A 57671-nucleotide genomic window follows, 5' to 3' on the forward strand; every position below is an offset into this window, starting at 1 on the left:
ATCAGTCTAACGTCTGGTGTTTTTTTATGCCAAAAATGAAAATTTTAAAATTATTAATTCATTGATTTTTAAGTGTTTGTTGGTTTGTTTGTTTTTTTTAACATTTTTATGAAGCAACCATAGTAATCTATTTGCATCTATGTTATAATTAACAACAATAATTATTTATATGAAAAATTTTAAATTAAAAACAGTTTTAGTCGTATTATTCTTGTCAACAGCATTTATTGCATGCAGCAATGATGATGATAAAGAGGAAGAAAAACCACCAACTCCTGAGTTTGTAATAAAAGGTGCTTTGGCAACAGAAGTAAAAGGTCCTGCAACTGGAAAATTAAATGAGGAACTTAGTTATGATGTAACTTATATAGTAGATAATACTTGTGGAGAATTCAGTAAAATTTCTGATGTAACAATTGGTAAAGACAAAGGATTACAAGTTGAGGTTAAATATCCAACAGGAGTTTGTACTACTCAAGTTCCGGATCCTAAAAAAACGATTTATAAATTTAAATCAGCTACTGCTGGAACTTTTGAAATAAAATTCAAAAAATCAGAGACAGAATTCGTGATACAGAAAGTTGTTATTGAATAGTTTATTGAATAAAAGTAAATAGTTGTTAAAAGCGTAATGCTTTATATCGCTAATTTAAAAACCGTTTTATTTTTATTTCTTTTATCAAACACCATTGAAAAGAAATATTTATAAAACGGTTTTCTGTTTTTATGTATTATATGTTCTTTGTTATTGAAAAAATATCAATAATAAATTTTCTTTTACATGGTCAAATTTATTAAAGGAATAAATTACGTTTAAAAACTTAATCTGTTTGTTGTAATTAAAATTATGAGTTATTGAGGTTCATACTGTTAATTTATCTTGAAGTCTAATTCATAAGAGTTAGTTGTATTGTTAATGCTCTTTTGTATTAAAAACATGTAAATTCTAGGGGCGTTTTAGTATTTTTGAAGTCTACTTATGACTTTTTTAATTATGATAAAAACTTTACACTTCTGCTTAATTGTCTTTTTTTCATTTTTTTGTTTGACTCCAAATTTAATGTCACAAAATAAATGGGAATTATTAAACCCCAAACCTTCTTTTAAGACAGGTAAAAATATTAAATTTATTTCTGAAAATGTTGGGTATATTTTAAATAATACTGAAATATTAGAAACTCATGATTCAGGAATAACATGGACGAAAAAACAAGATATTAATAGCGGTAATGATTTAAAGTTTTATAAGAATGTTGGTTATGTTATTGGGAATGATGGCTATATGCTAAAATCAGTTGATTTTGGAGCTTCATGGACAGAAGTAAAAAAAAAATTTTCTGTAAATTTTAATACCATTAGTATTATTAATGAAACAACAGTTGTTATTTCAAGCTCTAATAGTATAATTAAATCAGTAGATGGAGGGAATACTTGGAATAATCTAAAAGTTCCTAATGCTACTATCAATAAAACTTTTTTTACTACATCTTTGATTGGACATGCTGCATGTACTGATGGAAGAATGTTTAAGACTATTGATGGTGGAGCTAGTTGGTATGCAACTACAAACTCAAATGTAGTTGCTTATGATTTTTCTGAAGTTTATTTCTTAGATGAGAATATTGGTTTTTCGTCTACTAATCTGCATTCGAATCTTTATAAGACTACTGATGGAGGAGAAACTTGGTGGCAAATCCCAAATATGAATGATGCCTTTTATACTTTTTCATTTGTAAATGAAAGTGTAGGTTATGCAGCAGGATTATATGGAGTGATTTTTAAGACTATCGATGGTGGTCTTAATTGGAAATGGGCTAGCTTTCAAGATAGTCGTATATTTAATACTGGGATTTATGGAATACATTTTTTAGATAGCGAAACAGGATTCGCAACTGGAGCGAGAGGCAGAATAATCAAGACCACGGATGGTGGTAAAACATGGGTTGAAAATTCTCCCAATTATTATGATATTAACAATTTACAGTTTTCAACGAATGAAATAGGTATTGCTAAATCTGGAAATTTATTTTTTAAAACAATTAATTCTGGAGTAACTTGGGAGAAATTGAGTTCGATAGATGCTGATCGAATATCAGCTTTTGAATTTGTAAGTGAAAACTTAGCTTATGCGGCGATAGGAGATGGGGCATATGAAGGGATTGTTTTTAAAACATTAGATGGGGGAAGGACGTGGAATAAATCAAACGGAGGTCTGGCGGTTATGCATGGTGGAATTGACAGTATGTCGTTTCTTTCTGAAAACGTAGGTGTTGTTTCGGGTAGATTTGGTGTGAAAAAAACTACAGATGGAGGAAACACTTGGGTAGGACTTTCGGATAATAGTTTTCAAAAAATGCAATTTTTGAATAAAAATATCGGATATGGATATAATAGTTATAGCAAAAAAGTATATAAAACAATTAATGGAGGGGGTAATTGGGAAGTTGTTTTTACTGCTGAGGAAGATATAAAATCAATAGATTTTGTAGATGAAGATACTGGATATGTTGTTGGGGCTTATGGTTTACTTTTTAAGACAAATAACGGAGGGCTTAATTGGACGAAGCTTGAAATTCCATATAAAAATTATCTCTATGTTAAGTTTTATTCTAAAAATGTAGGTTATGTTTTTGATATAAAAGGAAAATTGTACAAGACTGAAAATGGAGGAAAAAGTTGGGATAATATATTTAAATTGGAGCAAAGTTATGAAACTTGTATTATTTCGATAATTGGAAAGGATATTTACGTAGGAGGAGCAAGTGGTATAATATTAAAAAGTAAAATCGATTTTAAACCAACTGTTTTTCAATTAAATCCCGCAGAGAATATTCTTGCACGAAGTGCAGTTTTATCTGGGAATGTAAGTGTAAATGAGGGGTCTGTTGATAATGTACGTGTTGAATATTTTGATTCTTCATTAATAAATAAAGTTAGTATTTCAGCAATTGCATTATATGCTACTTCTTCATTAGATTTTTCATTGCCAATATCTAATTTAGAGCCCAATAAAACTTATTATTACAGGATTGTTGGATCTCGTGGTAATGTTTCTTATTATAGTGAGATGATGACTTTTGTTACAAAAGAAGAATATTCATTAGCAATCGATGCTATTTCCAATGTATTAGCAAACAAAGCGGAAATCAAAGGAAATGTTACTTCTTATGGAAGTGATATTTCGGATGTTGAGTTCCAATATACTACTAAACAAGATTTTTTAAAATATGATGTTTTAAAGAGTAGTACCTTAGTTAAAGATAATACTACTGAAAAAATTAATGGGAATTTATTAGATTTAAAACCGAAAACTAATTATTATGTAAGGCTTAAAGCAAAACAAGATGGAAAAGAGATTTTTAGCTCAATTAGTACCTTTACAACATTATCAGAATATGAGGTAATCTTATTTAATCCTAGTGTAGTGGATAATAGTGTGACATTATCAGCTTATATTGATGCGTATAGTAATGATATAACTAACGTAGTTTTTGAATATGGGGTTTTAAACTATGAGAATAGTATTTCTACAAATGTAAGCCAAGTTTTAATAGGTACTTCAGCTTATGTAACAGCATTGTTAACCAATTTAGATTCTGATAAAATATATTTTTATAGATTAAAAGCGCTAAACGGAGCGAATGTAATTTATAGTAAAGATGGTATTTTTAATCTTTCTAAGAGGGTGTTTTTAAAAGCTGGAAACGTAATTGATAATAATAATCAAACGACACTAACTGGGTATATAAATCCTTTTGGAGCATTTTTAACTAATATAGAATTTGAATATGGAACTACAGAAAGTCTAGGGTCTAGTATTGTGAGTACTCCTAATAATGTTTATGGATATGCTGTATTTCCTTTTAATGCGGTTTTAGATAATCTTATAAAAGGAGAAAAATATTATTACCGACTCAAAGCTTTTGATGGAGATAATAATAAGTTCTTATATTCAGATTTGTTATCTTTTACTACTCAGACGTTAGGTATAGAAGTACCTATTTTAAAAAACAATATTTTTTTATATCCAAACCCAACCAATGGAGTTGTAAATGTTAACTTGATAGATAATAAAAAGGTTATTTCGGTTTATGTAATCGATGAACTAGGTAAAATTACTAATTATGAAAATAGTATAAAGGCAGGAGTTCTACAAAAAATTGACCTTTCAGGGAAATCTAGTGGGATATATATCATAAAAATAATAACGGATGATAACTCAATAATTAATAAAAAAGTAATTCTTAAATAAAAAAATATTTTAAACGAATAATCTAAATTAGATTTTCTGTTACTATCTAGAAAATTAACTATTTTTGCAGTCTAAAAATTTTAAGTCATGCCGAATAAGAAATATAAAATTGCTGTTATTCAATTGAACCTTAATGATGTTGCCGAAAACAACTTGAAAAAGTGTATCAGTTGGGTAAAAGACGCTGCAAATAAAGGTGCCGAAGTTATATTATTGCCAGAATTATATAGCAGTCATTATTTTTGTCAAAGTGAAGATGTTGATAATTTTGCTTTAGCAGAACCATTATATAGTACTTCATTTATTGCATTTAGTGCTTTAGCCAAAGAATTAGGTGTAGTTATAATTGTTCCTTTCTTCGAGAAAAGAATGGCAGGAATATACCACAACAGTGCTTATATTATCGATACAGACGGATCTGAAGCTGGATTATACCGTAAAATGCATATTCCAGATGATCCACATTTTTACGAAAAATTCTATTTTACACCTGGGGATTTAGGTTTTCAAGCTATTGAGACAAAAAAAGGAAAAATAGGAACATTAATTTGTTGGGATCAATGGTATCCGGAAGCTGCTCGTATTACAGCTCTAAAAGGTGCTGAAGTATTGTTTTACCCAACAGCAATTGGATGGCATCCGAAGGAGAAAGAGCAATATGGTGAAAACCAATATGGAGCTTGGATGAACGTGATGAAAGGACATGCTGTTGCAAATGGTGTATTTGTTGCTGCTGCTAATAGAATTGGTTTAGAGCAATATATAGATGGTACAGACGGAATTCAGTTTTGGGGAGCTTCATTCATTGCAGGTCCACAAGGTGAAATTTTAGCGCAAGCCTCACATGATAAAGAAGAAATTCTTATTGCTGAAGTTGATTTAGATTTACAAGAAAACGTACGTCAGAACTGGCCGTTTTTCAGAGACAGAAGAATAGATGCTTTTGGAGATATTACTAAAAGAGCAATCGATTAATTGAGTTGATTTATATAAAAGCAAAAAGGACAAAATTTACATTTTGTCCTTTTTTTTGTTTCTAAAAGTAAAATTAAATTTATTTTACCTGAAAAGTAACTCTTCTTACGATTTGACGAGCTTCTTTAGAATTTTTATTCACAGAAGTATCTTCACCGTTAGCAATAACATTTAATCTAGACCCGTCGATTCCAGCATTTAAAGCTACTTTTTTCACAGCTTCAGCTCTTTTTCTAGATAGCTCAGTGTTATAGCTAGAGCTTCCAATTTCGTCAGCATAACCTACGATATCTGCACTTTTTGATGGATTGTTTTTTAAGTATTTAACTAAAAAGTCAACACCAGATAAAGACGCATTTGTTGGTTTTGATGAGTTAAAGTCAAAATAAACGTTTACATATCCTCCGTTAATTAACTCCTCAACAGTATTGTTTGTAGCGGTAGTATTTTTTTGCCCGTAGGTTTTATCTAAGTAACTTTCTAATTCATCTGGAACACCATTTTGATTGTTGTCAATAGATTGTCCTTTGGTATTTACGGCAACTCCGGCAATAGAATTTGGTTCTAAGTCATATAAATCGGCTACACCATCTTTATCGCTATCGATAAGACCTGTTTCGATAAGACCAACTCTTTCTTCTAATTTGTTATACTTGTCGTTGTCTTCAGAATACCAATCGGCATGTTTTTCGTTTTTACCTAAGTAGAAAGTTAAACCTACAGAAGCATTTAATAATACGCCGTCAAAGCTACCACTTGTTGTTGGGCCCATCCCGTCGAAATTGTAATTTTGTCTTCCATTAACGATTCCGGTAAGATCTCCAGTTAAAGCAATTCTATTACTAAGTCTAACTTGTCCTGTAAGACCAAGAATTCCGTGACCTGTGTAATCTTTTCCATCAAAACCTGTGTCAGAACTTAATTGAGAAACTCCGAATCCACCATGTGCTAACAGACCAAAAGTATTAGTCCAGGTTTCAAAGTTTAAAGCTCTACCAAGGTTAATAACCCCTTGCAAGCTTGTTCTTAATTGTCTGCCTTCAAAGTCGGGAGTATCATCACGTTCTTTAAATTGATCATATCCAAAATCGAATTTCAAACCAAACTTTGGATTAAACATGTATCTTACCCCTAAATCTGCATGAAATGGGCTAAGTGTAGCAGTCGAATACCCTTCGGTCATTGTTCTGGTTGGTTTGTTTATACCACCATTTAATTCGATAGACCATTTATTATACGGATTTTTTTCAACTGAAGGTTGGGCAGAAGTTGTTGCCATGTTTTGGGCACCTGCTGCCACGGATAGTAATAAAAGCGATACGGAAGCTAATTTCTTTTTCATGATATCATTTGTTTAATTTGATTTTTGTGAGCTCTATTTTTTAAACTCAACATAAAATTAGAGTAATGATTTTAAAAGAGTGTTCTATCGGTATTATATAATTCCCATGTTTTAGGGCTTTGGCTAGAGTAAGATTGCTTTATTAGTATTGTATTTTTAATTATTTTAGAGAATATATATATTATAAGGAGAGGAAAAAATGAATATTGCACAATGATAAAAGTTACGAATGATTATCTTTGCTTTTTTTAATTTAGAACCTTTTTATGACAACGAATAATAGAAGATTTCCTGCTGAATGGGAAAAACAACAAGGTATTGTATTGTGTTTTCCTCATAATGGTAAAGATTGGCCAGGGAAATACGAGGCAGTTCAATGGGCTTTTGTAGAGTTTATAAAAAAAGTAGCTACTTATGAAACTGTTTTCTTGGTAGTTGCCGATGAAGTTTTAAAAGCTAAAGTGAATGATATGCTCGAAAGAGCACGTGTAGATTTAAACAATGTTACTTATATTGTTCATAAGACTAACAGAAGTTGGATGCGTGATTCTGGACCAATTGTGGTTAAAAATGGAGATAAAAGAGAAGCATTAAACTTTAATTTTAATGGTTGGGCTAAATATAAAAATTATCAATTAGATAAATTTGTTCCAGCTAAAGTTGCTGATGTTTTAGATATTCCGCTTACACAAGTAATGTATAAAGGGAAACCAGTTATTGTAGAAGGTGGTGCGATTGATAGTAACGGAAGAGGTACCTTATTAACATCAGAAGAATGTTTGATGCACCCAAGTATCCAAGTTCGAAACCCAAATTTTACCAAAGAAGATTACGAAGCTGTTTTTAAAGAGTATCTTGGAATAACCAATGTTATTTGGTTAGGAGATGGAATAGAAGGGGATGATACACATGGGCATATTGATGATTTGTGTCGTTTTGTAAACGAAGATACAATTGTTACGATTGTAGAAACAGATAAAAATGATGCAAACTACAAACCTTTGCAGGATAACTTAAAAAGATTGCAAAATGCAAAGCTAGAGAACGGAAAATCTCCAATAATTGTTGCTTTGCCAATGCCTAAACGAATAGACTTTGAAGATTTAAGATTGCCAGCAAGTTATGCTAATTTCTTAATTCTGAATAATTGCGTTTTGGTTCCTACTTTTAACGATAGTAATGATCGCGTAGCACTTAATATCCTTTCGGAATGTTTTCCTGATAGAGAAGTAATCGGAATTAGTTGTGTTGATTTTATTTGGGGATTCGGAACATTACATTGTTTGAGCCAGCAAATACCTGTATAATTGGTTTTGATGAGTTAATATGAAGTTTGAGAATGTAAAAGGTTAAATTACAGAAAGATGAAAGGAATGAAATTTAAAATGTTTTCAGTTTTAATTGTGTTTTTTGTTTTAGTAAGCTGTGTCTCAAAAAAGAATAACTTAACAAATGAAAATTTTGAATTTGTTAGTGGCAATGAAAAAGTAATTTTTGAAATTTCGACTGGAAATAAATATTTAGAATCGAATGTTTTAACGAAAACTAAATTTAAGTTTGAAAATATTAATCCAAAAAATGTAAATCTTTCAGGGAAGACAATTCGGATTCTAAAAGGAAATGATGAAAATGAATTACTGGTAGAAATGTCGCCCAAAAAAGAAGATTTAGAAAACGGAAAATTAAAGATATTTGTTTCTTATAGAAGTAATAATGAATTTAAGACATTTGAGTTTGAAATTCCAGTAAAATTATAAAATAGAGTAAAACTAAAAAGAGGCGATTTTAAATTTAAAATCGCCTCTTTTTTATTATTCTGAATCAAGATCTCTTCATTGTCTCACGAAAGGAGCAAGTAATTGGCTTGAAACTTCTCCAAAACCAATACGAACTTCATTGCTCTCGCAATATCCTCTCATAATTACAGTATCGTTATCCTCGATAAATTTACGTTCGCTACCATCATTTAACTTTAAAGGATTTTTCCCTCCCCAAGTTAGTTCCAGCATAGATCCACAACTGTCTGGAGTAGGTCCGGATATTGTTCCAGAACCCATCATGTCGCCAGAATTAACACGACAACCATTAGAGGTATGATGTGCTAATTGTTGACTCATCGACCAGTACATATATTTAAAATTCGATCTGGAAACTACCGTTTCTTCTTTATCTAATGGTTTAATAGAAACTTCTAAATTGATATCAAACGCTTTCTTTCCTTTAGTTTGTAAGTAAGGAAGCGGAGATGGGTCTTGTTTAGGTCCTTTGGTTCTAAAAGGCTCTAAAGCATCCATGGTAACAATCCAAGGAGAAATAGAAGAAGCAAAGTTCTTAGCCAAGAAAGGTCCTAGAGGCACATACTCCCATTTTTGGATATCGCGTGCACTCCAGTCATTCAATAAAACCATTCCGAAAATATATTCTTCAGCTTCATAAGCAGGAATAGGTTCTCCCATTATGTTGGCATCAGTTGTAATAAATGCTGTTTCTAGTTCAAAATCAATAGATCTTGATGGACCAAAAACAGGAGAGTTCTCTCCATTAGGAAGCGTTTGTCCCATTGGTCTGTGTACAGGAATTCCAGAAGGAATAATAGTAGAACTTCTTCCGTGGTATCCTACAGGAATGTGTAACCAGTTTGGGAACAAAGCATTTTCTGGATCACGGAACAATTTACCTACATTGGTAGCATGCTCTCTGCTTGAGTAAAAATCGGTATAATCACCAATTAAAACAGGTAATTGCATTTCGACATCATCAATTTTAAAAATGACTATATCTCTATCTTTTGTAGAATCTCTTAATTGTGAATTGTTGATGTCAAATATATCGGCAATACGGTTTCTAACCAATCTCCAAGTTTTTTTGCCATCAGAAATGAAATCATTTAGAGTGTCTTGCATAAACATATCATCAGTTAAATCAATTCCTGAGAAATAGCTTAATTGTTGCAAAGCACCTAAATCTATGGCGTAGTCGCCAATTCTTGTTCCAACCGTTACTATATTTTCTTTGGTAAGAAAAACACCGAAGGGAATGTTTTGAATAGGAAAGTCACTATTCTCTGGTACATCTAACCATGATTTTCGTTTAGTATCGTTGGCAGTTATCGGCATGTGCATGTTAATTATTTGTTGAAAAATTCTATGTCAAATATATCATAATCTAACAGTTTGACAAACGTTTTTTTGTATTTTTGCATCAAATTAACGAAAAACTAAAAAATGCAACGCGACGAACAAATTTTTGATCTTATTCTTGAAGAACAAGAGAGACAAATTCACGGATTAGAACTAATCGCTTCAGAAAATTTTGTAAGTGATGAGGTAATGGAAGCAGCTGGTTCTGTTTTAACAAATAAATATGCAGAAGGTTATCCAGGCAAAAGATACTACGGAGGTTGTGAAGTAGTTGACGTTATTGAGCAAATTGCTATCGATAGAGCCAAAGAGTTATTTGGAGCTACTTATGCAAACGTACAACCACATTCAGGATCACAAGCAAATACTGCTGTTTATCATGCATGTTTAAAGCCAGGAGATAAAATTTTAGGATTTGACTTATCTCACGGGGGTCACTTAACTCACGGGTCTCCAGTAAACTTTTCGGGACGTTTATATACTCCGGTTTTTTATGGTGTAGATAAAGAGACAGGACGTTTAGATTATGATAAAATTCAAGAAATTGCTACTAAAGAGCAACCAAAATTAATCATCGCAGGAGCTTCGGCTTATTCTCGTGATATGGATTTTGAGCGTTTTAGAGTAATTGCAGATAGCGTAGGAGCAATCTTATTTGCAGATATCTCACATCCAGCAGGACTTATCGCTAAAGGATTAATGAATGACCCAATTCCTCATTGTCATATCGTTTCTACTACAACACATAAAACATTACGTGGACCACGTGGAGGTTTAATCTTGATGGGTAAAGATTTTGAAAACCCACTAGGATTAACAAATCCAAAAGGAGAAATCAGAATGATGTCTGCATTATTAGACTTAGCTGTATTCCCTGGTAACCAAGGAGGTCCTTTAATGCATATCATTGCTGCAAAAGCGGTTGCTTTTGGAGAGGCATTACAAGATGAGTTCTTTACTTATGCAATGCAATTAAAAAAGAATGCAAATGCTATGGCAGAAGCGTTCGTAAAAAGAGGATACGATATTATTTCTGGAGGAACTGACAATCACATGATGTTAATTGACCTTAGAAATAAAGGAATTTCAGGTAAAGAAGCTGAAAATGCATTGGTAAAAGCTGAAATTACTGTAAATAAAAATATGGTTCCATTTGATGATAAATCACCATTTGTAACTTCAGGAATTCGTGTAGGAACAGCAGCTATCACAACTCGTGGTTTAGTTGAAGACGACATGGAAACTATCGTTGCATTAATCGATAGAGTATTAACAAATCACACAAGTGAAGAAGTTATCGAAGAGGTTGCTAACGAAGTAAATGAAATGATGAGCGAAAGAGCAATCTTCGTTTATTAAGAATATTTTATTTAAAAAGATTAAGGTTTAAAGTTTAAGGTTTTGTTGATATCGAAAGCTATCACAAAAGTTTTAAACTTTAAACTTTTTTACTTCCAGCCCTAACTCTAAATACTTTTTTAAACATTAAACAAAAAGAAAAATGGGTGTATTAAGATTACAGTTGCCAACTGACCCAAGATGGGTAAATATCGTAGAGAAAAATATTGAAGAGATATTAACGGATCATGCTTGGTGCGAACAAAAAGCTGCAACAAACGCTATCACGATAATTACGAATAACTCAGAACATCAAGATTTAGTTAAGGATTTATTGGCTCTAGCCAAAGAAGAAATTGACCATTTTGAGCAAGTACATAATATCATCATCAAAAGAGGATTAAAACTTGGTCGTGAGCGCAAAGACGATTATGTAAATGAATTGTATTTATATATGAAGAAAAGCGGTGACGGAAGTCGTGTTTCTAGCTTGGTAGAAAGATTACTATTCTCGGCGATGATTGAGGCAAGAAGCTGCGAACGTTTTAAAGTACTTTCGGAAAATATCAATGACGAAGAATTATCTATTTTTTATAGAGATTTGATGGAAAGTGAAGCAGGGCATTATACCACTTTTATTACTTATGCCAGAAAATACGGAGTAGGGATTGATGTAGAGAAACGTTGGAGAGAATGGCTTGCCTACGAAGAATCAATAATTACCAATTACGGAAAAGGAGAGACGATTCACGGGTAAGATTAGTATTAAGTCACAGTGTTCAGTTTCAGTTTCAGTAACAGTGTTTAGTGTCATCCTGTGCGGAGTCGAAGGACATTCCAATTATCCATATAGTCTAAAAATCTAAGAAATCTAACAATCTAAGAAGTCTAACAATCTAAGTCAGTCTAACAATCTAAGAAGTCTAACAATCTAAGTCAGTCTAACAATCTAAGAAGTCTAAAAAAAATGATTACACTTAAAACAGCATCAGCAACAGATATATCTACAATAAGAGAAATTGCATTTAAAACCTGGCCTAATACTTATGGCGAAATCCTATCTCAAGAACAACTTGATTATATGCTGGACAAATTTTATGAGCCAGCCCTTTTAGAAGAAAGCATTCGTAACGGACATATTTTTACTATGGCTTACGAGGATGATTTTTGTCTTGGTTATGCAGGATATCAACATAATTACCAAGACAAGAATGCTACACGCTTAAATAAACTGTATTTGCTTCCAGAAGCACAAGGAAAAGGTATGGGGAAAATATTAATTGATGTTGTTGTGGCTGCAGCCAAAGAAAAAGAAGCAGATATCGTTACTCTGAATGTAAATAGATTTAATAAAGCAGCTTCTTTTTATAAAAAAATGGGATTCGAAATTGTAGCCGAAGCTGATATTGAGCTAGATCACGGGTATTTAATGGAAGACTTTATTATGGAAATGAAAGTAAAGTAATAACCTACTTTATTCAATTCTTAAATAAATTAGAATTTTACTTTAGTAATGCCAAAATTGGGAATGTAGCCATGTTTTAAAAAACTTTTTTGTAATATTACTATATAAATCATTTATTGAATGAGAAAAATAAAATACAAAAAAGGCCGAAAACTACAACCCTATTCTTTAGAATATACAGGTCGGCATAAAGACACTCAGTCGGAAATGCAACTTTTTGTTTACGATGATTTAGAAATCACCGAATATGAGAATTTCAACATATTAGCTTTAAATGCGTGTATCGATTACACTAAAAATAATTGGCTAAATATTCATGGTTTAAATAATATAGATCTTATTAAGACTATTGGAGAATATTTTAAAGTAGACGGCTTTATGCTTGCTGATATTCTCAATACTACAAAAAGGACTAAACTACAAGAACAACAAGAAATACTCTTTTTTAATATAAAATCTCTTTTACCTTCTGAAGATTCGGATAATATTAGTGTAGAGCAGATTAGTTTTATAATCAAAGACGGTATTTTAATCTCTTTTCAGGAAAAACGAAGTGATTTCTTTACACACATTCGCGAACGTATTAGGCAACATGCGGGAATTGTGCGAACCAAAAAAGTAGATTACTTGCTTTATTTATTATTAGATGCTGTGATGGAAAATTTTTATATCACACTCGAAGATGAAGAAAACAAAGTAGAAGAATTGATTAATATTACTAAAGGAGATACTAATCCTGCTATTCTTGAGGAAATAGAAAAACACCGCGATAATTTCAATTTCTTAAAACGCTCTATTATACCACTTAGAGATTCTTTATATGATATAAAAAGTATAAAAGACGACAATACATTTAATGGAATCGAAAAGGAAAATTTTAGTTTTTTTGCACGTTTACATCAAAAAAGCTTAGAACTTTTAGAACAAATAGAGTCAGATATGAGTTCGTTAGAAAGCGCTTCTAATTTCTATTTTTCGGCGCAAAGCCGTAAAATGAATGAAATTATGAAGACATTGACCATAATTTCGGCAATATTTATACCACTTACTTTTATAGTTGGAGTGTATGGAATGAACTTTGAAAATATACCAGAACTTAAATATCAATATGGATATTATTCTGTTATGATTGGGATGTTTTTATTGGTAATTGCGTTAATAATTTATTTTAAAAAAAGAAGGTGGTTTTAGAGTTAATAGCTGATAGTGAATTAACTGTCGTTCCTTAATTGGCCTGTAATTACGGATAAAATTAATAGTGGACAATATTGTCCTTGATATGACAAATGTCAGTTGTAGTAAGGGGCAATTTCTCTAATTTTGCTTCTTTTTAATTGAAAGGATTTATAAGATGAATACCGATTTAATTAAAACTATTTTTAATAAATAAAATATAGGATCTAGACTATTTTTAGATGTTTTTTAAACAATAAAATTATGAGTAAAGCAGTATATATAGCAACAAGCGAGCAGAATAGTGGTAAGTCGATTATTACTTTAGGGTTAATGAGTATGTTGATGGGGAAAACTGCCAAAGTGGGCTATTTTAGACCCATTGTTGAGGATTTTATCGACGGAGAATTGGATAATCATATCGAAACTGTGATTACACATTTTAATCTAGACATTAAATTTGAAGATGCATTTGCTATCACAAAAAGTAAATTAATCAAGAAGAAGAATAAAGGCAAAATAGGAGAAGTATTAGACTTAATAATCGAAAAATACAAACGTCTCGAAGAGCGTTTTGATTTTGTATTAGTCGAAGGAACTAGCTTTACAGGAGAAGGAACAGTAATAGAACTGGATACAAATGTATTAATTGCTAAAAATTTAGGAATTCCAACTATTATCCTTGGTTCAGGAATTGGTAAAACATTAGATGAATTGGTAGATAACCTTTCTCTCGTATATAATTCTTTTAAAATAAAAGAGGTAGAAGTTCTAGCGGTTATTGCAAATAAAGTTCAAATTGAGAATGTTGAATTGGTAACTTCGGGATTGAAAAAAAGCCTTCCAGAAAGTGTTTTGGTTAATGCTATCCCGGTTATTTCGAGTTTGAATAATCCAACAGTTCAGGAAATTGTAAATGAACTAGATGCTAAGGTTTTATTTGGAGCAGCACATTTAAATAATCAAACGGGACATTTTAGTGTAGGAGCGATGCAATTGCATAATTATTTAATGCATTTAAAAGAAAATAGTTTAGTTATTACTCCTGGTGATCGTGCCGATATTATTTTAGGTGCTTTACAGGCTAATGAATCGGCTAATTATCCTACGATATCGGGGATTGTACTTACAGGAAATATTATTCCCGAAGAGAGTATTTTGAAGTTAATAGAAGGACTTTCGCCTATTGTTCCTATTATTTCAGTAGAAGGTGGAACGTATAATATTACGAACCAAATTGGCGCTGTTAAATCGAAAATTTATGCAAATAATGAGCATAAAATAGAAACTTCAATTAATACATTTGAAAAGTATGTTGATTTAGATAGTTTATCTGAGAAACTAATCACTTTTGTGGCAGAAGGAATGACACCAAAAATGTTCCAGTATAACTTGGTAACCAGAGCCAAAAAGCATCGTAAGCATATTATTTTGCCAGAGGGAAGCGATGAGCGTATTATTATTGCTGCATCGAGATTATTAGCGATGGACGTTGTTGATATTTCAATAATTGGAGATAAAAAACAAATAGAAAGTAAGGTGGCTGAATTAGGAATTACTTTTGACTTTTCGAAAATTAAAATTATAAATCCAATAGAATCTCCATTTTATGAAGACTATGCGAATACTTATTATGAGCTTAGAAAAAATAAGAATGTGACCATTACTATGGCAAGAGATTTAATGGAGGATGTTTCTTATTTTGGAACCATGATGGTTTATAAAGGGCATGCTGACGGAATGGTTTCTGGTGCTGCACATACAACTCAACATACAATATTACCCGCTTTACAGTTTATTAAAACTAAACCAAACTCATCTGTAGTTTCATCGGTATTTTTTATGTGTTTAGAAGACCGTGTTTCGGTGTTTGGAGATTGTGCTATAAATCCTAACCCAACGGCAGAACAATTGGCTGAAATCGCTATTTCATCAGCAGATTCTAGCGCGGCTTTTGGGATAGAACCAAAAATAGCCATGTTATCTTATTCTTCTGGAACATCTGGAAAAGGGGATGAGGTGGAGAAAGTAAGAGCTGCAACCGAAATTGTTAAACAAAAACGTCCTGATTTAAAAATTGAAGGACCAATTCAATATGATGCTGCCGTAGATAGAAGTGTTGGTAAAAGTAAAATGCCAGACTCAGAAGTTGCAGGACAAGCAAGTGTACTTATTTTCCCTGATTTAAATACAGGAAATAATACCTATAAAGCAGTACAGAGAGAAACAGGAGCACTGGCAATTGGGCCAATGTTACAAGGTTTAAATAAGCCTGTAAATGATTTAAGTCGTGGTTGTACTGTAGATGATATTATAAATACAGTTGTTATTACAGCAATTCAGGCGCAAGGATTATAATAAATTAAAAATCTGGAATTAAAAATTAAAAGACTAAGCCTAGAAAAGGAACTTAGTAACTTAGAAACTTAGTGCCTTAGCACCTAAAAAAATAACAATGAAAATATTAATTTTAAATTCAGGAAGCTCTTCTATAAAATATCAATTAATGAAAATGCCAGCAAATGAAGTGATTTGTTCTGGTATGATTGACAGAATTGGTTTAGAAAGTTCGAATGTAACATATAAAACAAAAGATGTTTCTTTTGAAGAAATTTTGCCAATTGCAACACATAAAATAGGATTACAAAAGGTAGCCAGCTTACTTTTAAATGGAGAAACAGGTGTTATAAAAAGTACTTCAGAGATTAATGCTGTTGGACATCGTGTGGTTCATGGCGGAAGTGAATTTACCAAAACAGTTAAGATTGATGAAAAAATAAAAGCCAAAATCAAGCAACTTTTCGAATTAGCACCATTACACAATCCTGCAAATCTTGAAGGAATAAATGTTGCCGAAGAAATTTTTGATACAGCGGAACAAATTGCAGTTTTTGATACTGCTTTTCATCAAACAATACCAGTTGTAGCCCACAAATATGCTATTCCTGACAAGCTTTTAACAGAGAATAAAATACGTATGTATGGTTTTCATGGAACAAGTCATAAATATGTTTCGGAGAATGCTATTAAATACTTGAAGAAACATACTGATACAAAGGGTAAAAATATCATTACAATACATTTGGGTAACGGTTGTAGTATGACAGCGGTTAAAGATGGTAAAAGTATTGACCACACAATGGGATTTGCACCTGCTAATGGTTTAATAATGGGAACACGTGCTGGTGATATTGATCATTCGATAATTTTCTATATGAAAAATACCTTAAATTATTCATTAGAAGAGATTAATACAATACTCCAAAAACAAAGCGGAATGCTTGGTCTTACAGGTTTTAGCGACTTAAGAGATATTGAGGCTCAAGCAGAAAAAGGTAATAAAGAATGTCAATTGGCATTGGCAATGAATGCTTATCGAATAAAAAAATATATAGGTTCTTATACAGCTGTTTTAAATGGTTTAGATGCTATTGTTTTTACTGCAGGAATAGGGGAGAATTCATCTTATATGCGAAAATTAGTTTGTACCGATATGGAGTTTTTTGGAATTGAATTAGATAATGAGAAAAATGAAATTCGTTCTAAATCTAATCGCGAAATCAATACAGAAGCGTCTAGAACCAAAATTTTGGTAATCCCTACAGATGAAGAATTTGAAATTGCAAATCAAGTTCATCATTTGCTTAAAAACTAGATATAACACATTATTTTATAAAAAAAGCTTCTCATCGAGAGGCTTTTTTTATATGAAAATTTGAATAAATGTGATTATATTTGATGATAAATACCAATATTTTGAAATCAAATCTTCTTAAATCACTTTTCCTTATTTTTATAGCGTTACAGGTTCATGCTCAAGAGTTACTCCCTTTTGTAGAAAACTATAATAAATCTAATTACGAAGGTGATAATCAGATATGGAGTGTTGCGCAAGGAAATGATAATGCGATGTATTTTGCAAACAATCATTATTTGGTGCGTTATAATGGAGTAGTTTGGGAAAAATATACTTTGCCAAACAAGACTATCATTCGCTCGATAATGGTTGAAGGAGATAAGATTTATTCAGGTTCCTATAAAGAGTTTGGTTATTGGTATAGAGAAGATGGAAAAATGAAGTATGTTTCTATCTCTAAAAATAGGGGAGTATTTGATGAAAATGAAAATGAAGAAGTATGGAAGATATTTAAATACAATGACATTATATACTTTCAATCATTTAATCAAGTTTTTGCTTATGATGGAAAAAAAATCAAGAAAACAAAACTACCTTTTTTAATCTCCTACTGTTTTATTATCAATAATCAGTTGCTTGTAGCTTCTGTAGAGCATGGTGTTTATGTTCTAAAAGGAGATAAATTAAGCCCAGTAAAAGGATGGAATACTTTAAGAAATAATGTTATTCATGCAATAGAAAAGTATAAGAATAAGACATACATTTTTACACATAAAAACGGAATTTTTGTAGAAGATAAGGGAACTTTAATTGCTTGGAATAATCCATTAAATGGAATCCTAAAAAGTGCCAATATAAATGTTGCCCGATTTTTAAAAAATAATAAGCTTATAATTGGTACCGCCGGAGACGGGATTTATATGTTTGACTTTAATGATAATTCTTTTAAAAACATCAATAGAAAAAATGTATTGATGAACAATTCTATCTTAAGTATAGGACTGGATAAAGAAAATGATTTATGGTTAGGTCTCGATAACGGAATAGCACATATTGAAGTTACTTCGCCAGTATCTATTTTTTATGATAATTCGGGAGTTTTAGGATCAGTATATTCAGTTGTAAACATCGAGAAGGGATATTTAATGGCATCTAACCATGGTGTTTTTAAATATGTAGATAAAAAGCTCTCATTGATTCCTAATAGTCAAGGTCAGGCTTGGAATATAAGTAAAATAGGTTCTAAATACTTTATTGGTCATAACGAAGGAACATTCTTGTATGAAAATGGACAGTTTTCTAAATTAAATACAACAAATGGAGGTTGGAATTTGACTAAGAGTAGTATTGGTAATTCTTATTTTCAAGCAACATACAGCGGAGTTGTTGTGTATAAAGACATTAATAACTTAGATGAAAAAGTGATCTTAAACGGATTAAAGAAACCTATAAAATATGTAGCTCAAAACAAAAAAAATGAAGTTTGGGCAGCTGATAATTATAGAGGTTTATATAGAATTTTATATAACGACGATTACGAGACAAAAAAGGTAGAAAACGTTACGCAACACAGTAAAATTAAAAATGATTTTGGTGTGAAAATATTTGAGTTTAGAAAGGAAATACTCTTTTTAATAAATAAAACGTGGTACACTTATAATTCGATAGCGAATCAATTAGAGAAAAACGAACTTTTTAATTCGAATTTTAGTAATATTTCTGATGTAGCTGCTATTGACGAAAGTCATTTTATATTGCTACAAGACGGGTTTTTGTATCACATTTATGCAAATGGCAATAAATTTATCTGGAACAGTATTCAAGAGAAATATTATAAGGGTAAAATAATTAATGACAATCTGAATATTTTTAAAAATAACAATAACTATTTATTAAATCTGGATGATGGTTTTATTTCTTTTCAGTTAAAAGACATCAATAAAGAAAAACTAAATTTAGAGGTTGAGGCGTTTAATAACGAAAACTTGATAGAGAATAATTCGAGTATAAATTATAATACCGAATTAAAAATAAATGTAATCTCAGGAATATTTGGGGCATCAAAACCAAATTTGTCTTATAAAATTAATGGAGAAAATAAATTTATTCCCATAAAAGACGGTTTAATTGTTTTGAACAATTTAAATAGTGGTTCCCACGATGTCGAAATATTTAATCATGATGGTTTAAGTTATAGTAAGATTGCAAATTTTGAATTTGTAGTTGCAAAACCATGGTATCTTTCTGCTTGGATGCTTTTGTTGTATTTGTCTATTATAGGTGTTGTTTTGTATATCTATTATAAATGGAATAACATACGCTACTTACAAAAACTTGAATTAAGAGAAGAAGAGCTAAGACATCAAAAGAAAATTCTGGAAATGGAATTGAAAGCCGAGAATGATTTAAATAGTCAAGAGTACCAAAAACATATTCTTGAACTAGAGTTACAAACTAAATCATCAGAGGTAGCAGGTAAATCACTTTCTATTGCCAAGCAAAGCGAAATGATTGAAAAGATACAAGGTATTCTAGATTCTGAAGCAGATTTTAATAAACTCAAAAGCGAAATAAAAAAAGCGATTAAAATAAATGCTGTTAATAAACACGAGTGGGAAACTTTTGAAAATAATCTGAATCAGATACACAATGAGTTTATCACAACACTTTCTCAAAAATATCCTAACCTGACTTCAAAGGATATTAAGCTTTGCATTTACCTAAAAATGAATCTTTCCTCAAAAGAGATTGCACCTCTAATGAACATCTCATTTAGAGGAGTAGAACTACATCGTTATCGATTAAGGAAGAAATTGAACCTTGTACAGGACGAAAACCTTTCTAATTTTCTATTAAATATATAAAAACACCCTGTTTTTTTAGGGATAATATATTATTTAACTTTAAATTTTATCATATAACAATACATCATTACTACATCAACATGATGTGTAATGGTGTTTTTGTGTTTTTTTAATTTATTAAAAATCATTAACTTAATGTGTTTTTTTGGTGTTTTGATGTAGTCATGTAGTATTTCTATTTAACGCACTATAACGTTGTAATTATCTAAGTTTGACAAACTAACTTTAACAATTTATTAATATATGAGAAATCTTATTTTTAGCTTATTAGCGCTCATTCTACTTCCAGCATATATGTCTGGTCAAGTAATTAAAGGTAAGGTTTTGGATTCACAGGGTATGGCAATTCCAGGAACAATGGTCGTTGCCACAGAATCTAGAACTTCAACAGACACAGATTTTGATGGTAATTTTGAAATTAAAGCCAAAGTAGGCGAGACATTAAAAATTAGCATGGTTGGTTTTGAAGCTTCGACTATTAAAGCAACTTCAACTCCTATGAGTATTGTTTTAAAAGAATCAGAAGATACAGCTTTAAAAGAAGTTGTTGTTATAGGATACGGAACAAGAAAGAAAATAGATAATACTTCGGCAGTAAACTCAATTAAGCCAGAAGAAATCACTAGAATGAAAGTAATGAACGCTTCTCAGGCAATACAAGGTAAAGCTGCAGGGGTTCAGGTATCATCTTCTGATGCTCCAGGAAGCACACCTTCTATAGTAATTAGAGGAGCTGGTACTGCATTAGGAGGAAGAAACCCATTATATGTGGTAGATGGTATGCCTACAGAGAATATCAATAACATTAATGCTAATGATATTACTTCGTATGAAATCTTAAAAGATGCTTCTGCACTTGCAATTTACGGAACAAGAGGTGCTAATGGTGTAATTATGATTACAACCAAATCAGGAAAAGGAAAACTTACTGTTGAATTGGAGAGTTTTACAGGTTTTAGAACTCCTTTGAAAAAAGTAAAAATGGCTAATAGTGATCAATACATTAGTTATAATAACTTAGCAGCTTTTGATGATTTCCCAAAAGGTAGATTTGCAGCTAATCAGCCATATAGTACAAATTGGATGGATGAAATAACAAGAACGGGAACTTATTCTCAAAACAATCTTGCTATTTCTGGGTCTACAGAAACTGTTAAATACTTTTTTAGTGTAGGTAATTATGAAGAAAAAGGAATTTTAAATGGATCGGATTACGGACGTACAACTATTAGAAATAATAATGAGTTTAAAATTTCGGATAGGCTTAAATTGTCTCAAAATTTAAGTGTAACTAGTATAAAAAACAGACCAATGCCTTTAGGTGCATTTTCTGCAGCTTATAGACAGTCTCCATTAGTTCCTGTACGTTTTGCTAATGGAAAATATGGAGTTCCATTTGTAGATGAAGCAACAGGAATCGTTTCTGAAAACGGAACAAAATCGTTTAACAATGTAGGAAATCCAGTAGCTCAGTTAGATTATACAGATGAACAACAACAAAGTGTGATTTTACAAGGAGGGTTAAAATTAGATTATGAGATTAGTAAATCATTAAAGTTTACCTCTCAATTTAATGCAGAGTATTATACTTACAAACAGTATAATTATGTTGATAACGTTGCTCTTTGGTTAGCAGCAGATCCTACTCGTATACAGGGAGATTATCCTAAGGATTTAAATATAAATACATTAACAAGAGGTAGAGACGAATATTTTAACTGGAATTTATCTAACTACTTAACTTATAATAAAGTATTTGGAGATATTCATGATATTGAAGTTACTGTAGGTATGGAGTCTAACGTAAATGGTACCAGACAAAAATTAACTATTGATAGAAAGAACGTATATCCAGATTCTAATTACTGGTCTTTAGAAAATGTTAATGTTGCTGGTTCAGTAACAGGTTATAAAGATGAAGCTCTTAATCAAAGAAGATTAGCATCTTATTTTGGTCGTTTCCAATATAAATTAATGGATAGATACTTACTTACAGGTACTGTAAGACGCGATGGTTCGTCACAATTTGCTAAAGATCAGCGTTGGGGAACATTTCCATCTGTTGGTTTAGGATGGATTGTAACAAAAGAAAGCTTCTTAGCAGATATTAAAGGGTTAGACTTATTAAAATTAAGAGGTTCTTGGGGTAGATTAGGAAATCAAAATGTACCACTTAATACTCAGATATTAACTTCAGGAGTAGATTACCCTGGTTTTGGTTCAGGAACGACAATCAATTCTCAAATAGATCCTAGTTTAGGTTGGGAGATTGTTGAGGAACTTTCAGGAGGTTTTGATTTTGAATTATTGAACAATAGATTAAAAGGATCTTTTGATGCGTATAGCAAAAACACAACAAATACAATTTTGAATGTTAAGCCATATTCAGCTTCAGGAATTACAGTACCTACACCTGCGCACGTTGGTGAAGTATCTAATAAAGGATATGAAGTTGCATTACGTTGGGATGATAGAATAAACGACAATTTTAGCTACTGGGTAGGAGGGAATTATTCTTACAATAAAAATGAACTTACTAGCCTTAAAAATGTTCAATTATCTCCAGTAATTGGTGGTAGTTTATCAAATGGACAAAATGTTAAATTACTTGATAATAGAGCGATTGGACAACCTTTAGGTAGTTTTTATATGTACAAATATGCTGGTGTAGATCAAGATAGTGGAGAAATGTTGTACTACAAAGCAAATGGTACTAAAGTTGTTCAGGAAGGTTTAGATGAACTTAATGATAAAAAGTATGTAGGTTCACTTTTGCCAACTTCTACTTATGGAATTACTTTAGGAGCAAACTACAAAAACTTCGATTTTTCTGTTGACGGTTACGGAACAGGAGGAGCAAAAGTGTACAATGGTAAAAAGGCACAACGTTTTGGAGGAGAAAATGTAGAAGCATCTTTAGTTGGTAATTACGGAACAGCTTCAACTCCTTTGCCTTTTAATAAAACTCCTGTTGCTTCCACTTTTTATTTAGAATCTGCAGATTTTTTCAGAATCAATAATATTACTGTAGGATACAAACTTCCTCTTAAAGAAGATCAGTTTATTAGCTTTTGTAGAATATATGTAAATGCAATTAATCCATTCATCACACAAAAATTCTCAGGATTTTCACCTGATATCACAGGTGATGGTAAGTTAGTTGAAGGTACTCAGGGAGTTGAGCTAGATGCTTACCCATCATTGAGATCATTTGTTATAGGTGCTAATTTAAAATTTTAATATTATGAAAAGATTATATATATCAATGTTTGTACTTTCTGGATTATTCTTTTCTGGATGTTCAAATGAGTTTTTAGATGTAGACCCAACTCAAGCTCTTCCAGCAGATCCAGCGTTGGTAAATAGTGATGCGGGAGCTTCAGGATTTGTAACTGCAATTTACAATCAGTTCTTAAACTGGGACATGTCTTCTTTTGGATGGAACGCAGTAACAAGTATTATTTCAGATGATGCCGATAAAGGTTCAGATCCTAGTGATGCTGGTACAGATAAAGACGTTATTGATGCTTTAACTTATAATGCATCAACTCCATCATTTCAATCTACTTGGGATGCTAATTATGCAGGAATAAACAGATGTAATCAGGCATTGGCAATGTTCCCTAGATTAGACAAGGTAACACCTAGTTTAAAAGTGAGATTAGAGGGAGAAGCTAAATTTATGAGAGCTTTTATGTACTTTACTTTAGTAAAAGGATACGGAGGAGTTCCTATTGTGGATCGTTTAGCTAATGTTCCAATTACAGAAGAGGACAGAAAAATGCAATTAACACGTAAATCTACTGCAGAAGTTTATGCTTTTATAGAGCAAGATTTAAATGATGCAATAGCTAATTTACCTGAAAAATCTGCTTACTCAGGCGCAGATAGAATGAGAGTTTCTAAAGGATCTGCATATGCGTTGTTAGCGAAAGTTAATTTATATCAAAAAAATTGGCAGAAAGTAATTGACAATTGTGATAAAGTAACCGGATACGTTCTAGTTTCAGATTATGCCTCAATGTATAAATTAGATGGAGAATTTGGTTCTGAATCTATTTTTGAAATTAATGGAGTAGGTTCTACTTCTAGCCCTGGATTTGGAATTCCAAATTACACAGCTTCTCAAGCACCTCGTGGAGCTGGAGGTTGGGGTTGGGGATTCAACACACCTACAGAAGGTTTAGCAAATGCTTATGAAGCAGGAGATGTTAGAAGAGCTGCTACCATTATTTTTAGAGGATCTACTTTATATGATGGAAGAGAAGTGCCTTCAACAGTTGCTAACGCAATGTATAATTATAAAGCATACTCATCTGCTTATTATAACCAAGAATTTACAGATACAAATCTTAGATACTTAAGATATGCTGAAGTATTGTTAATGAAAGCAGAAGCTTTAAATGAATTAGGACAAACATCAGCAGCTGTTCCTTTCTTAAATGAAGTTCGTAAAAGAGCAAAATTAGGAGATACGCCTTTTTCTTCTCAAGATGATGTAAGAAAAGCAATCTGGAAAGAAAGAAGAGTAGAATTAGCTTTTGAACACGACAGATGGTTTGACATCATTAGAACTGGTCAAGCTGAAGCTGCGATGAAAGCAGATGTAAGTCCTGATTTCCCTAACGGAAAAACTTTTATTGTTGGTAGACACGAATTGTTTCCACTTCCAACAACTTTCGTAAGAGAATCTGTAGGATACTCAAATCAAAATCCTGGTTACTAAAATACCAAATAATCACTTCCTTCATAGTATGGAGGAAGTGATATTTATTAATTGCATAAATTTTTATAATGATTAGAATTTCAGTTTTATTGATGTCTTTTGTTTTTTTTGGATGTGGTTCTACTGCGAACAATTCAAAAGAAAATGCAACAGTAGCTCCCTCAGTTGTAAAACTATCGGATGAAGAGCTTATGGATGTAGTGCAAAAACAAACTTTTAAGTATTTCTGGGACTATGCTGAACCAAACTCAGGATTGGCGAGAGAGCGTTATCATCCTGATGGGGTTTATCCCGAAAATGATGCTAATGTTGTTACGACCGGAGGTTCTGGTTTTGGGTTAATGGCGATTGTATCTGGAATGTCTAGAGGTTACATTACAAAAAAAGAAGGTGTTGAGAGACTTAATAAAATAGCTGATTTCCTAGACAAAGCCGATCGTTTTCACGGAGCTTGGTCACACTGGATTGACGGAAATACAGGAAAAGTAAAACCATTTGGAACTAAAGATAATGGAGGAGATTTAGTAGAAACTTCATTTTTAGTTAGCGGAATGATTACTGTTCGAGAATACTTAAAAAATGGTTCGGATGCGGAAAAAGCAGTTGCCCAAAAATATGACGCACTTTGGAAAGGTGTAGATTGGAAATGGTACACCAATAACAAGAATTTCTTGTATTGGCATTGGTCGCCTACTTACGACTGGCAAATGAACTTTCCTTTAGAAGGATATAACGAATGTTTAATTACTTACATACTGGCGGCAGCTTCGCCAACACACCCAATTACGTCGAAAGAATACCACGAAGGTTGGGCAAGAAATGGGGGAATAGTTACGGATAAAACCAAATATAATATTCCCCTAATTCTAAAACACAATGGAGCTGAAGAGTTCGGAGGTCCTTTATTCTGGGCACATTATTCGTATGTTGGACTTGATCCAAATCAATTAACTGATAAATACGCTAACTATTGGGATCTAAACGTAAATCACGTTAAAATCGATTATGAGTATTGTGTAGAGAATCCTAAGAAATTTAAAGGATACGGTTCTGATTATTGGGGATTAACTGCATCTTATTCTAGAAATCCTGACGGAACTACAGGTTACAATGCGCATATGCCAAGTAATGATGTAGGAGTTATTGCACCAACAGCGGCAATTAGCTCAATTGTTTATACACCAAAAGAATCTATTGCAGTGATGCGTAATTTATACGAAAATCATAAAAAAGATACTTGGGGAGTAGCAGGATTTTATGACGCTAGTAGTTTACAATACGGCTGGACAGCTCAACGCTATTTGGCGATAGATCAAGGTCCAGAAGTGGTTATGCTAGAGAACTATCGTTCAGGTTTATTATGGAAATTATTTATGAATGCTCCAGAGGTTAAACAAGGATTGATAGGATTAGGTTTTCACTCAGGTAAATACGGATTCTAAAAAAAACAGTTTTAATATGAAGTATAAATTAGCAGTAGTAGCTCTATTATTTTCGTTCATTTCTTTTGCTCAAACAACTGTAAATGGGAAAATAAAAACCGAAATCATTCAAAAGCATGAACTAGGCTACGCATTGCATATTCCAGCGGATATAAAAGAGAAGAAACCATTGCTAATTTTTCTTCATGGTTCTGGCGAAAAAGGAACCGATATAGAGAAAGTAAAAATTCATGGTCCATTTAAGTATTTAAAAGAACACAAACTCGATGCTTATGTTCTTGCACCACAATGCCCAGAGAATGAAGAATGGGATACAGAAGTTTTATACCGATTGATATTAAAAATCCAGAAAGAAAACAATATCGATTCAGATAGAATTTATGTTACAGGATTAAGCCTGGGAGGCTGGGGAACATGGAATCTAGCTTTTGCACATCCGGATATGTTTGCAGCAATTGTTCCTATTTCGGGATTTGTAGATTTAATACAATTAGAACAAACCTGTAAAATAGCAAAGATACCAACACGAATTTTCCATGGATTAATGGATGATGTCGTGAATATAGATTATGCGATTACAATTTATAAAGAATTAAAAAAATGTAATAGCAATGTAGAGTTGACCATTTTTGATGACGCTGGTCATGATAGTTGGTCAAGAGTATATGACAACCAGGAAATTTATGACTGGATGTTTAAACAAGTAAGAAATAAATAAAACCCATAGAATGAAAAACAAATTAGTAATACTCTTTTTAGGATGTGCTTTTTTGAGTTATGCTCAAAAAAAAGAAGCCAAAAAAACTGTAAAAATTAAGCCAAGATCAGAGTTCGTTTCCGAGTTGATGTCTAAAATGACAGTAGATGAAAAAATCGGACAGTTAAATTTACCAACTTCAGGAGATATAACAACTGGTCAGGCTAATAGTTCTAATGTTGCTAAAAATATTGAAGAAGGTAAAGTAGGAGGTCTATTCAATATTAAATCAGTTCAAAAAATAAAAGAAGTACAAAAGATTGCAGTTGAAAAAAGCCGATTAAAAATTCCATTGCTTTTTGGTATGGATGTTATACATGGTTATGAAACTACATTCCCTATTCCGCTAGGATTATCTTGTATTTGGGATATGAAAGCGATAGAGAGAAGTGCTCAAATTGCTGCACAAGAAGCTAGTGCCGATGGTATTAACTGGACATTCTCACCAATGGTAGATATTTCTCGTGACCCACGTTGGGGTAGAGTTTCTGAAGGTTCAGGAGAAGATCCATATTTAGGAAGTGAAATTGCAAAAGCAATGGTTAACGGATACCAACAACATGATCTTTCTAAAAACAATACTATTTTATCATGTGTAAAACATTTTGCTTTATATGGTGCGCCAGAAGCAGGACGTGATTACAACACGGTAGATATGAGTAAAATAAGAATGTATAATGAATATTTTCCACCATATAAAGCTGCTATTGATGCAGGTGTAGGTTCGGTTATGGCATCTTTCAATGAAATTGACGGAATTCCAGCAACTGGAAATAAATGGTTAATGACCGATGTTTTAAGAAAAGAATGGGGTTTTAAAGGATTTGTAGTTACAGATTACACAGGAATTCCAGAAATGATTGATCACGGAATGGGAGATTTACAAACCGTATCAGCATTGGCGTTAAATGCAGGTGTAGAGATGGATATGGTAGGAGAAGGATTCCTTACTACATTAAAAAAATCATTGGCAGAGAATAAAGTAAGCATAGAACAATTAGATAATGCAGTACGTCTTATTCTTGAGGCTAAATACGATTTAGGATTGTTTGAAGATCCTTATAAATACTGTGATCCAAAAAGAGCTAAAACAGAGATTTTTACAGCAAGCCATAGAGCCGAAGCTAGAAAAATATCTTCACAATCATTGGTTTTATTAAAAAATGAAAATCAATTATTGCCATTAAAAAAATCAGGAACAATTGCAGTAATTGGACCATTGGCTGATGCCAAAGAAAATATGCCAGGTACTTGGAGTGTTGCTACAAATATGAAAACAGCTATTTCATTATTAGCAGGAATTAAAGATGTTGCAGGAAAATCAACAAACGTACTTTATGCAAAAGGAAGTAACCTAGATTATGATGCTACATTTGAAGAGAAAGCAACAATGTTTGGTAAAACATTACACCGTGATAACAGAACTAAAGAAGAATTGCTTGCGGAAGCTTTAAAAGTAGCTTCACAATCAGATGTAATTGTTGCTGCAATCGGTGAATCTGCTGAGATGAGCGGAGAAAGTAGTAGTCGAACTAACTTAGAAATTCCACAAGCACAAAAAGATTTATTACAAGCATTATTAAAAACAGGAAAACCAGTTGTTGTGGTTTTATTTGATGGTCGTCCGTTAGTAATAAAAGAAGAAAGCGAAACTGTTCCAGCAATTCTTAATGTTTGGTTTGCAGGAAGTGAAGCAGGACATGCAATTGCAGATGTTTTGTTTGGAGATGAAAATCCTTCAGGAAAATTAACATCTACATTCCCAAGAAACGTAGGACAAGTGCCTATTTATTATAACCAAAAAAATACAGGAAGACCACTTTTAAACAAAGAAGGAAAATTTGAAAAATTCAGATCTAACTTTATTGACGAAAGAAATGAGCCTTTATATGCTTTTGGTTACGGATTAAGTTATACAACTTTTGACTATTCAAACTTAAAAATTTCATCTGATAAAATGAACTTCACAGGAAAACTAAATGTTACTGTTGATGTTACAAATACAGGAAATTATGATGGTAAAGAGGTAGTTCAGTTATACATAAGAGATTTAGTAGGATCTGTTACAAGACCAGTAAGAGAACTTAAAGGATTCCAAAAAATAGACCTTAAAAAAGGAGAAAAAAGAACTGTGAATTTTGAAATTACTGTTGAGGATTTGAAATTTTACAATTCAGATTTAAAATTTATTGCAGAGCCAGGACAATTCGACGTATTTGTTGGAACTGACTCAAATGCAGAGAAGAAAGTTAGTTTTGAGTTAATCAAGTAATTGGTTGGTTTGATTGATTCGTGTTTGGCCCTTCGTTATTGGTTTCGAAGGGCCTTTTTTTTAATTTAAAATGGCGCAGTTTTAAGCAAACTCGCTACCTATTAACTATTTTAAACCTAAAAATTATATACAATGAATGCTAGTAAAATATTTAGTGCATCACTTATGCTAACAATATTTGTTTTCACTTCTTGTAATGTCACAAAAAACGGAATTGTTGCACATCGAGGAGCTTGGAAAAAAAACAATTTACCAGAAAACTCTATAGCCGCACTTAGGCACGCTATCGATTTAAAAACGGTAGGATCAGAATTTGATGTAGTCATGACAGTCGATGATTCGCTTGTTATAAATCACGACCCCCATTATAACAAACTAATTGTAGAAGAAACAAAATATGCCGACTTAATAAAGTTTAGACTCTCTAATGGAGAAAAGTTGCCAACCTTACGAGAGTATATTCTAGAAGGGCAAAAAAATAATAAACACACAACTTTAGTGTGCGAAATAAAACCTTCGGGAGTAAGTAAGGAAAGAGGAAAAAAAATTGCATTGAAAGTTGTGGAAACAGTAAAGAAGCTTAAAGCTGAAAAAATAACCACATATATAAGTTTTGATTATGACATCTTGAAACAAATTCGCGAAGTAGATGCAAAAACGACTTTGCAATATCTAGAAGGTAATAAATCACCAAAAGAGGTAAAACTAGACAAGATTTCGGGTGTAGATTATCATTATTCTGTTTTTAAAAAACATCCAGATTGGATAAAAGAAGCAAAAGACAACAATATTACTTTAAACGTTTGGACGGTTAATGATGTTAGCGATATGGATTGGATTATTGAGAATAATTTTAACTATATAACGACCAATGAACCAGAGTTATTAAGTGAAAGAATAAAGATTAAAAAATAGAATTTTTTGAGAGAAAAAAAATCTAAAAATTCTCTATAAAAGATAAAATGATTATGATGAAAAATAACTATATACCGTATTCAATAGCACTTTTGTTGCTTTTGGTAGGATGTAAAATTCATACATCAGAACCTAAAACGAACCTTTTTGGAAAAACAGAATGGTTTGACCCAAATAAACCCGCATCAACATATTGTAATCCAGTAAATATTGGGTACAATTACACTACCGAAAATCATAACGGAATCCCCGAATCTCGCCGTTCGAGCGCAGATCCAGTGATAATTACCTACAAAAACGAATACTATTTATTTGGTACCAATCAAGCAGGATTCTTTTGGAGTAAAGATATGTCCAATTGGGAATTTGTTTACGGAAGTTTCCAGAGACGACCAGCCGATGATGATCAGTGTGCACCCGCAGCTTGGGTTGTAAATGACACTATGTTTTATGTAGGTTCAACTTGGAAAAAAGATCATCCTATTTGGAAAACTGCTGATCCAAAATCGGGTCGATGGACAAGACATGTCGATACAGCAATGTTGCCAACTTGGGATCCTGCAATTTTTCAGGACGACGATAAAAAAGTCTATATGTACTATGGCTCAAGCGGGAAATTACCATTAGTTGGTACCGAAGTAGATTATAAAACATGGCTTCCAGTAGGAAATCAAGCAGATTATGCAAAACTATACACAGCAACCGAAGTAGAAGATATTCAACATCCATATGGAGAAATAAAAGAAGTTGTAGGTTTAGATCCTGCAAATCATGGTTGGGAACGTTTCGGACCTAATAATGATATGGAGCCTGCACCTTGGGGAAATTTTATCGAAGGAGCGTGGATGACCAAACATAACGGGAAATATTATATGCAATACGGGGCACCAGCTACAGAGTTTAAAGGCTACGCCAATGGAGTACATGTAGGAGATAATCCGTTAGGGCCGTTTGAGTATCAAAAACACAACCCAATGTCATATAAACCAGGAGGTTTTGTAATAGGCGCAGGACACGGAAATACCTTTGCCGATAATTATGGGAATTACTGGAATACAGGAACGTGTAAAATCTCCATAAAAGACCGTTTTGAGCGTCGTATCGATATGTTTCCGGCAGGATTTGATAAAGACGATGTAATGTATTCTATTACATCTTATGGTGATTACCCGATAGTATTACCGACCAAAGAGCGTGATCAAACCAAAGGAGCTTCTGCAGGTTGGATGTTACTTTCGTATAAAAAGCCAGTAACCGTTTCTTCTTCAGAAGAGTGTATGGAAGTTGAAACACATAGAGTTGATAACGGAGGAAAAAAAGTGTTTGAGAAATTTTGCTACGATGCTACAAATTTAACCGATGAAGATATTCAAACCTATTGGTCGGCAAAAACGAGTAATCCAGACGAATGGTTACAGCTTGATTTAGGCAGAAAGATGCAAATAAACGCTTTACAAATTAATTATGCCGATCATAAAGCAACACAATACAATAAGGCAATGGATATTTATTATCAGTATAAAATATTTATGTCCGACGATGCTGTAAATTGGACTTTGGTTATCGATAAATCAAGAAATGACAAAGATGTACCACATGATTATGTCGAGCTAACAAAACCAATAAAAGCACGTTATATAAAAATGGTAAATATCCATAATGCTTCGGGATTATTTGCAGTTTCAGATTTTAGAGTTTTCGGAAACGGATTGTTAGAAAAACCAAAGCCAGTTTCTGAATTTAAAGTAGACAGAAATTCGACAGATTCTCGTAATGCTATGATTTCTTGGAAAAAACATTCAGATACAATAGGCTATACTATTTACTACGGAATTGCCCCAGATAAATTATACAATAGTATAATGGTTTACAATGAAGGTTCATACGATTTTAGAGGTTTAGATAAAGGAACAGAATACTATTTTACAGTTGAAGCTTTTAATGAAAATGGAAAATCAGAATTGAACAAGATTATAAAAGTCAATTAAAAATAAATTTTACTTAAAACAGAAGAAAGAAAATAGCAATCTTCTGTTTAAGTAAGGCAAAAGAAAGAAAATTATGAAGAAAATAGGAGTTGTTATGCTATTGGCTTTATTTACATATTGTGGAAGTCATAAAAAAATGACAAACAATTTGAGTCAAAAGAATAGTAATATTCAAATTAATAATATTGGGAAAACAGAATGGTTTGACCCAAATGCGATTCAAACAACTTATTGTAACCCTATGAATATTAGCTATGCTTATGGTGTAGAGAATCATAACGGTATTCCTGAATCTCGCAGATCTAGTGCAGATCCTGTAATTATGACTTATAAGGGAGATTACTATTTGTTTGCAACAAATCAGGCAGGATTTTTCTGGAGTAAGGATATGTCAAATTGGGAGTTTGTATACGGAAGTTTCCAGCGTAAGCCACACAGCAGCGATATTTGTTGCCCTTCGGCATTAGAGATAAAAGATACGTTGTTTTTGATAGGACCAGATAGATATATGCCAATCTGGAAAACAGCAAAACCAAAAGAAGGACTCTGGACACGTCACGTAGACAGTATCATTCATCCAGCGGGAGATCCAGGCGTTTTTCTTGATGATGATGGAAGATTGTATTCTTATTACGGAACAAGTGGAAAATACCCGTTAGTTGGTTGCGAATTAGATTTTAAAACATGGCAGCCTATTAAAGGGAAAGATTATGTTCCGCAAGCTGTGTCAGATTATACAGATCAGGAAAGTGCTGTTGATTTTGCCAAAAGAGGAATAAAAGAGTTGCTATGGATTCGCCCGAAAGAACATGGATGGGAGCGTTTTGGACCTAATAATGATCAGGAACCTGCGCCTTGGGGAGATTTTATCGAAGGAGCATGGATGAACAAATATAATGGGAAATATTATTTACAATATGCAGCTCCAGGAACTGAGTTTAAAGGATATGCAAATGGGGTTTATGTATCAGATAAGCCTTTAGGGCCTTTTACATACCAACCACATAACCCGATGTCGTATAAACCAGGAGGATTTGTAATTGGTGCTGGACACGGAAACACATTTGAAGATTTAAATGGTAATTTTTGGAATACAGGAACTTGTAAAATTTCAATGAAAGATCGTTTCGAACGTCGTATCGATATGTTTCCTGCTGGATTTGATAAAGATGGCATTATGTATTCGATTACTTCTTATGGAGATTATCCCATAAAATTATCTAAAGAAAAAAGAGATCAAACCAAAGGAGCTTCTTCGGGCTGGATGTTACTTTCGTACAAAAAGCAAGTAACAGTTTCTTCAGTAGATACTTGTGCCTTAACGCAAACACATAGAATAGATAATCAAGGAAAAAAAGTATTTGAAAACTTATGTTTTGATGCCAAAAATATAACCGATGAAAATATCCAATCATGGTGGTCAGCAAAAACGAGTAATCCAGGCGAATGGTTACAACTTGATTTAGGAAGAAAGATGGAAATAAAGGCGCTGCAAATAAATTATGCCGATCATAAAACGACCCAATATAATAAGGCAATGGATATTTATCATCAGTATAAAATCTTTATGTCCGATGATGCTGAAAATTGGACTTTGGTTGTAGATAAATCGAAGAATGATAAAGATGTACCACATGATTATGTAGAACTAACAAAATCAATTCAGGCACGTTACATAAAAATGGTGAATATTCATCATGCTTCAGGATTATTTGCAGTATCAGATTTTAGAGTTTTTGGAAACGGATTGTTAGAAAAACCAAAGTCAGTTTCTGAATTTAAAGTAGACAGAAGTGTTACAGATTCTCGTAATGCTATGATTTCTTGGAAAAAACAATCAGACGCAATAGGCTATAATATTTATTACGGAATTGCTCCCGATAAATTATACAATAGTATAATGGTTTATAATGAAGGTTCATACGACTTTAGAGGCCTAGATAAAGGAACAAAGTATTACTTTACTATCGAAGCTTTTAATGAAAATGGTATCGCACAAAAAAATCAGATTATAGAAGTAAAATAATTTAGAGTTAATGTTCAGAAAAGGTTATTGAAAATATCACGGAGTTGTAAAGAATTTTGTTCCTTTGTGAGACTGATTATAATAAAGTTAAAATCAGAATAATTAACCAAACAAAATGCTATATAACCAATGAAAAAAACATCTTTATTAACTGTTTTTCTTTTAACAGGATTGGTGCCGTTTGCACAAACACCAGATGAACAAAATTTAAAATCAATTTACAAAGCTGCGCTAACCCAATCTAAATGTTATACTTGGTTAGAATATCTATCCAATGATATCGGAGGGAGACTATCTGGAACAAAAAATGCTGCGGATGCAGTACAATACACTAAAAATCAATTAGAGAGTATTGGACTAGATAGAGTATATCTTCAAGAAGTTATGGTGCCACATTGGGTTCGTGGAGAAAAAGAAACGGCTTATATCTTAGACAATAAAATAAAAACTGTAGTGCCAATTACAGCTTTAGGAGGTTCTATAGCTACACCAAAAGCAGGAATTACTGCAGAAGTAATCGAAGTAAAAGGAATTAAAGAGTTAAACGAACTAGGAGACAAAGTAAAAGGTAAAATTGTATTCTTTAACAGACCAATGGATCCTGAAAATGTAGAAACATTTAAATCATACGGAGGTTGCGTAGATCAAAGATATGCAGGAGCAAAAGAAGCTGCTAAATTTGGAGCAGTAGGAACAATTGTTCGTTCTATGAATTTAAGATTAGATGATTATCCACATACAGGAGCACAAAGTTATGGTGATTTGCCAAAATCAGAATACATACCAACGGCTGCAATTAGTACAAATGGAGCAGAATTATTGAGTAAATCATTAAAGAAAAATCCAACTTTAAAATTTTACTTTAAACAATCTTGCGAGCAATTGCCAGATGTATTGTCTCATAACGTAATTGGAGAAATAAAAGGAACAGAGCATCCAGAAAACATTATGATTGTTGGCGGACATCTTGATTCTTGGGATTTAGCCGATGGTTCACATGATGATGGAGCAGGAGTAGTACAAAGTATGGAAGTAGTTCGTATCCTTAAAAACTTAGGATATAAACCTAAAAATACAATTCGTGTAGTCTTGTTCATGAACGAGGAAAACGGAGGTAAAGGTGGAGCGATGTATGAAGAAATGGCTCAGAAAAATAAAGAGTACCATATTTTTGCTTTAGAGAGTGATTCAGGAGGATTTAGTCCAAGAGGTTTCTCTTTTGAAACAGATGATGAGAATTTTGCGAAAATACAAAACTATAAAGGTTTATTTGAGCCTTATTTAATACATAGTTTTGTAAAAGGGCATAGTGGTTCAGACATCGGACATTTAACATCGGCTAAGCCACTTGTAAAAGCGGGATTAAAGCCAGATTCACAACGTTACTTTGATTATCACCATGCAGCTAATGATAAATTTGATGCAATCAACAAAAGAGAACTAGAACTTGGAGCAGCTACAATGGCTTCATTAGTGTATCTAATTGATCAAAACGGAATCTTGACAAAATAGTCCCACTATTTATAAATAAAAGCAAAGCCACTTAATTATATAAGTGGCTTTTGTTTTTTATAGCGATTATATTATTTACCCCAATCTATTTTTCTAGAAAAGTACATCACGGCTGCAAGAATTAAAAATAAACCTACGCTGCCTACCAATAATGCATAATTCTCTAATTGGATAATTACATAAATAAAAGTGTATAATCCGGTGAGTGAAAACCCAATAAATATCGGAAACTTTTTATTTTTTAATATCGAAAATGAATATGCCGTAATAAGGGATATAACTGCTATTCCAGATAATATATACGCCTTGGTAAAATTACTATGTTCAGTTATCGAAATTAATAAAGTATAAAACATAATAAGAGCCAAACCAATCATCGAATATTGGAAAATATGAATGCTAATTTTGCTCATGTTCTGTATTAAAAAGAAAATCAAAAATGTAAGCCCAATCACAAGAAAACCATATTTAGAAGCACGCTCATTTTGTTGGTATTGATCTACAGGAATCACAAAATCAACCCCAAAACTATACGAACTTAAATCAGGCAGAATATCAAAAGCTTGTTGAGAGAATGCTCTATTGATATGCAAAATTTTCCAATTTGCAACAAATCCAGTTTCGCTTATCTTTTTTGTTTTATCATCTGGCAAGAAATTACCAGTAAAGCTTGGAGAAGCCCAATTAGATTTCATTCCAACATTAGTAGTTTTTCCAATCGGTACAATCTTAATTTGTTTGCTACCATTGTACGTAATACCAAAACTATAATCGGTTTTAGGAGCTGCTAGTATTTTTGTTAAATCGATGTAACCCGTTTCAAGAGCTTCAGTAGTATCAGATTTTGACGAATTATATACAGGTTCAAAAACATAGTGAGAACTTCCGAATTTAATCTTCACTTCCTCTTTGATGCTTTTTAAATTCGTAGTTTTAATTAAGATAGTTGCTTTGTTCCACTGAATGGCTTCTGGAGCAATATTTTTGCTGCTAAAATCAGGTTGAACATAATTACCTTTAAACTGCATATTAGTTGTAAATACAGCCGATTCATAATTATTTCTATTCAATATTTTTGTGTCAATATTCGAATTGATATTTAGTTCTTGAGGGAAAAAATAGGCATATCTTGTAGAAGCTACTTTTTGTTTTACCGTTTCTTTCGTTTTTTCATTTATCGTTACAGTTTCTTCATAAGAAGTATACGGAACTTTTAATATTGGCCCGTAGATATAGACACTTTCTCCCCATTTATCATTGATTTCGGTAATAACATCGTTTTGTCTATAAGAGCGTTCCGAAATTAAATTCTTCACATATTCCAGAGGGATTAGCAAAAATAGAGTAAGTAAGCCTACCATAATCATCTTCGCGGTGTTAGATTGAAAAATAGAGGCTGGTTTTGGAGTTTCGTTTGTTTCCATTGTAAAGTTGTTTTAAGGTTTTATAATAAATTAAGTTTGATAATTATTGTATAGTACAAAAGCGCAATAGGTATGTTTGATAATAGAATTAAAATCTTGCGACCTATATAGTCTCTTTGGCTTGGTAGAGAAATGAAACTCTCTACTAAATGAAATAACATGATAGCATTAAGAAATAAAGCAGCAACGGTAAAAAGAAAGCCAACAATTAAGATATAAGAGTTGTCCTCTACAAGTACAAGCAGTGCAAAGAAGAGCGAACAAATTATAAGACTACCAATGGTTAGTTCAGTTGATGCTCTACATTCAAATTTTTCATCGTTAATTAAATCATCTTTCATAGTTTTAAATTTTAAAAGTTTTTTGAATGGATTGAATAGGGGTGAATAACATTTTGGAGAAATCCAAATGATAAAAAGGCATCGCTTTTTTTCCTCTTTTATATTGCTCTAAGAAATAACCTAGTTGAGTAGGATAGAATATAGTTCCTGATAAAATCACCATAAACAAATACAAGCTCTTTTTGCGATTACCCAAAAGATAGTATTGCATCCCGATTTCATCTACTACCGAAATCCCAGTATTTGTTAGAACATGAATGATGTCATGATCTTCTAATTTGGCTTGAATGTCAAAATTGTTTCTATGAAGGAAATCTCCCAAACCATATCCTAAACTTCCTTCCGGAAAAGCAAGTAATTCATCCTTGTTTATTTCCCAAGGAGCATTTTTCTTCATGTATTTCTGGTACGGTTTTCGGGACCACTCGTACATTTTTTCTATTAATAAATCCTTCATATTTTTTTTCGGTTAGTTTTTTTAAAAGTACTTTGTATTTCAAAGTTTATGGGTAAAAAAAAGGCTCACTTCTTCTGTATCAATTTTTCAAGAGCGTCAATGTGTGCAACAAATGCAAGTTTACCATCTTTAGTGGCCCTATAACTGGTGTTAGGTTTTTTGCCAATAAATTGTTTTTGTATCTCGATATAGTTTTCTAGTTCTAATGCTTTAGCATGACTCGCAAGATTACCATCCGTAACGCCTAAAAGCTCTTTCAGAGTACTAAAATCAGCCGAATCATTGACCATCAATACAGACATGATTCCAAGTCGAATTCGATGGTCAAAGGCCTTATTTATATTTTGAATGATGCTTTTCAATTTTTAATAGGTATCAATTACGGTTTTTAATAATTTCGAATCTACAATGTTAGAGGGAGCAACAACATCTTCCTCAAGCGGAATATTATTACCATATCGTTCTTTTAATATTGCTTTAACTCTAGGGTCTTCCAGATTAAAGTCTTTTAATTTCTGTAACGGGCATAACTCAATGCCAGCTCCATTTTTATAAATCTTCCAGATTAACTCTGAGCAATACATCTTAGCATCCGACCAGCCAAAATGTGGGTCATAATCACTATTAAGGAAATTACGACTATAAATCTCCATTTTTTCAATAGTAGTAGGAGTTAAGGTAGTTGTATCTTTAAGTCTTTTTACAAGATAATTTTGATCTTTACCATGCTGAATCCATTCGTCCAGAGGAGTTAATCTTACAGGCTGAACAGCTTCAAAAACAAAACGTTTACCGTCTAAGATATAAACGATTCCACAATGTGAGAATTTAGATTTTGTAGCAATTCTTACGGCTTCACACTGACTAGATTCAGAAGTTTGAAAAATTAAATCACCCGCATGGATTTTGTCCAACAGATTTTCCTTTAGCTTTGGATTTTCTGCTGTTGTTTTCGAAAACGGATTATTCGGAAAAAACTGTTTTGTAATGTATAAAGCAAAACAAAAGCTGATTATCAAGGTAACCCCAGCGAAAATGTATTTAAATTTTTTCATGTTTAACTTTTTAGAGTTATGACAAATAAAGATTATTTTCTATCGTATTTAAAGTGCATAATGCTTCCGTATAGAATATGGCAAACTCCAAAACCCAGTGCCCAGAATTCCAATGCATAACCAGAGAATTCAGTAGCTATTAATCCAAGGATAATTATAGTAATTCCTAAATAACGTACATCTCTCAAAGTATATTTACTGGCATTTACGCAAGCTAATCCGTAAAATAGGAGAGTGACAGGAGCGATTAAACCATAATAACCATTTCGGAGCAAAAGTAAGCCGAAAATACCACCAGTAACAAGTGGAATCAAAAAATTAACTAATACTCTTTTTGAAGTAGAATTCCATATTTTTTCTCCTTGCTTTTTGGCTTTGCTGGCAGTTAATATTGCTGCAGTTACGATAGAGAATAATAATACCAAAAAAGCTGTTAATAGAATTAACTTAAAGGTTTTACTTTCTAGAGTTACATAATAACTCGCATGGCTCTCAATAAGACCATTGGCGATGTGAGCGCCAATAAGAGCATATATTCCTGCCATAATTCCTGATAAACCACTTAATGAAATAAACTGTGAAGATTTATTCATCATGTTTTTAATTTCAGTAATATCCTGTAAATATTTATCTTCCATATAAAGTACTTTGAATTACAAAGTAAATGATAAAAAAAATAGTCACCAAATAAAATGATGACTATTTTTTAAGAATTTATAAGTTATAATCTGAAGATACCTCCGAAAGCAATAATTCTCTGGAAAAAGAAAAAGTCTTGAGAAGCACTATCATCATTACTTTGAGTAGTTTTAATGTCTTGCATATTAATATAACCACCTTTTAACTCCCCTTGAATATAAAAGTGTTTAAAGAAAGTTAAGTTAATTCCCGCTTTTGCAGATAAACCATATCCAGAAATATGAAAATCATCATGACGTTCTTTTCCTAAAAGAGTTGTATTTGTTTTAGGATATAAAATTCCGGCACCTAAACCTTCAGTCAAATTAATTTGAAATTTATCTGTATTAGGTAAGCCAAACCATTTTGAAACATCATCATGTCTTGAAACCTCTGTATTAACATAGTTCAAACCATCTGTATGTTCGAACATTAAAAAAGCAGGAGGGTTTTGAACAGTACCTTTATCAATCCCACCTTCCTGAGCACCATATAAAGACATATCTACAGGTGTATTATTGTAAATACCGTTGTAAAAAGATCCAGCTTCATCTGCAGGTAAATCAATATATCCATTAACATTAGCTGTTTGATTTTGACTCATTACATATTTCATGTGGTCTACACCAATCGTTACACTGTAATGGTCGCTAAAAAAATAACCTAAACGTAAATTAGTTTGAGGAATGGTCATTCTTGCAGGATTAACATAATCCATATGCCATCCTTTTGGTTTGTCATGAGCAGACATGTTCTCTACAGTAAAGTTGTAATCTTTCCCTCTAAAGGTAACGTCTGATTTGCTGTAACTTTCTCTGTTACCACCCCAAGAAACAAAGAACTTTCCTTTATTATGTGCAGTGTATTTTTCTTGTAACGGTATTTCTTCTTGTGCAAACGTGTTTATTGAAAAACACAACAAGAAAAATAATATAAAATTAGTTTTCAAAGTATTAAGTATAAAAAATTAAAATTGATTAATAGTTTTTCTGATGGCTACTAATTTGGTCATTAAATCTTCAAAATAGTCTAAATGCAACATATTTGCACCATCACTTTTGGCATTAGCTGGGTCAAAATGAGTTTCAATAAAAATTCCATCAACACCAACAGCAATACCAGCTTTTGCAACAGTTTCGATCATATCAGGTCTTCCACCAGTTACACCTACAGTTTGGTTAGGTTGTTGTAATGAGTGTGTTACATCAAGAACCGTAGTAGCATATTGTTGCATAGTTGGGATTCCTCTATAATCTACAATCATATCTTGGTAACCAAACATAGTACCACGATCCGTAACCATTACGTTTTGGTTGTTACAATCCAATACCTTTTGTACAGCATGTTTCATGCTTTCAGGACTCATAAATTGCCCTTTTTTTAAGTTTACTACTTTTCCAGTATTAGCCGCCGCCACAACAAGGTCAGTTTGACGTACTAAGAAAGCAGGAATTTGCAAAACATCTACATATTGAGCAGCCATATCAGCATCTTCATTAGTATGAATGTCAGTAACAGTAGGAACATGAAAAGTTTCAGAAACTTTTCTTAGTATTTTTAATGCTTTTTCGTCACCAATTCCAGAGAAACTATCGATTCTAGAACGGTTAGCTTTTTTAAATGATCCTTTAAATACATAAGGAATCTCAAGTTTGTCGGTAATACCGATTAATTTTTCAGCAATACGCATTGCCATTTCTTCACCTTCTATGGCGCAAGGCCCTGCTAGTAAAAAGAAGTTACCGCTATCTGTATGCTTAATTTGTGGAATATGTTGTATGTTCATAGTTTGTAATTTTTGAAAGTGCAAAGGTAGTTAGGATTTGCGATTTACAGATTAAGAATTAAGTTTTTTTTAAGAAGACTCTCCACACTATTGATGTACTATTTTTTATTTAAAAATGCTTTTTCATGGATTTGCAGGAGCTTCCGTTGGTCGCTCTGTAAATTCATGAAAACCAGCTTTCTTAAAAAATGATTTTCCACTTTATTAGGGCAATATTAAGGCATTGAAATAAACTAATCAATGACATTTATCATATATAGCGTATCGAGTTCTTTATGTTTTTCTTTAGTGAATTTGTTAGTATAAAAGCTGCGATGATAAAAAATTAGAATTTGAATAAAAGATATAATACGGAAATACAATTTATAGATTAAACAGAGAAAATGACAAAGGCAGTTTTTGTTTTTAATATATTACTTAATTGTGTTTTATGATTGAAAACTATTTAAGTTGTCTAAGTTTCTTCTCGTAAATTTTTTTGATGAGATACTGTATAATAATTGTTATTATAAGTAAAATGAAAAAAAATAATGAGAGTACAACAATTGTTGTAGCTTGGATTTCGCAGTTATATTCGTTTTGATTGTGATTTTGGTCAAGATCGTATGAAGCAATAGAAAGTGATAGTCCGGTGAGTACTATTTGTAAAAAAATACTAATTAAAGATATTGCCCATAATTTTGGTTTAATTATTTCTCCGATAGCTTTTACGCCAAATATAATTTGAAAGAGTAGTGGAGAGATAATTAAAATGAAACACGATATTCCGTACATTATTATTAGTTTAATTTACTTTTTTGCCTTCAAGGTCTTTTTTATAGAGTTTTATTTTACTCTTCTTTCTCTCCATTTTTTAATTAAAAACTGAAGAAATATAATAAAACACAGGACAATAAAAAGTAAAACAACGCCAAATATAACTCCTAAAAAAGGCATTCCGCATCTTGTAGTGTTTGGATGCTGGTCAAAATATTTCGAAAGATTATAATTGGCAATAAAAACAGCTGCAGTAGAAAAAATTATTTGAGAGATAAAGCTAATTGAGCTTATTTTTCTAAAGTTGAGTTTAGTTGGTTTTTTATCGAATATGTTTTTAGACCCAACTATTAATTGAAATAGTACAGGTAAAATGATTAAAATTAAAGGTGCAATATTTAGCATTTTATAGTTTTAAAAAGAATCGTTCTCTTTCAAGTCTATCATCTTTAAGTTTTGCTTCTCCAAGTCTTGTTTCTTTCCTCTTTAGGGCTTTTTTCTATTTTTTTAAAGTCAACCCAAGCGGAACCATTAAAACTCCCTTTTCGTAGATATTAAGATATAAATTGATTGGTTTTTTCTGTCCTTCCCATTTTATTTCATAAACATCAAGAAAACCTGCTCCCATATCGCTTCTTTTGCTCGGGAAAGGGCAGCAACTTTCAAGTTTAGTATAAGTTATCTTTTCGCCATTTGGTCCCGCCAGAGCGTTTAAAAAGCGTTGTTGGTTAATGACTTCATCTTTAGATGTTCTGTAAAATATATTTACAGGATAGTCCTTGTCATAACCATACTTTTTGTCTTTGCTATATTCAGTGATTATAAAGGTATTGTCTTTGCTTAAAGTTAAGTTTGGCGCATTATCATCTACATTTTTTAAAGTAGATTTTGTACTAACACAAGATGTAGCGGTAATAAGTAAGATGATAAAAAGAGCTATTTTTTTCATGATTTTTAGCAGTTTAATGATACAAATGTAAAAGGTTTTAATAAAATAAGCCACAGATTTAAAGGATTAAAAAAACGCTTCATGATTTGTTTGCAAAAAATAAGCCACAGATTAAAAATGATTAGAAAAAATCTGCCAAATCTGCTAAATCTGCGTGCAAAAAAAAATAATAAAAATCCCTTTAATCCGTATTCTCAGTACTTTATTTCGTTTTTACTGAATTCAGTTTTAAAATACCAATTACAATCAGATATTGTGCCATAAGATAAGTAAGCATGATAAAAAATGAACTTTTATAAATAGGCTCATAAAATTTATCCATTGCAAGGATACTATCCGATAAGACAAAAATAATAGCACCAACAAGGATGTAGGTATTTGCAGGTTTCTTCCAAATTAAATATCCGCTAAAAGCATACAAAAGCATTGTAGAAATAGTTAATGCGTAAACTATAACAGGAAGTTGCAAATCGCCAAGTTTTGGTAATAAAACGGTAAGCATTGTTGCTAAATAAACTAAAATAAGGGCTAAGCCAATAAAGAAAACACCTTTGTTTTTGGGAACATCTGGTTTGTTTTGTTTATTAAATAGTATAATATAAATGACATGAGATATTAAAAAAGCTACCAAGCCTAATATAAAATAGATTTCGGCCTTATCCGCAAATAATAAAATTACATCACCAATCCATGAGAATAATAAAGCGCCAAGAAGTATTTTTTTTGAAGGAAAGTCTTCAGAAAAATAAACAGCAAGCCATAAAATAGGAATAAGCAATCCTTTTAAGTACCAAGCAACATTTTCAAGATTGTAAAGAAGAATTAAAAGATAAAAAAAACTAAAACCAGTATAGAATTTTAGGAGTAAAGGGCTTTTCATAATTTGTTTTTAAGAGTTTACCAGAACTGGTTTTATATTTTTGAAATCTACTTTTACAAAATAAATCGTGATTAATAAAGAGATAATGTGATATCCGATAACAAGGATATTACCATACGGGAAAACAGAATTAAGCCCGAACCAATCTCCAAAGTAAATAATAATTGCCAGAACAGTTACTAAACGTAGGCTTTCCCACAAAATAGCAAAACGGTTTTTATCCATCAGTTCCGTATAACTATAAATCGTTATGAAAATAAAAAAGCCATAATAAAAGATATTTGGGAAACCAATCTTGGCAATATTACTAAACAAGTAGCTTACAAATAGTAATGTTATCATCACTTGAGTAATCGACCAATAAACGAGTTTGTTAGAATTATCGATTCCGTATTTAGTATAATTATATACATCGGTGATTTTATTGACAGGATATTTTTCTTCAAAATTTTCCGGACGCCAACCCGTTGGTTTAAACCAGATTGTAAATTTATCTTTCCAGTTTTCTGCTCGCCACGCATCACTAATCATTAATGCAAGATGCTGAAAGTTAATTCGGATAGGATTCCAGGTATTTGCTGGTCTTGTAATACCAAAAACAGGCGGAACAGTATCTAGTTCTTCTTGGAAGGTACCAAAAAGTTTGTCCCAGAATATGAATATTTGCGAGTGGTTTTTATCCAAATATTCAGGGTTAATAGCGTGGTGAACCCTATGGTGAGAAGGTGTTACCAAAATATGCTCCAGAACCCCCATTTTTTTGATATACTTGGTATGATACCAAAACTGCAAAAACAAATGAAGCGGTAATGTTATGGCGATAACACTAGCAGGAATACCAACTAATGCAGCAGGAATAAGCAGGAATGTAAATAGATTTACAAAACTAGCAATAGGTTGTCTTAATGCACAAGCCAGATTAAACTCTTCGCTACTATGATGAATAGCATGTTTGTTCCAGAGAAAGTTAATTTGATGTGATAAACGATGGCTCCAATAGCCATAAAAATCTATTACAAAAAATCCAACAATATAAGTGATTAAGGTGGTTTCGATATGATAAATGGCAATTTTAGAAACCAACCATTCATACGAAATAAAGGTAATAGTAAGTCCAAGAACATCCTTGACCGAATTTGTAATTCCCGAACTTATGCTAGAGACACTATCGATTAAAGGAACGTGGTCTTGTTTTATGTATAAACCATAAGATTTCTCGATTATTATTAATAATAAAAAAATCGGCATTGCAATAATTAGTATTTTCCCGTATTCTTCCATAAAAAAAATAGTGTATTTTATTCAAATATAGAATAAATTACACTATTTCTTAAATTATTGATAATTAAATTAAATAATCTCTGCGCTTAGTCCAGCTTCTAAAAGTTGTGTGCATTGAGGTTTTAATTTATCCATCGAGCCCGTTTTTACAGTACATTTTCCGTTATAATGTACAATAAGGGAGCATTGTTCTGCTTGTTCAGGTGTATGATTGCATACGCGAATTAAAGTTTCGATTACGTGATCAAAAGTATTTACATCATCATTATATACAATAATTTCGTTGTTAAACGATATTGCTTCTTTTTCCCGAACTTTTTCTCTTACTTTTTCTTTAGTACTCATTTTTTTAGTTTTTTGTACTGTTGTAATTCATTAATTACAAATTTACATATTTTAAAGAAACCCAATTATTTCTTTGAAATTTTTTAACATATTTCAATCCTTTTTCAGTACATGAAGCATCGATGTAAGGAATGTCTTCTTCATAAAAACCACTTAATAATAAAGTTCCTTTTGGGTTCAGACAATCAACATAACTTTGCATATCATTTAGTAATATATTACGGTTGATATTAGCAATAATCAAGTCGTAATTTTTACCTGCTAATAAAGCAGCATCACCTTCGTAAACGGTGATATGCTTGCAATTATTGCGTTCAGCGTTTTCTATAGAGTTTAAATAACACCAGTTATCGATATCAATAGCATCGATTGGTTGTGCACCTTTCATTTCGGCAAGAATTGCAAGAATAGCAGTTCCACAACCCATATCAAGCGTTTTCATTCCGTTAACATCCATTTCTAATAAATGCTGAATCATCATATGAGTCGTTTCGTGATGACCAGTTCCAAAACTCATTTTTGGCTCAATTACAATATCAAACTCGGCATCAGTTTTTGGATGAAAAGGAGCGCGCACGTGGCAATTTCCATCAACATCAATAGGTTCGAAGTTTTTTTCCCATTCTTCGTTCCAGTTTACTTGCTCGATTTCTTCAAATGTATAATCGATTTTAAATTCATCCGATTGTAAAATATGAATATCTTCCAGAATAGCTTCGTCCCATAAATCTTTTTGAACAAATGCAGAAATTCCAGTTTCAGTTTCAGTAAAACTCTCAAATGCTTTCTCGCCTAATTCGGCAATTAGTATTTCTGATCCTAGTTCTTTAGGCTCAATTGTAAAGTGATACCCGATATAAATGTTTGACATGTTTATTTTTTTTGCAAAGGTAGCAATCGAAACTTAAAATTGTTTAAAAAAAATAAAGAACCTTATTCTTTTATGCATTACATTAGCTTCAAAATTGTAAGTAGTATTAGAAAATGAAAAGCTTAATTATTATACTGTTGTTTGTGGTAATAAATAGCTCTGGATGTGATGATAGGAAAGAAGTAGTTCGCTCTTTTTGTTATTGGAAAACAAGTGCTTATTTTGATAAGGAAGAAGATTCTATTTGTAAGAATTTAAATGTAAAACATATGTATGTTCGGTTTTTTGATGTGGATTGGAATCCATATACCAATGAACCTCTTCCTGTTGCAACAATAAACCGAATAGATCTGAATGAAAGTACGCCAGAAATTACGCCAAGTGTTTTTATTACCAATGATGTTGTTTTGAAGGCGAGTAAAGTACAATTAGATAGTTTAGCCAAAAGAATTCAGAAAAGAATAAAAGAGATCGGACTCAATTATAATGATGAAAAAGCATATAAAAGAGCCAGTACTATTGTATATTCTGATTACGGGAAGCAAAACGGAAAGATTAGGAAAGCTTTAAATTTAGACTCCATAAAATCAATTGAATTAGCTAAGTTAAAAACCAATTTTAAAGAGGTTTTAATTGATTGTGACTGGACAGAAAAATCTAAAAACAATTATTTTTATTTATTACAGCAGGTTAAAAAAGAATTTAAGGATTCTCAATTATCAGCTACCATAAGATTATGGCAATATAAATATTGTGAAAAAGCTGGAGTTCCTCCTGTAGATCGCGGGTTGTTAATGTGTTATAATTTGTCAAGTCCTAACGATTATAAAACCAAAAACTCAATAGGGACAAGCGATGAATTAGAAAAATACATAACACATAGTGATTATGATCTGGATTTAGATATTGCTTTACCTTTATATAGTTGGTCGGTAGTTTTTAGAGGAAATGAATTTAAAGGAATAGTTTCCGATTATGAAGAGCTTATTAAAGATTCTACACGGTTTAAAAAAGTTGCAGCCAATAAATATCTACTTCAGGATGATGTTTTGATAGGGCAGACGTATTTGCGAAATGGGGATGAGATAAGAATTGAAAAAATCTCAGATGAGGAGATAAATAAGATGATTTCGATTATAAAAAACAGAATACCATTTGATAATCAAACAAAGGTTACTTTCTTTTCTTTTGATAAAAAATACATCCACGATTATGGCATCAAAAACATATCCGGGTATTACGCGCGTTTTCAGTAGCTTAGTTTTATTATTTGCTTTTCAGGCTTCGTTTGCTTGCGGATGGTATGAATCGGCAGAAACGAGTCGTCTAGCTTTGTTTAAATCAGAAAGAGATGGGTTCTTAAAACTGCATTATTTTTGTTATTCTGCCAATAGTTATCATGAAGTTAGCGAAGTTTCTAATAAAGATCAGGAATTAAATTGTTTAGAGTGGCAGCAGAAAATTGGAACAAAGGTTTATACATCAGATATTTATAGAATTTTGTACGAAACAGATTCTGATAAATTTCAAGCAGCTTACCAAAGTAATACTTTAAAGGAAGTTTTTGCAAAGAATACTTTTATTGCAACTTTGTTGCGTTTAAAAAATAAACCTTTCTTAGATTATTTAGTATTAGCTAAAAAATTAGAATATAATAATGTTCCAAGTTCAAAATGGGAATCTTGGAGCGGGATAAACAGTTATCCCGAAAATGTAAACACTGTTGCAATAGGCGATTATAATCAAAAGATTTTGTCTGCCAAAGATGCTTTTTTAAAACAACGTTATGCGTTTCTCATTCTTAGAGATCGTTTTTATAGCTCAGATAAAGCCGAAGTAATCCGTTTATATGATACTTATTTTGCAGGCAATAATAATACGATTTTAGCTCCTTGGGCATTGTATTATAAAGCTTTATGTATCGATGATTTTCCTCTTCAAAATTATTTACTGAGTAAAGTTTTTGCTTCTTGCGATGATAAATCGTTTGCAGTAATGCAGCATTACAATTTTAAGCACACAGCTGCTACGTTAAGTTTGGCGAAAAATGAGGAAGAACGAAACATGATTTTGATTATTGAAAGCATGCGAAATCCTGCGCCAGATTTAAGTACTATAAAACAAGTTTATAAATTCGACCCGAACAGTATTTATTTTAGTTTTTTGGTTCAGAGAGAGGTAAATAAACTCGAAGATTGGATTTTTACTCCCAAATATTCGATTAATAAAGTTCCAGCAGTAAGTTTTGATAAAATGAGCTGGTATGATAATTATGAAAAAGCCAAAGCAGATAATTTTAATAAAGATATTTTTTATCTAAGAGAGTTAAAGCAGTTTTTAATTGATGCTCATAGCAAGGTTTCTGGAGAGCAGAAGGATTTTATTGCATCGGCAATTGCTCAATTGTGCTTTATAGATGACGAAATAGACTTGGGGAAAAAATATGTCAATATGATTTCTGTTAATGCTAATATTTCTATCCAATTACAAAAAAATATTCAGTTGGCTCTAGTGGCTTTAAAACAAGATAATTTGCAAGATAAAAATACCCAAAATAATCTCTTTAGTTATTTTAATGTAATTGAGGATTTAGTTCAAGAGGATATTAGCTTGCTTAAAAACTTGTATAGTTTGTATAGGATTGCAAGTGATGAATTCTCTAAGCAAGGAGATAAAGCGACTGCGGGTTTGTTGTTTTTAAAATCTAATCTTAAAAAAGCAGCATCAGATTCTTGGTATTATTATGCACCATCTTTTTATGAATACACGGGTTATTTTGAGAGATACGCAACTCTTGAGGATATGGATAACTTGATTGCGTTGTATCAAAAAGAAGATAAAACACCGTTTGAGAAATACATTTGTGCAGGAACAATGGCGCCAGACGTAAATTTTTATAGAGATGTAAAAGGAACAATTGCTTTCAGAAAAAATAATTTAGCAGTGGCTTATCAGGTTTTTGCTAGCATGCCAGCTAATTTCTGGCAGAAAAACTACGAGTATAGAAATAATCTTAACGAAGATCCATTTATTCCGAAGGTGTTGCAGAAAGCAAAGGAAAGAAAGTTTAATTATCGTTTTAATAAAGCTGAATTTGTTGCTAGATTAATTGAGCTAAAAAAAGAGAATACTGCCGCAAGTAATTTGCTATTGGCACATGCTTATTTTAATGTTTCTTATTGGGGTAATTCCTGGATGATGCTTGCTTATGATTGGTCTTCTGGTACAGGAGGTACAGATTCGGATTATATGTATGGAGGAGATAATTATGATGCTGAAATGATGTATCAAAATTCTAATTATTATCGATGCACGCTGGCTAAAATGTATTATGAAAAGGCTTTGAAATTATCTAAAGACAAAGAAGAGAAAGCATTGGCAAGTTTAATGATTTTCGAATGTAATTATTATGATTATTATCGAAATTCTGATGTTTCACCTGATAATCTTACAGTTTTTAAATCAGGAAAAGAAATTGCCGATTTTTATTCGGTGTACAATACAACAAAAACATTCAAGCAATATAATTGCCCGCTTTTGGAGGCATTTATAAAATAAGGTTTATGTTCTTGTTTCGGAAAGGGATGTTAACTTAAATTGTCTATAAAGTAGCAGATTAAAAACTGATTTATAGATAATCTAAAATAAAATCCGTTTAATCTGTGTTTTCGCTTTAGCGAATCCGTATAATCCGCGTTCCTTTCGCAAAGAGTTAGATATAATTAAGAGAATTTAACCGCAAAGCACGCTAAGATTTACGCAAAGTTCACAAAGCATATAAAAAACACAAAGCTTTGCGAACTTTGCGATTTTACAAAATCTGACTTATAAAAACTTTGCGAGCTTTGCGGTTAAATCAGCAAAACTGTTTAGCGAGATTAAAATATAAAACAAAAAAAGAGCGATAATTAATTTTATCGCTCTTTTTATTTATAAACTTTTAATAGATTTAGTGGTTATCTAAATTTCTTAATTGGTGTAATTTTTCTTTCCAAACATCAAGACTTTCTTTATGAAGCGCAATGTTTTTACGAACTTCCAGAACTATTGAGTTTTCTTTCTTAGCGTTTTTAGTATTGGTAAAGAACTGAATGTTATTCTCTAATTGGAAAATTTCATTTTGTACTTCTTCAATTTTACGCATCAAGAAAATTTTCTCATTGTCTAATTTTCTAGTATCATTACTTTCTGATAAATTATCAATTCTATTAGCAAATCGAATCATTTCTGTTTCTTTTTTGCTTAAGCTTAATTTTTCAAAAAGTGCATCAAGTATCTTATTGAATTTACCTTCGATATGACGTCTAGGAAATGGTACTTTTCCGAAGTTTTTCCATGTCTCGATGTGTAATTTTATAGCATCAAGATCTGTTTTGTGATCACCAGTAAGTTGGAATTCACGAATAGTTTCTAAGTAAGCTTTTTTATTATCAAATGCAGCTACTTCATCACCGTTTTCTTCGTTCTTGTGCTCTTTTAATTTGTCAAAATAACTATTACAAGCATCCTTAAATTCTTTCCAGATTTTATCAGAGTATTTTCTAGGAACATGACCAATTTGTTTCCACTCTTCCTGAATCTTTTTCATGACAGGAGTAGTCGATTCGTAATCGGTACTTTCTTGTAATTCTTTGGCTTTGGCTACAAGAGCCATTTTTTTGTTTAAATTGTCGTTTTGATCTTTCTTAATGTCTTTATAAAATGAATTTTTAAAAGTATTAAAGTTTCTAACGGCAGTTTTAAATGCTGTCCAAGTAGCTTCGTTTACATCTGAAGGAACTTTTCCTGCTGCGAAAAATGCAGAGCGTAAAGCTTCTACTTTTTCTATTTGTAACAACCAAAGTGCGTGTGTATTTACCTTTTCGGTAGCAAGTACTTCGATTTGTGCAATAATATTTTTCTTAACCTCTAGATTTTCAAGTTCTGAACCTCTAATGTTTTCAAATAAAACTTCGCGTTTGTCATGGATTTTTTTAGTTAATTCACTAAACTTATTCCATATCTCATCACGGTGCTCTTTAGAAACTGGGCCAATATCTTCTTTCCAGATTCTATGCAAATCTTGTAATTCTCTAAACGCTTTACTTACATCAGCTTCATTAACTAATTCTTCTACGCGAGCTACAATTTTTTGTTTTTGTTCAAGATTGTGTTTAAAGTCTAAATCTCTAGCTTCACGATCTAAATGCAAATAATCATAAAAATTCTCTACATGAAAATGGTAGTTATTCCAAACGTGATTGTATTTATCTTTTGGAATAGAACCAGCATTTTTCCATCTTTCTCTTAATTCATTAAAATGTTTAAGAGTATCTTTTATGTTTTCTTGCGGATTAATAAGCTCTTTTAATTCCTCAACAATAGCCAGTCTGTTCTCTAAATTTGATTTTAGATTGGTTTGTAGATTTTTAAAATGTGCATTTCTGTGATCTCTGAATATGTTGTAATATTCATCGAATTTCGTTTTTAAAGGAGAATGATATTGAAATTCTTCGTTTGGATCTTGATTCTCAGCATTAAATTCTTCTCTTTTTTCTTCGATAAGATGATTATACTGTAGTAAAAACGATTTCTTTATTTCTTCAATATGCTCTTTTACAGACATAACTTTGTCTGAAGAAACTAATTTTTTTAGTTCAGCAACAAGTTCGTCAAGCGAAAAAGTATTATAATCTTGCATCGGAAGGTCGTGACGCTCTTTTAGAGTTTCGTCTTCACTTTCTTCAGCATTAGAATTGGTTATTGCATCTAGGGCTGTCTGATTTTGAGTTTCAGCAACCGCTTCTGTATTCGATAATTCTTCCTCAGAAAGAGTTATTGTATTTTCAGATTCAGATACAATGTTCTCTGCTTCATTTTCAATAATTTCAACAGAAGTTGTTTCATTGTTTTCAGCAGAATTTGCAGATCCATTTTCTAATTTTCCATCTGCATCTTGCAGGTTATCATTCTTTTCTTCTAACATCTTGTCAATGTATAAGGTTTTTACTTTAAATCTAGAGCGAAAGATAGTAAAGGTGTTCGGAACTACAAAATAAATCCCTTATTTATAGTGTGTTTATGTTTAAAATTCTTACTAATGGGTTGTTTTTGAGGGGATAAAAGAGATTGTGATTAGTGTAGAATATTTAAAATTTTTTGAATTTTTTTATCTAAAGTTGTTTTTTGAGCTATTTTATGTTCGAAAAATGTTTTACAATTGTCTGATAAGTTTTACCTCCATTTTTTAATTTCCTTTCTTGTGTTTCTAGATTTACTGCGTATAATCCAAATTTTTTGTCATATCCTAAACTCCATTCAAAATTATCGATTAGTGACCAATAATAGTATCCTCTTACATCATAACCATCTTTTATAGCTTCGGATATGGCATATAATTCTCTTTCTATAAATAAACTTCTTCTATCATCTTTAGCGTCTGCAATACCTGTTTCGGTAATAATGATTGGTTTCTTGATTTGTGATATTCGTTTTATGGCTCTGTAAATTCCTTCGGGATAAACGGTATAATCCATATCGGTCATTTCTTCGCCTGCTACTGGCGAGAACATTTTTTCGTGTTCTATAAACTTGAAAGTTGTTGCATAATGCGAATAGTAATTAAGTCCCATAAAGTCGATTGTATTGGGAGCATCTTTATCAATATAATTTACATTGGCTTCAAACGGAACGCCAAAATGATATTTTCCAGTTTCAAAAAAGTTTAATGAGGAATTATTAAAATTGTCATTGGCAACTAAAGCTCCAATCCAATCGAGGAGATTCCATCTATTTTTAGGTTCAAAAAAGAAAATGTCTTTTACAATTCCTATTTGTGATTCTTTACCATTTGGTAAGGCTTTCAGTATTTTGTAAGCTTGTGTATGTGCAATTAAGATGTTTTTTAGAACTTGTCCGGCAATTTTAGAATTCTTCTTGCCTGGAGGAAATATATCCGACATAAATGCCAAATTGGTGTACACATTAATTTCATTAAAGGTTGTCCAGAAGGTAACTCGATTACTGTATTTTTTAAAAACGGTATTGGAAAATAATAAATAATAGGGGATGTTTTCTTTTTTTTCAAATCCTCCTTTATTCATGAACCAAAGTGGTTCTTCAAAATGGTGTAAAGTGATGTTAGGAATGATTTTCTTGGCCAATAAGCTATCAATTACATCTGAATAGTGCTGAATTGCTTTTTTATCAAATTCGCCTTCTTTGGGGTTTATTTTGCTCCATGATAAAGAAAAGCGATAGGAGTTAACGCCTAGTTCTTGCATGAGTTCGATATCTTTGGGATATAAGTTCCAATGATCTGTTGCAAGTCCGGCTTTGTCACCATTATCTATGCGAGGTTTCCCATCTTTATTTTTCTGATTTTCCCACCATGACCAATTACTATTTGTATGTCCGCCTTCGACTTGATGTGCGGCTGTCGCTGTTCCCCAATGAAAGTCTTTAGGAAAGTTTATATCATTGGTGTTTCTCTTGGTCCAATCCCAACTTATGACGGGATATTTTATAGAAAGATAAATAATTATAAGAAGATATAGTATTGCTATTACAACGAGTACTTTGAAAAATATATTCATACTTTATTTATCTATTTAACTGAAACAAAGCTAGAGTATTAAGGTTAAGTGATTATTTTATGGTGTTATGTTAGTATTAAAAAACGACAATTAATGGATGTGTTGTTATGTTTTACTGTTGTCTAGAAAAAAGGAACGCGGATTAAACAGATTCGCTTAGGCGAAGACGCAGATTAAAACGGATTTCATTTATAACTTTTTAAAAATCCATTTTAATCTGCGTTTTTGCTTTTGCAAATCGGCATCATCCGCGTTCAAATAAACGTCATCCGTGTTCTATTATTCGTGAAATAGTCGTAAACAAAAAAGACCACAATTCTGTAATTGTAGTCTTTGAGATATTGTTTTTAGAAAATTTCTATTTATTCCAAATCTTCCACGCTTTTTCAGCCTGAAAAATAAGCATATCGTATCCGTTTTTTATTACGGCTCCGTTTTCTTTTGCTTTTTTAAGAAATGTAGTTTCTTCGGGATTATAGATTAAATCGTAAGCGATGTGTTTTTTTGTGAAAAACTCGTACGGAATTACTGGACAAGCTTCAATATTTGGGCTTGTACCAACTGGTGTACTATTGATTATAATTTGATAATTATCAAAAGTTGTTGCATTGATTAAATTATAATCTATGATATTTTCTTTGGCTTCGCGAGAAACAAATGTGTATAATATACCTAATTCGTCTAATGCATAAGCAACACCTTTGGATGCGCCACCTGTACCCAAAATCAATGCTTTTTTGTGGTGTGGTTGCAATAAGGGTTTTAATGATTTTTTAAAGCCATAGTAATCGGTGTTGTATCCTTTTAATTTTCCGTTTTTGGTAAATTTTACAGTATTTACAGCACCGATTAATGTGGCTTTTTTTGATAATTTATCTAAAAAAGGTAGTATTTGTTCTTTGTAAGGAATAGTTACATTCAATCCTTTTAAATCGGGATTGTTTTTTATTAATCCTGTAAAATAGTTAATTTCCGGAATATCAAAATTCTCATAACTACATCCTTTAAAATGTTCGTCGTTGAATTTTTCGGTAAAATAACCTTTTGAAAAAGAGTAACTAATATTTTTTCCTAATAAGCCAAAACGCCTTTTTAAAGTATGAATCATTATTGTTTTTTATGTTTTGTAATATAATTTTGTACCATTTTTTTAGTCCAAACCACTGGGAATAGGTCTTCGATTAAAATATAATTGTCAAAGTTTAATCGTAATCCATTGCTTAAGTGAAATTTGGCTTTGGTATTGTCTTGTACCATAAAATACAATCCTGCCAAACGGTATTCGATTTCATTTTCTTCAGGGAAATATTCGGTTGCTTGCAATAATGTTTGAATTGCGCTTTCGAATTCGCCCAAGAACTGAAGAATATCTACCCAAAATAACCAAGTGTCAAGTGCATAATCGCCAAATTCGACTGCTTTTCGGTAACCAAATTCTGCTTCTTCAAAAAAGTTCATTTGTTTGTTTATCATCGCATAACGTTTCCAATACAAACGGTTTTGATTGTCGATTGCTAGTGCTTTATTGACAAAGAACAATGCTTTTTGAAAGTTTTTTTGACGTACATAAAAATCGGTTATGGCAATCCATCCTTTGTCTAAAAGTGGATCTTCATGAACGGTTTTATTGTAATACTTTAATGCTAAAGCTTTATTGCCTAGTTTTTCGTAACATTTTCCTATTCTTAATAGAGCGTACGATGTTGCATCATCTAGTTCGATGGTGCGGTTGTAGCTTTCTATTGCTTCGGCATATTGTTTTAAACGTTCGTAGGCTTTGGCTCTTTCCATAAAAGCTCCAAGAAACTCATCGTCGATTAGGGTTGCGTAATCAAAAGCACGGATTGCGCTTTCATATTCTTTTACGCCATAATGTAAGCGTCCTAGCTGATGCCAGGCAATTTCACTATAAGGGTTTTTGTTTATGTATTGATTTAAATAGGTGATTGCTTCTTGATTTTGATCTAAAAATTCAAAGCAATACACTACGTTGTATAAGGCCGATTGGTCTTCTAAATCTTCTTCTAGACATTTGATAAAGCTATCTTTGGCCATTTCAAGATTGTCCATAAAAAGATACTCCATACCGATTAAATTGTACACGTCGGCAAAATCATCTGTATATTCTAAAGCAATTTTAAGTAATTCGACTGCTTTTTCGTGTTGATCTCTTTTAGAATAGATGTTTGCTTTCTGGATGTAAATTTCTTCGTTGTTAGGTTCGATTGCATACAACTCGTTCAAAAGCTTTTCGGCTATTTCGAGTTTGTCATCATACACCAGCATCTCTACTTGTACTAGTTTTAAGCCTGTAGATTTTGGATGTTGATCTAGTGCTAGTTTTAAGGCTTTTTTTGCTAAATTAGCCTTGCCTATGTCCAGATAATGAAGGATAATCTCTTCAAATTCTTCTGAATCAAAAAAGAGTACTTTGTTAGTTTTTAACATGGACTCAAATTTGGATAGGGATAGGTTATAATCTTCTTCTTCGTTGCTTAATTGCATACTTTATTTTTTTGATATTAGCCTATTATAAAATTAGGCAACATGTTTTTGTTATGTGGGGAAAGAAGGAATTGTTGTGAACAATTTAATTAACAATATTTGCAGTACCTGCGATCAGTTTTTAGGTGAGTTTTTATAAAACTGAATGTATTTAAATTCCTAAATATTCTGTTGTCAACGATATGCTTTAGCCCAGATAAAAGCGATATCCTTTTGTTTTTTGCTGCCAAAAAACAAAAGATAAAGCGGATAGCTGGAAATAGCTCCTAATTATTCTGTTTGTTTAAAATTTCATCCATTACATTTAGGATGATGGCACAACCTTCTCTTATTTCTTCTTCAGAAATTGTTAACGGAGGTGTAATACGTACTGCACATCCTTCAAACAGCAACCAGAATAAAATGAGCCCTCTGTCCTGACAGGTTAAAATAACTTCGTTAGTTATATCAGCACTCTCTGTCATGGCAGCAAGCATTAATCCTCTTCCTCTAACTTCCTTAATCAAAGGATGTACCAAAAGTGTTCTGATGAGTTTTTCTTTTTCTAATGTTTCGGGCATTAGGTTTGTTTCAGTAATTTCTTTCAAAGTTGCCAAGCAGGCTGACGCAATGACAGGGTGTCCTCCAAAAGTGGTTATGTGTCCGAGTTTTGGGTTTTCGGTAAGTAGGTCCATTTTTTCTGCTGATGCTGTAAATGCGCCTACTGGCATTCCGCCTCCCATTCCTTTTCCCATAACTACGATATCGGGTACGACATCGTAATTTTGAAAACCAAAAAGTTTTCCTGTTCGACCAAATCCTGGCTGAATTTCGTCGACTATCATCATGGCTCCAACTTCGTCGCAACGTTTGCGTACTTTTTGAAGAAAGTTATCATGTGGCTCTATAAATCCCGCTCCTCCTTGTATTGTTTCGAGTATTATTCCTGCCGTTTTGGTGGTTATT

Annotated in this window: 44 protein-coding genes (1 of these 44 only partly in view); 23 read left to right on the forward strand and 21 right to left on the reverse strand. The window is 32.1% G+C overall.

Annotated features, from left to right (window positions below; genetic code table 11):
• Positions 1-169: 169 nt before the first annotated feature.
• The 3 genes from SHI72_RS05345 to SHI72_RS05355 all read left to right on the forward strand — a co-directional run bounded on the left by SHI72_RS05345 (position 170) and on the right by SHI72_RS05355 (position 5227).
• Positions 170-595, forward strand: coding sequence for a hypothetical protein (locus SHI72_RS05345; protein WP_039118301.1), 426 nt, complete (start codon positions 170-172; stop codon positions 593-595).
• Positions 596-1060: 465 nt separating this feature from the next.
• Positions 1061-4252 carry a YCF48-related protein gene (locus SHI72_RS05350; RefSeq protein WP_323489279.1) on the forward strand — a complete coding sequence of 1064 codons (3192 nt, stop codon included), beginning with the start codon at positions 1061-1063 and terminating at the stop codon, positions 4250-4252.
• 87 nt (positions 4253-4339) lie between these two features.
• Complete coding sequence (locus tag SHI72_RS05355) at positions 4340-5227, forward strand: carbon-nitrogen hydrolase (RefSeq protein WP_035620980.1); 888 nt, start codon at positions 4340-4342, stop codon at positions 5225-5227.
• A 79-nt stretch (positions 5228-5306) separates the two neighbouring features.
• Here the strand turns inward: SHI72_RS05355 and SHI72_RS05360 are convergent, their stop codons facing one another.
• Positions 5307-6569: an OmpA family protein gene (locus SHI72_RS05360; RefSeq protein ID WP_039113031.1), complete on the reverse strand. Its 1263-nt coding sequence runs from the start codon at positions 6567-6569 to the stop codon at positions 5307-5309.
• 266 nt (positions 6570-6835) lie between these two features.
• On the opposite strand from SHI72_RS05360, the gene SHI72_RS05365 reads away from it, so the two are divergent.
• On the forward strand, positions 6836-7876 hold the full coding sequence (locus tag SHI72_RS05365; RefSeq protein ID WP_323489280.1) for an agmatine deiminase family protein: 1041 nt from the start codon (positions 6836-6838) through the stop codon (positions 7874-7876).
• Positions 7877-7933: 57 nt separating this feature from the next.
• On the forward strand, positions 7934-8326 hold the full coding sequence (locus SHI72_RS05370; protein ID WP_323489281.1) for a hypothetical protein: 393 nt from the start codon (positions 7934-7936) through the stop codon (positions 8324-8326).
• 75 nt (positions 8327-8401) lie between these two features.
• Here the strand turns inward: SHI72_RS05370 and fahA are convergent, their stop codons facing one another.
• A complete protein-coding gene (gene fahA / locus SHI72_RS05375; RefSeq protein WP_323489282.1) occupies positions 8402-9685 on the reverse strand; it encodes a fumarylacetoacetase in 1284 nt (427 codons plus the stop codon).
• A gap of 108 nt (positions 9686-9793) precedes the next feature.
• On the opposite strand from fahA, the gene glyA reads away from it, so the two are divergent.
• The 16 genes from glyA (at position 9794) to SHI72_RS05455 (ending at position 35824) form a co-directional block, all read left to right on the forward strand.
• Positions 9794-11068 carry a serine hydroxymethyltransferase gene (gene glyA, locus SHI72_RS05380; RefSeq protein ID WP_039113028.1) on the forward strand — a complete coding sequence of 425 codons (1275 nt, stop codon included), beginning with the start codon at positions 9794-9796 and terminating at the stop codon, positions 11066-11068.
• 142 nt (positions 11069-11210) lie between these two features.
• On the forward strand, positions 11211-11804 hold the full coding sequence (locus SHI72_RS05385; protein ID WP_039113027.1) for a tRNA-(ms[2]io[6]A)-hydroxylase: 594 nt from the start codon (positions 11211-11213) through the stop codon (positions 11802-11804).
• Between the two features lie 210 nt (positions 11805-12014).
• The gene (locus SHI72_RS05390) at positions 12015-12512 is read left to right on the forward strand and encodes a GNAT family N-acetyltransferase (protein ID WP_323489283.1); all 498 of its coding nucleotides are present in this window, start codon (positions 12015-12017) and stop codon (positions 12510-12512) included.
• 120 nt (positions 12513-12632) lie between these two features.
• The gene (gene corA, locus SHI72_RS05395) at positions 12633-13703 is read left to right on the forward strand and encodes a magnesium/cobalt transporter CorA (RefSeq protein WP_039118308.1); all 1071 of its coding nucleotides are present in this window, start codon (positions 12633-12635) and stop codon (positions 13701-13703) included.
• 246 nt (positions 13704-13949) lie between these two features.
• Complete coding sequence (gene pta, locus SHI72_RS05400; RefSeq protein WP_039113024.1) at positions 13950-16043, forward strand: phosphate acetyltransferase; 2094 nt, start codon at positions 13950-13952, stop codon at positions 16041-16043.
• 97 nt (positions 16044-16140) lie between these two features.
• The gene (locus SHI72_RS05405) at positions 16141-17340 is read left to right on the forward strand and encodes an acetate/propionate family kinase (protein ID WP_039113023.1); all 1200 of its coding nucleotides are present in this window, start codon (positions 16141-16143) and stop codon (positions 17338-17340) included.
• 101 nt (positions 17341-17441) lie between these two features.
• The gene (locus SHI72_RS05410) at positions 17442-20186 is read left to right on the forward strand and encodes a histidine kinase (RefSeq protein WP_323489284.1); all 2745 of its coding nucleotides are present in this window, start codon (positions 17442-17444) and stop codon (positions 20184-20186) included.
• 243 nt (positions 20187-20429) lie between these two features.
• On the forward strand, positions 20430-23426 hold the full coding sequence (locus SHI72_RS05415; protein WP_086894337.1) for a SusC/RagA family TonB-linked outer membrane protein: 2997 nt from the start codon (positions 20430-20432) through the stop codon (positions 23424-23426).
• Between the two features lie 4 nt (positions 23427-23430).
• Positions 23431-24912 (forward strand): RagB/SusD family nutrient uptake outer membrane protein, encoded by a 1482-nt coding sequence (locus SHI72_RS05420; protein ID WP_323489285.1) that lies wholly within the window; start codon positions 23431-23433, stop codon positions 24910-24912.
• Positions 24913-24980: 68 nt separating this feature from the next.
• Positions 24981-26354, forward strand: a complete 1374-nt coding sequence (locus tag SHI72_RS05425; protein WP_039118311.1) for a glucoamylase family protein — start codon at positions 24981-24983, stop codon at positions 26352-26354.
• 16 nt (positions 26355-26370) lie between these two features.
• Positions 26371-27072, forward strand: coding sequence for a prolyl oligopeptidase family serine peptidase (locus SHI72_RS05430; protein ID WP_039118312.1), 702 nt, complete (start codon positions 26371-26373; stop codon positions 27070-27072).
• A 10-nt stretch (positions 27073-27082) separates the two neighbouring features.
• A complete protein-coding gene (bglX, locus tag SHI72_RS05435) occupies positions 27083-29383 on the forward strand; it encodes a beta-glucosidase BglX (protein WP_039118313.1) in 2301 nt (766 codons plus the stop codon).
• Positions 29384-29515: 132 nt separating this feature from the next.
• Positions 29516-30298 carry a glycerophosphodiester phosphodiesterase family protein gene (locus SHI72_RS05440; protein ID WP_323489286.1) on the forward strand — a complete coding sequence of 261 codons (783 nt, stop codon included), beginning with the start codon at positions 29516-29518 and terminating at the stop codon, positions 30296-30298.
• A 56-nt stretch (positions 30299-30354) separates the two neighbouring features.
• Entirely contained in the window at positions 30355-32286 is a 1932-nt protein-coding gene (locus tag SHI72_RS05445; protein WP_416348466.1) for a family 43 glycosylhydrolase, read from the forward strand.
• A gap of 73 nt (positions 32287-32359) precedes the next feature.
• A complete protein-coding gene (locus tag SHI72_RS05450) occupies positions 32360-34312 on the forward strand; it encodes a family 43 glycosylhydrolase (protein WP_323489288.1) in 1953 nt (650 codons plus the stop codon).
• Between the two features lie 129 nt (positions 34313-34441).
• Positions 34442-35824, forward strand: coding sequence for a M20/M25/M40 family metallo-hydrolase (locus SHI72_RS05455; RefSeq protein ID WP_323489289.1), 1383 nt, complete (start codon positions 34442-34444; stop codon positions 35822-35824).
• A 71-nt stretch (positions 35825-35895) separates the two neighbouring features.
• On the opposite strand, the gene creD is transcribed toward SHI72_RS05455, so the two are convergent.
• From creD to prmA, 14 genes are all read right to left on the reverse strand, one after another.
• The gene (gene creD, locus SHI72_RS05460) at positions 35896-37248 is read right to left on the reverse strand and encodes a cell envelope integrity protein CreD (RefSeq protein WP_323489290.1); all 1353 of its coding nucleotides are present in this window, start codon (positions 37246-37248) and stop codon (positions 35896-35898) included.
• 20 nt (positions 37249-37268) lie between these two features.
• Entirely contained in the window at positions 37269-37589 is a 321-nt protein-coding gene (locus SHI72_RS05465; protein ID WP_323489291.1) for a hypothetical protein, read from the reverse strand.
• Between the two features lie 4 nt (positions 37590-37593).
• Entirely contained in the window at positions 37594-38046 is a 453-nt protein-coding gene (locus SHI72_RS05470) for a hypothetical protein (protein ID WP_323489292.1), read from the reverse strand.
• Between the two features lie 65 nt (positions 38047-38111).
• Positions 38112-38408 (reverse strand): winged helix-turn-helix domain-containing protein, encoded by a 297-nt coding sequence (locus SHI72_RS05475; RefSeq protein ID WP_035625903.1) that lies wholly within the window; start codon positions 38406-38408, stop codon positions 38112-38114.
• 3 nt (positions 38409-38411) lie between these two features.
• Positions 38412-39101, reverse strand: coding sequence for a YiiX family permuted papain-like enzyme (locus SHI72_RS05480; RefSeq protein ID WP_323489293.1), 690 nt, complete (start codon positions 39099-39101; stop codon positions 38412-38414).
• Between the two features lie 32 nt (positions 39102-39133).
• The gene (locus tag SHI72_RS05485) at positions 39134-39739 is read right to left on the reverse strand and encodes a hypothetical protein (protein WP_323489294.1); all 606 of its coding nucleotides are present in this window, start codon (positions 39737-39739) and stop codon (positions 39134-39136) included.
• An 83-nt stretch (positions 39740-39822) separates the two neighbouring features.
• Complete coding sequence (locus SHI72_RS05490; protein WP_323489295.1) at positions 39823-40728, reverse strand: hypothetical protein; 906 nt, start codon at positions 40726-40728, stop codon at positions 39823-39825.
• 18 nt (positions 40729-40746) lie between these two features.
• A complete protein-coding gene (gene kdsA, locus SHI72_RS05495) occupies positions 40747-41565 on the reverse strand; it encodes a 3-deoxy-8-phosphooctulonate synthase (RefSeq protein ID WP_035625892.1) in 819 nt (272 codons plus the stop codon).
• 825 nt (positions 41566-42390) lie between these two features.
• On the reverse strand, positions 42391-42726 hold the full coding sequence (locus tag SHI72_RS05500; RefSeq protein ID WP_323489296.1) for a hypothetical protein: 336 nt from the start codon (positions 42724-42726) through the stop codon (positions 42391-42393).
• Positions 42727-42820: 94 nt separating this feature from the next.
• Positions 42821-43270, reverse strand: a complete 450-nt coding sequence (locus SHI72_RS05505) for a 2-dehydro-3-deoxyphosphooctonate aldolase (protein WP_323489297.1) — start codon at positions 43268-43270, stop codon at positions 42821-42823.
• A gap of 202 nt (positions 43271-43472) precedes the next feature.
• Complete coding sequence (locus SHI72_RS05510) at positions 43473-44150, reverse strand: lysoplasmalogenase (protein WP_323489298.1); 678 nt, start codon at positions 44148-44150, stop codon at positions 43473-43475.
• 9 nt (positions 44151-44159) lie between these two features.
• Positions 44160-45431, reverse strand: a complete 1272-nt coding sequence (locus SHI72_RS05515) for a sterol desaturase family protein (protein WP_323489299.1) — start codon at positions 45429-45431, stop codon at positions 44160-44162.
• 69 nt (positions 45432-45500) lie between these two features.
• Positions 45501-45776 carry an ATP-dependent Clp protease adaptor ClpS gene (locus SHI72_RS05520; protein ID WP_035625878.1) on the reverse strand — a complete coding sequence of 92 codons (276 nt, stop codon included), beginning with the start codon at positions 45774-45776 and terminating at the stop codon, positions 45501-45503.
• Between the two features lie 34 nt (positions 45777-45810).
• The gene (gene prmA, locus SHI72_RS05525; RefSeq protein WP_323489300.1) at positions 45811-46647 is read right to left on the reverse strand and encodes a 50S ribosomal protein L11 methyltransferase; all 837 of its coding nucleotides are present in this window, start codon (positions 46645-46647) and stop codon (positions 45811-45813) included.
• 113 nt (positions 46648-46760) lie between these two features.
• Between prmA and SHI72_RS05530 the strand changes: the two genes are divergently transcribed.
• Both SHI72_RS05530 and SHI72_RS05535 read left to right on the forward strand, forming a co-directional pair.
• A complete protein-coding gene (locus SHI72_RS05530; RefSeq protein WP_323489301.1) occupies positions 46761-47903 on the forward strand; it encodes a hypothetical protein in 1143 nt (380 codons plus the stop codon).
• Positions 47860-50205 carry a hypothetical protein gene (locus tag SHI72_RS05535; protein WP_323489302.1) on the forward strand — a complete coding sequence of 782 codons (2346 nt, stop codon included), beginning with the start codon at positions 47860-47862 and terminating at the stop codon, positions 50203-50205. Before SHI72_RS05530 ends, SHI72_RS05535 begins: the two co-directional genes overlap by 44 nt.
• Before the next feature lie 391 nt (positions 50206-50596).
• Here SHI72_RS05535 and SHI72_RS05540 read toward each other — a convergent pair whose 3' ends face one another.
• From SHI72_RS05540 to SHI72_RS05560, 5 genes are all read right to left on the reverse strand, one after another.
• Complete coding sequence (locus SHI72_RS05540) at positions 50597-52612, reverse strand: DUF349 domain-containing protein (RefSeq protein WP_323489303.1); 2016 nt, start codon at positions 52610-52612, stop codon at positions 50597-50599.
• 205 nt (positions 52613-52817) lie between these two features.
• Complete coding sequence (locus tag SHI72_RS05545; protein WP_323489304.1) at positions 52818-54221, reverse strand: glycoside hydrolase family 1 protein; 1404 nt, start codon at positions 54219-54221, stop codon at positions 52818-52820.
• Positions 54222-54579: 358 nt separating this feature from the next.
• A complete protein-coding gene (gene aroE, locus SHI72_RS05550) occupies positions 54580-55329 on the reverse strand; it encodes a shikimate dehydrogenase (protein WP_323489305.1) in 750 nt (249 codons plus the stop codon).
• Positions 55329-56726 (reverse strand): tetratricopeptide repeat protein, encoded by a 1398-nt coding sequence (locus tag SHI72_RS05555; RefSeq protein WP_035625864.1) that lies wholly within the window; start codon positions 56724-56726, stop codon positions 55329-55331. The genes aroE and SHI72_RS05555 overlap by 1 nt, the downstream gene beginning before the upstream one ends.
• A gap of 266 nt (positions 56727-56992) precedes the next feature.
• Positions 56993-57671, reverse strand: partial view of an aspartate aminotransferase family protein gene (locus tag SHI72_RS05560; protein WP_323489306.1) — the 3' portion only. It continues 515 nt past the right edge of the window; the window shows 679 of its 1194 coding nt (coding positions 516-1194); the start codon falls outside the window, past its right edge — the gene reads right to left on this strand; it ends in the stop codon at positions 56993-56995.

Source organism: Flavobacterium sp. PL02 (assembly GCF_035013205.1).
Taxonomy (GTDB): Bacteria; Bacteroidota; Bacteroidia; order Flavobacteriales; family Flavobacteriaceae; genus Flavobacterium.

Coding starts and splice junctions, on each gene's coding strand:
- SHI72_RS05415 (WP_086894337.1), top strand. CDS start 20,430: ATGAGAAATCTTATTTTTAGCTTATTAGCGCTCATTCTACTTCCAGCA.
- SHI72_RS05535 (WP_323489302.1), top strand. CDS start 47,860: ATGGCATCAAAAACATATCCGGGTATTACGCGCGTTTTCAGTAGCTTA.
- SHI72_RS05405 (WP_039113023.1), top strand. CDS start 16,141: ATGAAAATATTAATTTTAAATTCAGGAAGCTCTTCTATAAAATATCAA.
- SHI72_RS05485 (WP_323489294.1), bottom strand. CDS start 39,739: ATGGAAGATAAATATTTACAGGATATTACTGAAATTAAAAACATGATG.
- corA (WP_039118308.1), top strand. CDS start 12,633: ATGAGAAAAATAAAATACAAAAAAGGCCGAAAACTACAACCCTATTCT.
- kdsA (WP_035625892.1), bottom strand. CDS start 41,565: ATGAACATACAACATATTCCACAAATTAAGCATACAGATAGCGGTAAC.
- SHI72_RS05355 (WP_035620980.1), top strand. CDS start 4,340: ATGCCGAATAAGAAATATAAAATTGCTGTTATTCAATTGAACCTTAAT.
- SHI72_RS05555 (WP_035625864.1), bottom strand. CDS start 56,726: ATGCAATTAAGCAACGAAGAAGAAGATTATAACCTATCCCTATCCAAA.
- SHI72_RS05540 (WP_323489303.1), bottom strand. CDS start 52,612: ATGTTAGAAGAAAAGAATGATAACCTGCAAGATGCAGATGGAAAATTA.
- SHI72_RS05480 (WP_323489293.1), bottom strand. CDS start 39,101: ATGAAAAAATTTAAATACATTTTCGCTGGGGTTACCTTGATAATCAGC.
- SHI72_RS05465 (WP_323489291.1), bottom strand. CDS start 37,589: ATGAAAGATGATTTAATTAACGATGAAAAATTTGAATGTAGAGCATCA.
- SHI72_RS05450 (WP_323489288.1), top strand. CDS start 32,360: ATGAAGAAAATAGGAGTTGTTATGCTATTGGCTTTATTTACATATTGT.
- SHI72_RS05370 (WP_323489281.1), top strand. CDS start 7,934: ATGAAAGGAATGAAATTTAAAATGTTTTCAGTTTTAATTGTGTTTTTT.
- SHI72_RS05470 (WP_323489292.1), bottom strand. CDS start 38,046: ATGAAGGATTTATTAATAGAAAAAATGTACGAGTGGTCCCGAAAACCG.
- SHI72_RS05520 (WP_035625878.1), bottom strand. CDS start 45,776: ATGAGTACTAAAGAAAAAGTAAGAGAAAAAGTTCGGGAAAAAGAAGCA.
- SHI72_RS05420 (WP_323489285.1), top strand. CDS start 23,431: ATGAAAAGATTATATATATCAATGTTTGTACTTTCTGGATTATTCTTT.
- SHI72_RS05530 (WP_323489301.1), top strand. CDS start 46,761: ATGAAAAGCTTAATTATTATACTGTTGTTTGTGGTAATAAATAGCTCT.
- SHI72_RS05425 (WP_039118311.1), top strand. CDS start 24,981: ATGATTAGAATTTCAGTTTTATTGATGTCTTTTGTTTTTTTTGGATGT.
- fahA (WP_323489282.1), bottom strand. CDS start 9,685: ATGCCGATAACTGCCAACGATACTAAACGAAAATCATGGTTAGATGTA.
- glyA (WP_039113028.1), top strand. CDS start 9,794: ATGCAACGCGACGAACAAATTTTTGATCTTATTCTTGAAGAACAAGAG.
- SHI72_RS05365 (WP_323489280.1), top strand. CDS start 6,836: ATGACAACGAATAATAGAAGATTTCCTGCTGAATGGGAAAAACAACAA.
- SHI72_RS05500 (WP_323489296.1), bottom strand. CDS start 42,726: ATGCTAAATATTGCACCTTTAATTTTAATCATTTTACCTGTACTATTT.
- aroE (WP_323489305.1), bottom strand. CDS start 55,329: ATGATTCATACTTTAAAAAGGCGTTTTGGCTTATTAGGAAAAAATATT.
- SHI72_RS05545 (WP_323489304.1), bottom strand. CDS start 54,221: ATGAATATATTTTTCAAAGTACTCGTTGTAATAGCAATACTATATCTT.
- bglX (WP_039118313.1), top strand. CDS start 27,083: ATGAAAAACAAATTAGTAATACTCTTTTTAGGATGTGCTTTTTTGAGT.
- SHI72_RS05360 (WP_039113031.1), bottom strand. CDS start 6,569: ATGAAAAAGAAATTAGCTTCCGTATCGCTTTTATTACTATCCGTGGCA.
- SHI72_RS05515 (WP_323489299.1), bottom strand. CDS start 45,431: ATGGAAGAATACGGGAAAATACTAATTATTGCAATGCCGATTTTTTTA.
- SHI72_RS05455 (WP_323489289.1), top strand. CDS start 34,442: ATGAAAAAAACATCTTTATTAACTGTTTTTCTTTTAACAGGATTGGTG.
- SHI72_RS05345 (WP_039118301.1), top strand. CDS start 170: ATGAAAAATTTTAAATTAAAAACAGTTTTAGTCGTATTATTCTTGTCA.
- SHI72_RS05505 (WP_323489297.1), bottom strand. CDS start 43,270: ATGAAAAAAATAGCTCTTTTTATCATCTTACTTATTACCGCTACATCT.
- creD (WP_323489290.1), bottom strand. CDS start 37,248: ATGGAAACAAACGAAACTCCAAAACCAGCCTCTATTTTTCAATCTAAC.
- pta (WP_039113024.1), top strand. CDS start 13,950: ATGAGTAAAGCAGTATATATAGCAACAAGCGAGCAGAATAGTGGTAAG.
- SHI72_RS05445 (WP_416348466.1), top strand. CDS start 30,355: ATGAAAAATAACTATATACCGTATTCAATAGCACTTTTGTTGCTTTTG.
- SHI72_RS05385 (WP_039113027.1), top strand. CDS start 11,211: ATGGGTGTATTAAGATTACAGTTGCCAACTGACCCAAGATGGGTAAAT.
- SHI72_RS05430 (WP_039118312.1), top strand. CDS start 26,371: ATGAAGTATAAATTAGCAGTAGTAGCTCTATTATTTTCGTTCATTTCT.
- SHI72_RS05350 (WP_323489279.1), top strand. CDS start 1,061: ATGTCACAAAATAAATGGGAATTATTAAACCCCAAACCTTCTTTTAAG.
- prmA (WP_323489300.1), bottom strand. CDS start 46,647: ATGTCAAACATTTATATCGGGTATCACTTTACAATTGAGCCTAAAGAA.
- SHI72_RS05510 (WP_323489298.1), bottom strand. CDS start 44,150: ATGAAAAGCCCTTTACTCCTAAAATTCTATACTGGTTTTAGTTTTTTT.
- SHI72_RS05390 (WP_323489283.1), top strand. CDS start 12,015: ATGATTACACTTAAAACAGCATCAGCAACAGATATATCTACAATAAGA.
- SHI72_RS05440 (WP_323489286.1), top strand. CDS start 29,516: ATGAATGCTAGTAAAATATTTAGTGCATCACTTATGCTAACAATATTT.